The sequence below is a fragment of the Orenia marismortui DSM 5156 genome, assembly GCF_000379025.1.
GTDB classification, from domain to species: Bacteria; Bacillota; Halanaerobiia; order Halobacteroidales; family Halobacteroidaceae; genus Orenia; species Orenia marismortui.
Window position 1 is genome coordinate 974,029 of the sequence record NZ_KB900617.1, and the last position, 47,876, is coordinate 1,021,904.

38 protein-coding genes (1 of these 38 running past the window's edge) are annotated in these 47,876 nt (G+C 30.2%); all 38 read right to left on the reverse strand.

Annotated features, from left to right (window positions below; all coding sequences use genetic code 11):
• A protein-coding gene (locus OREMA_RS0104365) for a bifunctional aconitate hydratase 2/2-methylisocitrate dehydratase (protein WP_018248058.1) crosses the window boundary here: on the reverse strand, positions 1 to 1,660 show its 5' portion. 848 nt of this gene lie to the left of the window's left edge; only the first 1,660 of its 2,508 coding nucleotides appear in the window; the start codon lies at positions 1,658 to 1,660; the stop codon falls past the left edge of the window.
• 246 nt (positions 1,661 to 1,906) lie between these two features.
• Entirely contained in the window at positions 1,907 to 2,371 is a 465-nt protein-coding gene (locus tag OREMA_RS0104370) for a chemotaxis protein CheW (RefSeq protein ID WP_018248059.1), read from the reverse strand.
• A gap of 95 nt (positions 2,372 to 2,466) precedes the next feature.
• Positions 2,467 to 4,359, reverse strand: coding sequence for a type I pullulanase (gene pulA / locus OREMA_RS0104375; RefSeq protein ID WP_018248060.1), 1,893 nt, complete (start codon positions 4,357 to 4,359; stop codon positions 2,467 to 2,469).
• 335 nt (positions 4,360 to 4,694) lie between these two features.
• Positions 4,695 to 4,853 (reverse strand): zinc ribbon domain-containing protein, encoded by a 159-nt coding sequence (locus OREMA_RS18805; RefSeq protein ID WP_018248061.1) that lies wholly within the window; start codon positions 4,851 to 4,853, stop codon positions 4,695 to 4,697.
• Between the two features lie 213 nt (positions 4,854 to 5,066).
• Positions 5,067 to 6,737 (reverse strand): alpha-glucan family phosphorylase, encoded by a 1,671-nt coding sequence (gene glgP, locus OREMA_RS0104385; RefSeq protein ID WP_018248062.1) that lies wholly within the window; start codon positions 6,735 to 6,737, stop codon positions 5,067 to 5,069.
• A gap of 520 nt (positions 6,738 to 7,257) precedes the next feature.
• A complete protein-coding gene (locus OREMA_RS0104390) occupies positions 7,258 to 8,301 on the reverse strand; it encodes a DNA polymerase IV (protein WP_018248063.1) in 1,044 nt (347 codons plus the stop codon).
• Between the two features lie 70 nt (positions 8,302 to 8,371).
• Positions 8,372 to 9,082: a lysophospholipid acyltransferase family protein gene (locus OREMA_RS0104395; protein ID WP_018248064.1), complete on the reverse strand. Its 711-nt coding sequence runs from the start codon at positions 9,080 to 9,082 to the stop codon at positions 8,372 to 8,374.
• Positions 9,083 to 9,192: 110 nt separating this feature from the next.
• The gene (locus tag OREMA_RS0104400) at positions 9,193 to 9,426 is read right to left on the reverse strand and encodes a glutathione S-transferase family protein (protein WP_018248065.1); all 234 of its coding nucleotides are present in this window, start codon (positions 9,424 to 9,426) and stop codon (positions 9,193 to 9,195) included.
• 153 nt (positions 9,427 to 9,579) lie between these two features.
• Positions 9,580 to 9,789, reverse strand: a complete 210-nt coding sequence (locus OREMA_RS0104405; protein WP_018248066.1) for a zinc ribbon domain-containing protein — start codon at positions 9,787 to 9,789, stop codon at positions 9,580 to 9,582.
• Between the two features lie 240 nt (positions 9,790 to 10,029).
• Entirely contained in the window at positions 10,030 to 12,516 is a 2,487-nt protein-coding gene (locus OREMA_RS0104410) for a CoA-disulfide reductase (protein ID WP_018248067.1), read from the reverse strand.
• A gap of 114 nt (positions 12,517 to 12,630) precedes the next feature.
• Positions 12,631 to 12,915, reverse strand: a complete 285-nt coding sequence (locus tag OREMA_RS0104415) for an ArsR/SmtB family transcription factor (protein ID WP_018248068.1) — start codon at positions 12,913 to 12,915, stop codon at positions 12,631 to 12,633.
• 418 nt (positions 12,916 to 13,333) lie between these two features.
• Positions 13,334 to 14,398 (reverse strand): CsgG/HfaB family protein, encoded by a 1,065-nt coding sequence (locus tag OREMA_RS0104420; RefSeq protein ID WP_018248069.1) that lies wholly within the window; start codon positions 14,396 to 14,398, stop codon positions 13,334 to 13,336.
• 23 nt (positions 14,399 to 14,421) lie between these two features.
• Positions 14,422 to 15,540: a DUF5050 domain-containing protein gene (locus OREMA_RS0104425; protein ID WP_018248070.1), complete on the reverse strand. Its 1,119-nt coding sequence runs from the start codon at positions 15,538 to 15,540 to the stop codon at positions 14,422 to 14,424.
• A 301-nt stretch (positions 15,541 to 15,841) separates the two neighbouring features.
• Positions 15,842 to 16,711, reverse strand: coding sequence for a CsgG/HfaB family protein (locus tag OREMA_RS18220; RefSeq protein ID WP_018248071.1), 870 nt, complete (start codon positions 16,709 to 16,711; stop codon positions 15,842 to 15,844).
• A 37-nt stretch (positions 16,712 to 16,748) separates the two neighbouring features.
• Entirely contained in the window at positions 16,749 to 17,627 is an 879-nt protein-coding gene (locus tag OREMA_RS0104435; protein ID WP_018248072.1) for an LPP20 family lipoprotein, read from the reverse strand.
• Between the two features lie 14 nt (positions 17,628 to 17,641).
• Positions 17,642 to 18,802 carry an LPP20 family lipoprotein gene (locus OREMA_RS0104440; RefSeq protein WP_018248073.1) on the reverse strand — a complete coding sequence of 387 codons (1,161 nt, stop codon included), beginning with the start codon at positions 18,800 to 18,802 and terminating at the stop codon, positions 17,642 to 17,644.
• A 487-nt stretch (positions 18,803 to 19,289) separates the two neighbouring features.
• Positions 19,290 to 20,507, reverse strand: a complete 1,218-nt coding sequence (locus tag OREMA_RS0104445) for a DUF5723 family protein (protein ID WP_018248074.1) — start codon at positions 20,505 to 20,507, stop codon at positions 19,290 to 19,292.
• Positions 20,508 to 20,524: 17 nt separating this feature from the next.
• Complete coding sequence (locus tag OREMA_RS0104450) at positions 20,525 to 22,564, reverse strand: hypothetical protein (RefSeq protein ID WP_018248075.1); 2,040 nt, start codon at positions 22,562 to 22,564, stop codon at positions 20,525 to 20,527.
• Between the two features lie 376 nt (positions 22,565 to 22,940).
• A complete protein-coding gene (locus tag OREMA_RS0104455) occupies positions 22,941 to 23,471 on the reverse strand; it encodes a hypothetical protein (protein ID WP_018248076.1) in 531 nt (176 codons plus the stop codon).
• A gap of 180 nt (positions 23,472 to 23,651) precedes the next feature.
• Positions 23,652 to 25,715: a SpoIID/LytB domain-containing protein gene (locus OREMA_RS0104460; protein ID WP_018248077.1), complete on the reverse strand. Its 2,064-nt coding sequence runs from the start codon at positions 25,713 to 25,715 to the stop codon at positions 23,652 to 23,654.
• Positions 25,716 to 25,877: 162 nt separating this feature from the next.
• On the reverse strand, positions 25,878 to 26,753 hold the full coding sequence (gene galU, locus OREMA_RS0104465) for a UTP--glucose-1-phosphate uridylyltransferase GalU (protein ID WP_018248078.1): 876 nt from the start codon (positions 26,751 to 26,753) through the stop codon (positions 25,878 to 25,880).
• Between the two features lie 142 nt (positions 26,754 to 26,895).
• A complete protein-coding gene (locus tag OREMA_RS0104470) occupies positions 26,896 to 27,852 on the reverse strand; it encodes an NAD-dependent epimerase/dehydratase family protein (RefSeq protein ID WP_018248079.1) in 957 nt (318 codons plus the stop codon).
• Between the two features lie 116 nt (positions 27,853 to 27,968).
• Complete coding sequence (gene wecB, locus OREMA_RS0104475) at positions 27,969 to 29,123, reverse strand: non-hydrolyzing UDP-N-acetylglucosamine 2-epimerase (RefSeq protein WP_018248080.1); 1,155 nt, start codon at positions 29,121 to 29,123, stop codon at positions 27,969 to 27,971.
• A 216-nt stretch (positions 29,124 to 29,339) separates the two neighbouring features.
• Positions 29,340 to 30,659: a capsular polysaccharide export protein, LipB/KpsS family gene (locus OREMA_RS0104480; RefSeq protein WP_018248081.1), complete on the reverse strand. Its 1,320-nt coding sequence runs from the start codon at positions 30,657 to 30,659 to the stop codon at positions 29,340 to 29,342.
• Positions 30,660 to 30,697: 38 nt separating this feature from the next.
• Positions 30,698 to 31,783, reverse strand: coding sequence for a glycosyltransferase family 4 protein (locus tag OREMA_RS0104485; RefSeq protein ID WP_018248082.1), 1,086 nt, complete (start codon positions 31,781 to 31,783; stop codon positions 30,698 to 30,700).
• Positions 31,784 to 31,854: 71 nt separating this feature from the next.
• Positions 31,855 to 32,688 carry a glycosyltransferase family 2 protein gene (locus OREMA_RS0104490; protein ID WP_018248083.1) on the reverse strand — a complete coding sequence of 278 codons (834 nt, stop codon included), beginning with the start codon at positions 32,686 to 32,688 and terminating at the stop codon, positions 31,855 to 31,857.
• Positions 32,689 to 32,704: 16 nt separating this feature from the next.
• Positions 32,705 to 33,940, reverse strand: a complete 1,236-nt coding sequence (locus tag OREMA_RS0104495) for a glycosyltransferase family 4 protein (protein ID WP_018248084.1) — start codon at positions 33,938 to 33,940, stop codon at positions 32,705 to 32,707.
• A 6-nt stretch (positions 33,941 to 33,946) separates the two neighbouring features.
• A complete protein-coding gene (locus OREMA_RS0104500; RefSeq protein WP_018248085.1) occupies positions 33,947 to 34,873 on the reverse strand; it encodes a glycosyltransferase in 927 nt (308 codons plus the stop codon).
• Complete coding sequence (locus OREMA_RS0104505; RefSeq protein WP_018248086.1) at positions 34,867 to 36,306, reverse strand: lipopolysaccharide biosynthesis protein; 1,440 nt, start codon at positions 36,304 to 36,306, stop codon at positions 34,867 to 34,869. The genes OREMA_RS0104500 and OREMA_RS0104505 overlap by 7 nt, the downstream gene beginning before the upstream one ends.
• Positions 36,306 to 37,235, reverse strand: a complete 930-nt coding sequence (gene fcl, locus OREMA_RS0104510) for a GDP-L-fucose synthase (RefSeq protein ID WP_018248087.1) — start codon at positions 37,233 to 37,235, stop codon at positions 36,306 to 36,308. Before fcl ends, OREMA_RS0104505 begins: the two co-directional genes overlap by 1 nt.
• Positions 37,236 to 37,308: 73 nt before the next feature.
• Entirely contained in the window at positions 37,309 to 38,352 is a 1,044-nt protein-coding gene (gmd, locus tag OREMA_RS0104515) for a GDP-mannose 4,6-dehydratase (RefSeq protein WP_018248088.1), read from the reverse strand.
• Positions 38,353 to 38,454: 102 nt separating this feature from the next.
• Positions 38,455 to 39,531, reverse strand: a complete 1,077-nt coding sequence (locus tag OREMA_RS0104520; protein WP_018248089.1) for a mannose-1-phosphate guanylyltransferase — start codon at positions 39,529 to 39,531, stop codon at positions 38,455 to 38,457.
• 312 nt (positions 39,532 to 39,843) lie between these two features.
• The gene (locus OREMA_RS0104525; RefSeq protein WP_018248090.1) at positions 39,844 to 41,010 is read right to left on the reverse strand and encodes a nucleotide sugar dehydrogenase; all 1,167 of its coding nucleotides are present in this window, start codon (positions 41,008 to 41,010) and stop codon (positions 39,844 to 39,846) included.
• 954 nt (positions 41,011 to 41,964) lie between these two features.
• Entirely contained in the window at positions 41,965 to 43,122 is a 1,158-nt protein-coding gene (gene sat, locus OREMA_RS0104530) for a sulfate adenylyltransferase (RefSeq protein WP_018248091.1), read from the reverse strand.
• 505 nt (positions 43,123 to 43,627) lie between these two features.
• Positions 43,628 to 44,455, reverse strand: a complete 828-nt coding sequence (locus OREMA_RS0104535) for a PHP domain-containing protein (RefSeq protein ID WP_018248092.1) — start codon at positions 44,453 to 44,455, stop codon at positions 43,628 to 43,630.
• Positions 44,456 to 45,064: 609 nt separating this feature from the next.
• Entirely contained in the window at positions 45,065 to 45,436 is a 372-nt protein-coding gene (locus OREMA_RS0104540; RefSeq protein ID WP_018248093.1) for a GxxExxY protein, read from the reverse strand.
• Positions 45,437 to 46,574: 1,138 nt separating this feature from the next.
• Positions 46,575 to 47,195: an adenylyl-sulfate kinase gene (cysC, locus tag OREMA_RS0104545; protein ID WP_018248094.1), complete on the reverse strand. Its 621-nt coding sequence runs from the start codon at positions 47,193 to 47,195 to the stop codon at positions 46,575 to 46,577.
• Between the two features lie 279 nt (positions 47,196 to 47,474).
• On the reverse strand, positions 47,475 to 47,876 hold a 402-nt coding region (locus tag OREMA_RS19170), incomplete at its 5' end, for a UDP binding domain-containing protein (RefSeq protein ID WP_018248095.1).

The window sequence follows — 47,876 nt, forward strand, 5'->3', positions numbered from 1 at the left end:
TAGGATTGCCTTTAAAGATAACTCTAACAGATTCATCCATAGTTAAGTCTTGTTTACCATACTTCATAGCACCAGCAATAATATCAGAAGCCGCTGGGAAGGAAACCCCTTGTGGAGTTCTAGTATGAGAATCTCCACCTACAATTACATCAGTAGGTAATACAAAACGGTTACCGATAGTATGGATAATTCCTTCTCCTGTCTCTAAGCATACTCCACCACGTTTAGTCACAAATTCATCAATAAACTTATGTCTATCTCTATCTTCACTAGATGGGCATTCTCCAGTATGGCATAGGCTTTGAACTACAAATGATCCAAAATCTCCCCCAGCCATAGCTTGATACTCTTCTAAAGTCATTGGACCTGTAGTATCCTGAGAAAATGCACCTCTAATTTTAACCTCAGCCGTCTCTCCTGCTAAGATAGTATCCTTACCATCTAATCTATTCATTCCTACAATCTTTTGCGCTAGAGTCTGTGGTACTCTATCTTCTGCTTGTTCAACTTTAGCAGGTATTTTAGTCTGATCAAAATCAATGTTATTATCTAAACAGTATTCAACTGCCCATTTCTGTAGCTCATTTCCTGCATCAAAGGTAGTCATTCCTCCAGCAGCTATCTTATCTAATTGGAATGGAATAGGAAGTTTTACCTCTATCACTTGCTCTCCATTAACTATTAATTTTCTATTCTCTAAATCTAACTCTAAAGCATCTCCTTCTTTGATATTATCTGTATCACAAATAATAGGTAAAATACCAGATGCCACTAAAGAAACCTTAAATATAGGAGCCATACTTTTAGCAATAACTACTCCTCCAGCCTTCTTTTCTGGTTCTCCATCTACTGGCTTACCTAAGACTTGTAACATAGTATAAGTAGCTGACTTTCTAGAAGAACCTTCTCCTAATGCTGACCCTGCTACAAAAAAGATATCTTCATTTTTCTCTTTTAAATTCTGCAATCTATCTAAGAAATCTGCTTCATCTTCTCTACCATCCATAATAAATTGTGCATGTAAGGGATGGTCAGTTCTACTGTCAGCATTTTTAGATGGGCTTAAGTGCCCTGTAGTAATATTATCTCCAACTTTAATAGATAATCCCTGATATTTATCTTTTAAGTTCCACTCTTGTGCAAATTCCCTTTCAGCCCAACTTTTAATTAAATCTACAACCGTATTATTCTCCTTAGCTAAATCAATTAATCTATCAAATTCAGATCGATTGACCAAGACTGTATCCTTTAATAATTTTAATATCTCTTCAAAATAATGATCTTCTTCTAATAAATTAAGCAACTCAATAGTAGCTGCTCCACCTTGCATCTTATCTAACAATTTTAAGGCTTCATCTGAAGATAAATAATCACTTTTTAAATCTCCACTAATGATTTTAGCTAGTCCTTGAGCCTTAGCATAAGAAGATGGGAAAGTCCCTCTTCTTACCTCTTGTGATAATAACCTTAACACTAACTTATCTAAGCTCTCTTCTTCAAAGATAGTAAATTTCTTTTCTGATAACCCATCTAAGGTTAAAGCATTAACTAGCTCTTTAACCTGATCCTCATTCAAAGGCCTTGGATCTAAATTATAGTTCTTTCTTCTCTCTATTGCTTTCTGCTTATAATCTTTTAAAACCTTTAATAGCTTCTCCATACTCTCCTCCTATAAAATATTTTATTCTATTATCACTTATCCAAAAGTAATTTGGAAATGATATAATTTAAATGACTAGTTTTATTTTATAATTATATAATAAAACTTATAAATTTACAAATACATGACATTACTCCAAAGGAAACTTTAGCTAGATTAATTAAAATCATAAAACTATTTTCACATTAAAACTCCCTAAGTTAACTTAGGGAGTTTTTGGTCAGTTATATTTAATTATATTAAGACTTATTGATGACTTTCTGCTATTTCTTCTAAAGTAACCTTTTCTTCGGTAGATAATAACTTATCAAGATTTAATAATATAATTAACCTGTCTTCTAATTTACCAATTCCATCAATGTATTCATTTTTGATTCCTGCTATACCTCCACTAGACTTACTTATCTTTTCACTATCAATTCTAATCACTTCAGATGCATCATCAACAATAAATCCAACATCTACACCATTAATCTTCACCACTAAAATCCTATCCTCTGAATCAGTATTAAGTTCAAAGTCTAGCCTCTTTCTTAAATCAATAATAGTAATTATATCTCCTCTTAAATTAATGATTCCTTCAATAAAATTAGCTGTCTGAGGTAACTTAGTAACAGCTTGCGGCTTAATGATCTCTTGTACTTTAGTAATTTCAACCCCAAATTCTTCTGTAGCTAACTTAAAAATAATAAATTGGTTAATATCTGACATCATTAACTCCTCCTTTAGTTTGTTAGTTTATAGATAAATTAAATAATTAATTTATTTAATTATTAGAACCTTAATTAAAGAGAATCTAGCTTTACTTATTTATAAAGAACCATAGCACTAATACCAGGAACCAAAACTTCAGAACTATTAATAGTCTCCAAAACTTCTACTCCAGCCTTTTGGTCTTTAACTACTACCTTCCATTCTTCTTTATCTGGTAAATCTACAGTCTTAAATTCATGATTAGGATTTAAAATTACTAAAATTTCCTCCCAATCATCACCATTTGCATGATCTATTAACCGATACATAATTATCCCATCCCTAGTATCAATAAATTCTAAATGTTCTTTGATATCCTTAGAATTATTCATTCTAAAGGCAGGATGTTCTTTTCTAAGCTTTATTAAACCTTTATAATATAAAAAGCTATCTAAATTTTCAGCTTTCTTTTCCCATTCAATTTGGTTAATTCTATCAGGAGCATTATAACTATTTTCAACACCATATTTAGTACGTAATATCTCAACTCCCCCATGTAAGAAGGGAATCCCCTGAGATGTCAATACAATAGCATTACAAAAGTTATTCATTTTAATCTTACTTTCATTACTATCTACAGGATTGCTCTTCTCAATTTTATCCCATAGGGCCAAATCATCATGAGCAGAAACATAATTAATAACTTCTTCTGGGTTAGCAGCAAAAGAATTAATAGCAGCAACAATACCTTCTTTCACATAATTAATATTACTGATTTTACCAGTAGCATAACCTCTATCTTCTCCTCGAGTACTACCTTTAATAGCATCTCTTAAATTATCATTAAATACCCCAATTCTTAAGTTCTTCTGCTCTCCTTTTCGCATTTGTTCTTCTTCAGCTAATGGAGAATAATCTGCCATCCAGGGTTCACCATAAATTAAAATATTAGGATCAATTTTGTGAAGAGTTTGCTCAATTAACTTCATAGTATCTTTATCATGTAAGGCCATTAAGTCAAATCTAAAGCCATCAATGTGATATTCTTCAGCCCAATATTTAACAGAATCAACAATAAATTTACGAACCATCGGATTCTCTGAAGCCACTTCATTACCACATCCTGAGCCATTAGAAAATTCTCCACCTTCTTTCAGACGATAATAAGATTTAGGAGCTAACTTCCCAAAGCTTGAAGCCAAAGTTCTATAAGTATGGTTATAAACAACATCCATAACTACTCTAATACCATTCCTATGTAATGCTAAAACCATCTCTTTAAACTCTCTAACTCTTGATAAAGGGTCTGTAGAATCGGTAGAATAAGAACCTTCTGGAGCATTGTAGTTCATTGGATCATAGCCCCAATTATATTCTTCATCTTTACTTTCATCGACACTACCATAATCAAATACAGGTAATAAATGAAGATGAGTAATTCCTAACTCCTTCAAATGATCAATTCCCGTTCTAATCTTACTCCCTGCTAAAGTTGTTCCTTCCTCTGTAAAAGCTAAATATTTACCTTTATATTTCATTCCTGAATTCGGAGAAATAGAAAAATCTCTAACATGCATCTCATAAATGATAGAATTCTCAGGTGTTTTTAAACTTGGTCGCTTATCACTCTTCCAACCCTTGGGGTTTGTTTCTTCTAAATCAATTATTGCTCCTTTTAGACCATTTTGTGACACAGATCTAGCATAAGGATCTACTGCATAATATACTTCTTCTCCACGTTCTACTCGATAATGATAGAACTTATTCTTATGATCACCAGATAAGACTAAAGTCCAAATCCCATTATCCCCTTTATTCATCTCATATATATTATCAGCTTCTTGGAGATCAAAAGCTTCTTTATACAGAACTAGATCTACTCGCTTAGAATTAGGTGACCAAACCGAAAACTTCGTTTCTTTAGGACTATAACAAGCTCCTAATCTGTTTTGAGTACCTTGTAATCCTTTAACTTTAATATCTGAAAGATACTTAAACTGAGCCATATCATCCCCCCTCTTTTCTAGATAGGATAATTACCATTTATCAATAAGAAAAATATAAAGTCTGATTTACAATATCTAATTCAAAAATTACTCCTTATAGTTAAAATTAGACATTATAAAGATAAATCCTTTAATAAGCAATTTAAAACTTAGATAATACTTCAAAATTATTGGTCAACATAATATATCTATAATATAATTTTTTATAAAATATTCCTTTATCATAAATATAATACCCTTAGAAGAAACATTTTAGTTACATTCTAACTAATAATTTATTATCTTACTTAAAAAAAAAGGTTAACCATAAATGGCTAACCTTTTTGAAGATCAAATTAAAATATAAAAGAAAAACCTAAGATAGAATACATTCTATCCATTAGACTTCTACCTAAATCCTTCTTCTCTTTCAAATCACCACTACAATGCATACAATGATCTGTAACAGTATAATTCACACTACCACAATCTGGACACTTAACTTTACTTCTCATACTTTACTCCTCCTTATTAACTTATTTTCTTATAGAGTTATATTTTTATACCCGTATTATAACACAACATACTAATATTCACAAGTAGCTTTTTGAGTTCTTTTTTTTGCCAAAAAATATAAATATCTTACATGATATCTCTATTATATAAGGTTATTTAAAATAAAAAAAAGTTCAAGCAGCTTCCAAACTGCTTGAACTTTTTATCTTAAATTAGTTATTTTTTGGATCATAAACCAATTCATAGTAATCATTTAACATTCTGTGAGCAGAGAATTTCTCATAAGTATCTTTATGACTTTCTTTCATCATATTTACCCACTTCTCTCTATTGTCATAGTAAGTAGGTAATACTTGATTTAATAATACATCATAAAGGTTAGTTACATCATATTCATCTAATTGAGCAAGCTTTTCATCATAGCTTCCTTCAAAGTCTTCAGCAGTCTTAGCTTCTATACCATCTGGAGAAATTGCCCAACCATTTACACCATGATTACAAGCTTCTGGCCACCATCCATCAAGTGTACTTAGGTTTAATACTCCATTCATAGCAGCCTTCATACCAGAAGTACCACTAGCTTCTTTAGGACGACGTGGGTTATTTAACCATACATCTACACCTCTAGTTAATGCAGCACCAATAGTCATATCATAATCTTCTAAGAATACTACACTATTAGGATACTTATCAGTCATAGCGATAAGGTTAGTAACAATCTTTCTACCCATATCATCTAATGGATGTGCTTTACCAGCAAATACAATTTGTACTTTACCAGACTTTAAGTATTCTTCAATGATTTCTGGCTTACTGAAGATTAAATCACTTCTCTTGTAAGGAGCGGCACGACGAGCAAATCCAATTAATAGCTTGTCTGTATCTAACTTCACTCCATTTCTTTCTTCTACAAGATCAATTAACTCTTGCTTAGCTGCTTGGTGAGCATCCCAAATCTTATCATTGTCATCATCAGCAAATGCACTAACAACTCCTGCGTCAGTCCAAGTTCCTCTATGAACTCCATTAGTAATACCTACAATTGGAGCTGCACCATCTACATGGCTCCACATTTCATTAGCAGTTTGCTCATGTAAACTAGCAACAGAGTTAGCATTTCTAGATAATCTTAATCCTGCAGCTGTCATACTAAATGGTGCTCCACCGATAGCTACCATTTGTTCTACAGTTAAGTGTTGGTAAGCTCCCATATATTTTAATAAGTTATGTGGATGAACTTCATTTCCTGCTAATACAGGCGTATGTGTAGTAAATACTACATTCTTTCTAACTTCTCTTAATGCATCATCAAACCACATACTCTCATCTTCCATCTTTTCTCTTAATAACTCAACACCTGCAAATACAGGATGACTATCATTAAAGTGGTATACATCTGGCTCAATACCTAAAGCTCTAAGAGCTCTAACTCCACCAATACTTAATACCATTTCCTGAGCAATTCTGTGCTCATTGAATCCACCATAAAGTCTATCTGTAATCCACTCATCACCAGCATAATTTTCTGGTACATCAGTATCTAACAAGTATAAGTCAGCATTGTCAAAACAGTCTACTTTCCATACTTTAGCATGTACATCTCTTTCTCTAATATTTACTTTTACTTTAACACCAGTATCTTCTAAGAAATCATATCTTTCTGTTTCAAATGGGTAAGCTTTGTAAGGCTTTCCATCCTTAATAATTTGTTCATTATAACCTTGCTTCCAAAGCATCCCAATACCAATTAGATCACGATCTTGATCATAAGCAGCTTTCATGTGATCGCCAGCTAGGATACCTAAACCTCCAGAATAAATTTTAAAATCACTTGTGATTCCATATTCCATACAGAAATATGCAACTTTTGGTTCATTAGACATATTAATCCCCCTCTAGGTTATTTTTATTATATAGCTAGTTAGATTTATTTAAATGCTTCAACAAAAGAAGCTTAAACCAAATAACTTTTTGTTATTTAGTTATAAATAATCTTCTATTATTATAAAGCAATTCAGAAAAATCTATTATAATTAGACAAAAACAGATATCAAGTATAGAATTTTCTAACAATTTAAAGTTTAGAATTACTTTATAATTACAAATTACAAAAAACAAATCCCCGGATTAACTTCGAAGTTAATCCGGGGAGCTCACAAAATGTAACCTTGCCCTCAAATTTTAAATAAATCAAAGACTTTATATGTAATGTAGTACTTTTTCCTCTTACATAACATATTATACCACAATATTATAAAAAATCAAACACAAAAGTATAGTATTTTTATAAAAAGCAATAAATCCTTTTAATAATGAAAAAAAGATAATTATAACTATAAAATCAAAGATAATCAACTTAAATAATAATTCAAAGCTAATATTCAACAAATTATACTAAATAAATTATAATAATTTTAATTGTTCGACATTATTTTTTACTAAATTGCTTAATGTAATTCCAATTAATCTAAGCTTTTTACTTAAATCTAATTTATTAAGAAGTTGATATCCCAAGTCATAGATATCTTCTTCCTCATAAATATAATGATTAATACTTTTACTTCTTGATAACTCCTCAAAGTCTTCATATTTTAACTTTAATACTACAGTCTTTCCTTTTACATTATTCTTAATTGCTCGATCACTTACTTTTTTACTTAAATCTCTTAAATAACCTCTTAGAACTATTTTATCTTTTGTATCACGCTTAAAAGTTATCTCTTTACCAATAGATTTTGGCAAACTAGGTGGACTTACTTTTCTATTATCTACAGCATGAGCTAAATTATACACTTGATATCCTTTTTTACCTAATAATCTGATTAAGAAATTTCTATCTCCTTTAGCAATATCTTTAATCTTATAAAAACCCATCTCTTTTAACTTATCCTCAGTCTTAGGTCCTACCCCCCATAAATAACTGACATCTAAGGGGAAGATTATATCTTTTGCCTTAAAAGGAGATATAATTTTAAATCCATTAGGTTTATTAAAATCTGAAGCTAATTTAGCCAAGAATTTATTATAACTAACACCTACTGAAGCTGTTAACTTTAGTTTACTTTTGATCTTTCTTTTAATTTCTTTAGCAATTTTAATACTATTCTTATCATTAGCACTCACATCTAAATAAGCTTCATCTAAAGCAAGTGGCTCTACTAAATCTGTATACTGATAAAAAATTTCTCTTATCTGTTGTGAAACCTCTTTATATTTCTGATGATTCGGTCTAAGATAAACCCCATGTGGACATAATTGCCTCGCCTTAATAATAGGCATAGCAGAGTGTACGCCATATTTTCTTGCCTCATAAGAAGCTGTACTTACTACCCCTCTCTTACTCTTACCTCCAATAATTACAGCTCTACCTTTTAGCTTGAAATTATCCCGCTGTTCAATAGAAGCATAAAAAGCATCCATATCCACATGTATAATATTAAGTTCCATAATTAACACTCCAGATGTTCAATTTACAATGTACAGTTAAGTTCTTTAATTATAAATTGTTAATTATTAATTATAAATTACTTTTTATCTTTTCCCGTACAATCAAGGTTAAATCATTTCTCTGTTCTTTACTTAAGCTCTCAACATAAATTGGATCTGATAAAATCAGCTCTACTTTATCACCTTTAATCAAACCATTATTTGCTTCCCTTAACTTATAAGAACCTTTAATTGTCACTGGTACTATTGCTACTTCTTCTCTCAAAGCTATCTTTAAACTACCTCTTTTAAAATCTCCTAATTTATTAGAGCAGCTTCTTGTCCCTTCTGGAAAGATAACTAAAGATTGACCAGCATCAAATACTTTTCCTGCATCTTTAAATGCTCTCAAAGTCTGACGAAAGTCATTTCTTTTTATGAAAATACACTTCATATTTTTCATCCAACTACTAACAAAGGGCATATACCTTAATTCCCATTTTGCTATAAAAGCCTTTGGTTTATTAATATAACCTAATAATAAGGGAATATCAAAAGATCCTTGATGATTAGCTACAAATAATACTGGCTCTTCTGGTATCTTATCTTCTCCTTTAACTATAATCTCACTACCTGTAAAATCGACCAGACTTTTAGCCCAGTTTTTGGCTAATTGATTGGTATAATTTTTAACCCTATCATCTTCTCCTTTTAGCTCTAAAAATTTCATCTTAATTAGTGAGCCTAATAATGCAATTTGATATAACCAAAAATAAGTAAACCAACTAATTGTTTTAATCATATGTTTCCCCTTCTTCCCAAATATATAATCTTAATTCTATAGATAATTATAAATTATTTGAGCTTTTAAAGCAAAAATAAGTTGCCTACTTAAAGGCAACTTACAAATCTTTAACTATATTTTCCTTCTAAATATTCTATAATTTTTCTAGAATCATTAACTACAGTTCCATCACTATCTTCTATTACCGGAACTTTAATTTGGCCTGATAATTCTTTAATCTTAGTTCTCTTTGCTTTATCCTTAGGGACTTCAACAGTCTCATAGTCCAATTCCATCTCATCTAATTTATTACGTACCTTAATACAGAAAGGACAAGTTTGAAATTGATATAACTTAATCATTAACATTCCCTCCTTTAAGAATTTTATCTAGCTTATAACTATTACTATTGTTCTGGATAATAGGAATAATTCCTGCTTGGATTTAAAATTAATATCTACTTTATTATATATTATTCCAAATAAAAGTATTCTTAAAACTAAGAGGATAAAATATTATGTGAAGAAATCAAATATATTACCTAACATACTGACATCTGCTTTAAATAGTTCTGTATACTTACACTTAGTACAGGTAACAGTAGTAAATTTCTTATTCTGTATATCAAACATCTTAGATAATCCACTACCAGTAGCTGCAAACTTATCAGTCTCATAATTTCTATTACCACATTTAGGACATTGATAATTATCTATTTCAGACATTATAATACCTCCTTTGCTATTATTATACTAATTATTTCTATTATTTAATAGAGTAAATAGTAATATTTTATAAGTGTAAAGAGAGATTTTTGGGTGATAGGAGTTAGGTGATAGGAGTTAGTAAGGTCTTCCTACCTCCTATTTCCTAAAGACTAACTCCGAAAGTGTCGCTTTATCTTTCTATAATCTAATCAAAATTTATATTCTGATATAGAAAAGGTGCCAAAAGGCACCTTTTTATTAAATGAATAAACTCATATTTGATTCTTCAGCATCACTTAAGAAGCTTGCTACTCCTCCAACTTCTACACCCTCAATTAATTCTTCTTTCTTAATTCCCATTACATCCATAGACATTTGGCAAGCTACTAATCTAACTCCATTTAATTTAGCTTGACCGATTAATGCCTCTAAAGAGTCAACTCCTTTATCATTCATTACCTTTCTAATCATCTTAGGACCCATTCCAAACATATTCATATTAGATAATGGTAACTTTTCACTTCCTTGCGGCATCATCTTGCCAAACATCTTGTCCATCATAGTTTTTTCAACCTTAACATTTTCCTTCTTACGTAAAATATTTAATCCCCAGAAGGTAAAGAATAGTGTAACTTCACTTCCCATTGCTGCTGCTCCATTAGCAATGATAAAGGAAGCAATTGCCCTATCTAACTCTCCACTAAATACTACCATCGTCTTTTTATTCTTATCATTTGTATTAGCAACTGCTGTTCTTCCTTGACCTTTTTGGATACTAGCTGTAAAATTATGACCTTCTTGACCACTATCTAGCAACTTATTTCCTGTACTTTTGCACCATGCTCCAATATCTGCTACAAATCCTGGGTCTGTTGCTACAACCTCTAATACATCACCTTGATCTAACTCTTTCATCTTATTAGCTACCTGCATAATTGGTCCAGGGCATTGTAATCCACAAGCATCAAGGCTCACCCTTTTACCACTTTGATTACTTTCTAATTGCTTTCCCACTATCTGCCCCTCCTCAGGATTAGAAGCCGTTGTCATTTTCTGATAATCAGGAGTATTGCAATCATCTATTACAGCTTCTTTATCATTCTTAATCTCTTTATATAATTTATATCCTCCAGATAGATTCTTAACCTTATTAAATCCATGTTGCATTAAGATTCTAGCTCCAATATAACCTCTCAATCCAACTGCACAATAAATTACAATCTCTTTATTCTTATCTAACTCATCTAATCTATCTCTTAAGCTATTAACTGGAATATTGATAGAACCTTCAATCTTCCCTAACTGAACCTCTACCTCTTCTCTTACATCTAAAATAATAGCATCTTCACTTAAATCTTCAATTTCATGCCAATGAATTACATCAACTTTCCCCTTTAAAATATTACCGGCAGCAAAACCAGCCATATTTACTGGATCTTTAGCAGAACCAAAAGGTGGAGCATAAGCTAATTCTATCTCTTGCAAATCAAAAACTGTCTTCTCAAATCTAATTGTAGTAGCAAGAACATCTATTCGCTTATCTACTCCATCATATCCAACTGCTTGAGCACCTAATATTTTACCTTCATCAGGCGTGAAGATAATCTTAATAGTCATTGGAATTGCACCTGGATAATATCCTGCATGATTCTTGGAATTAGTATAAGATACTTCATAATCAATTCCTGCTTTTTTAAGTTGCTTTTCATTATTTCCAGTAGCAGCTACAGTTAAATCAAAGACCTTAGCAATTGCTGTACCTTGAGTTCCAATAAACTTCTCTTTATTCCCTACTAGATTATTAGCTACAATTCTTCCTTGCTTATTAGCAGGTCCAGCTAAAGGAATATGAGCAGGTTGTTTAGTTACAAAGTCAGTTACCTCAATAGCATCTCCAATAGCATAAATATTTTCATCAGAAGTCTGTAGATAATCATTAACTTTAATAGCTCCTGTCTTACCTAATTCTAATCCTGCTTCTTTAGCTAGCTTAGTACTTGGCTTAACCCCAATAGACATAACCACTAAATCAGTTTCAATCTCTTCTCCACTCTGTAACTCTACAATTGTCTTATTCCCTTCTTCTCTAAAAGCTTTAACTCCGTCAGATAAGTGTAGATTAATTCCCTTACTACGCATATGATTGTGAACCATTGCTGCCATATCAGCATCAATTGGACCTAATACTTGTGGTGCTAATTCTACTACTGATACATCTACACCACGATGGTGTAAATTCTCAGCCATCTCTACTCCAATATATCCAGCTCCAACAACAACAGCACGTTCAGGATTATTATTATCAACAAATCCTTTAATCTTATCAGTATCAGGAATATTTCTTAGTGTAAAGATATTCTTGCCATCAATTCCTGGTAAGGGAGGCTTAATTGGATCTGCACCTGGAGATAATACTAAAGCATCATAACTTTCAGTATATACTTCATTTTTGGTCCAATCCTTTACCTTAACTTCTTTCTTCTCTTTATCAATGTCTAATACTTCATTCATTACTCGTACATCAATATCAAATCTAGCTTCCATTGCTTCTGGAGTCTGTACTAATAATTTATCACGTTCTTTAATCACTTCACCAATATGATAGGGCAGACCACAGTTAGCAAAAGAAATATGCTCTCCTTTTTCAAAGATAATAATCTCTGCCTCTTCATCAACTCTTCTCAATCTAGCTGCTGTACTTGCTCCACCAGCTACACCACCAACAATTAATACTTTTTTACCCATTAATAAAACCCCCTTTAAATTTAAATATCTTTATATTAGAATTTTAGAATATTTATTATTAAATAAAAGCTTAAGTTATCCTTAACTAAAATTTACTTAAGCCTAATTTTCAGATTAAAATAAAGCCTTTATAAGCTTTTTAGCATCTTCATTAATTACATAATAATTAATCTCTACTCCATTTCGCTTTCCTTCTAAAATACCTAAATTTCTTAACTTAGCCAGGTGTTGAGAAAGAGTAGATTGTGGAATTTCCAAGCAATTTTGCATCTTAGAAACATTACAACCTTCATCTTCCATTAAACCCTTTACAATACATAATCTAATTGGATGTGATAAGGCTTTTAATACTTTAGCTTTATTCTTTAATACTTCCATTTCATTTGTGATATTTTCCACTTGAATGCCTCCTTAAACCCAAACTACTATATTTATATATTACGATATAACAAAGTAATTGTCAAGTTTAAAAAGATAAAAATTAATTTTTATCTTTTTGATTATTAATCTAAAATAAAATCTTATTTAATATTCTATCCCCAATAACAAATAATGATTCTTAGCTTCTCTACTAATATAGCTATCTAAATCTAAAATGAAATTTAATTTGGATAAAGAGACAGTAACAAGTGACTAGTGGCAGGAGACAAGTTAAGTTATTTACTGGTTACTAGTTACTGAAGTTTTGCTTTATCACTCTAAAGATAGATTTAAATTTCCTTCTAAAGCTAAATATCTATAACTAAGAAGCAAAACAAATTATAATTAACCCCCTCCCTATAAATAAAAAAAGTTGGAGGAGGTCCTCCAACTTTTTTTATAATTCATACTTTTCATATACAATTTGAGCAAACTCATCAACAGCTTTACTTAATACATCATCTATTAGTTCTTCATCAGAAGGAATAATTACAGAATTACCTTCATAATAAGAATCTTCATATCTAGATTTCTTAGTAACCTTCTTACTTAAAATTATTGAAGCATCAGAGACATCCAAAACTTTGAAGATGATTTGAGTATATGCTTGTTTTTCAACATTATACCTTTTCTTCTCTTGACCTTCCCAATCCTCTACATATTCATAGTCTTTATCACTAGTAACACTTCCACTTAATACCTTACCTAAAACTAAATAGTCTACTCCTAAGATATTACCTAATTCTTTTGCTGTAGATGAATCAATCAACCCACTTGCTCCTAGTTTTTGTTCATCTAGCACTGTATTTAGCTTATCTCTTTCAATTAATTCAATAAACTTAGGCTCTCTTTCTAATAAATAAGCAGAAAATAAACTTGTGGCTCTACTTCCTAAATTATATCTATAGGTTGTATCTTCAAAATCAATTACGGCTATTCGTTTAGTCTTTATTTTCTTTAACTCTTGATATGCTTGATTATATTTCTGCCTAACATCAAGGTAGTTTTTATCATATTCCATTACTTTTTCAAATTCCTTATAAGCCAATTCCCAATTACCTTCCTCTAAGTATCCTGCACCTAAATTATAATGAGCTTTTTTATAATTAGCTTCTGCTTCATATAATAATTTATTAACCTCTGCATTATCCTTAATCTCTTTTGCTTCCTTCAGATTATTAATTGCTAAACCATATTCTTCTTCTTTTAAATACATTTTAGCTTTATTTAGATATGAACTATACTTCTTTTCCCTATGTCCTTTTACTAATTTGTAAACTCCCCAAATACCCAAAACAACTAATGCTCCAATAACACCTTTTTCCGAACTACTAGATCCACCATCAGAATTTGCTGATAAAGCTTTCACACTTTGAGCTTGAGCATAGTCAATTCCTACAAAAGAAACAAATATAAACACAATTAACATAATAGAAATATTTCTTATATACTTCTTAGACATTAAATATCACCTCTAATTAATTATTACTTCCATTCTGGACTATCATAGTCCCTATCTTCTTCAAACAATACACTCTCTATTTTATTTTGAGAGCTAAGAATCTTAATACTTTTAGCCCCATCTTCTTCTACTACAAACAAAATTAATTCTCCCTTGTGATCATAACTTGCATAATCATAAATTTTAGATTTATTATCTAATACCTTCTTTAACCCACTACCATTAGGGTTGATTCTATAAATTGTAGAAATAGAATCGCCTTGATTAGTAAATAAAATTGTTCTTCCATCTGCTGACCAACTAGGATGAGTATCCTTTCCAAAACCTGTATGTAAAACCATCTTTCCTTGACCATCTTGATTCATAATATGAATCTTCTTCTGCCCAGTTGTTTCAGACACATAAAGTAATTTATTATTAGCTGAAGAATAAGAGACTTGACCATCATAATGATTATTATCGGTAATTTTTTTCAGATAAGAGCTTGATAAATTTGTTTGATAAAGCTCATAATCACCATCTCGATCTGATACAAAGATTATTTCATCTTTATTTAGCCAGATGGGATCTTCCTTATTTGATGTAGTATAAGTAATTTGCTGTAAATTTGAACCATCAGCTTTCATAGTATATATGTTACTATGGCCATTTCGGTCTGATAAAAATATTATTTCTTTTCTATCTTCTGACCAATTAGGAGCCCAATCATTACCTTTATCTTGAGTTAATTGAGTTATCTTATCACCATAAATATCACTAAGATAGATATTTTTATGACCATCTTTATCACTGACAAAGATGAATTCTTTTCTTTCTTTAGTATCTAATTTAATATCTACCCTCTTATCTCCTTCTTCTAAACTTAACTCTTGAACATAAGTTCTATAACCTGGTGCAGTAACCTTAATAAGTCTATCCTCCACCTTCAGGTCATCAATCACTGGAATATTCTCTAGGATAAAATATCCATTAGCATTACTTTCTACTAAAAAGTTACCTATTTCAACCTGTACACCAGATAAAGCCTCACCAGTAAACCTATCTTGAACACTTCCTCTAAGATTCATAAATTTATCTTCATTACATCCTACCATCCCCAAAGAAAGTGTTAATAACAACAACAATAGCATAAACCTCCGCAAATTAATCCCCCCCTTTTTATATAGAACATGAAAAAGAATTTAAATTTACTTAGAAACAAATTGACGCTGATTAAAATCTGATTAAGTTCTGACCTTATTTATTAGTTAATAGCTAAAACACCTGCGTAAATCACTCCAAGAGTACTTAATCGAGGAGAAAATAATTCCTCTCACAGTGCTGCTGTCTAATAAATTATTTTGATTTTTAATTCTTAAAATATTATAAAAGTTTAAATTTAAGATATATGATATGAAATCTCTATCGGCTTCTATATACCTCTTAAATAACATAATCATATGACTATTCAAACTTAATTATATCACCCTTTGTTACCTGACTATCAGCTTCTATAATTTCTGCAATTACTGCCCCTTTACTAAGACTAATCACTCTTACTTCCCCCATAGGCATAGTAACTGCTTCTTCTAATTCTTCTACTTCAATCAAACGAAGTAGCTGACCTCTTTGTCCTAAGGCAAAATCTTCACTACTCTCAACCTTAATAATCACCTTATTAGATAATACTTTTACTACTTTTCCCTCTATACTCTTAGATTTTAGTCCCTCAGTTATGTTATTAATAAAGTCATCAGTTGCCTGCTCAATACTCTTTCCTAAAGCAGATTTTTTGAAGGCTTCTGTTCCAAAACTTACTCCCTTCAAGTTAGAAATTTGAATAGATCTATCAGATCCTTCTCCTATACCTTGAAAAGATGATTTAATTTCACCACTACTAGCATCCACTAACCGGCCACTAAGCAGAACTTTTGCTGCTACTCCAGAGCTTTTAAAGGGACCAAAAGATATACTTGCTTTCTCTTTGATTTCCATTTGAGTTAAAGTACCTAAAATTAAAGCATCTACTCCTAATATCCTTCCTAACTCAGCAGCAGTCACTGAATCTATCAATCCACTCTGCCCTAATTTCTGCTCCTTTATTAATTTATTAAGACGAGTTCTTTCTACAACTTTAATACCATCTACTTCAACTAATTTATCTGTGATCATCTGAGTAATCCCTTTTAAAATATGTTCTTTATCTAATCCATTCCAACCAAGATCTCCATTATTAAAAGGCATTACAGCTACTAAATTCTGCTTAGCACTAATAGGGGAAGAATAGACTATGACTAATAAGATTAAAGCTAATAATATGTAACTTTTCTTCATTACCTTCCCTCCTAAAAAGTTCATGTAATAGTCTGTATTAATTTAAGACGATAACAACTTTAGATTGACTAAAAATCCCACTTCGACCCACTTTTTCTAGCAACAATGAATCTTCATTGGATAATATTAAATCAGTCTTATACTCTCCTCTAACACCTTGAGCATTAATAATTAATGGATTATCTCCTATTAAAGAATTGTTCTTTGCATCAATTAAGCTTCTACTATAAGAAACTATACCATTAGTTATGACTTCATCAGTTTTAACCTGATCAATACTATAAACTACCCTTCCATCTTCATTATAGATCTTAGGTGATAAAGCAGGACTTAGATCTGAAGAAGTAGTAATTATCACTCCTGTATAGTCCTCCTCTAACTCAATATCATTATAATTCTCATCAACATCATCTTGAGGCTCTGAAATAATTTGATCTGAGTTATTAGCTGATGATAAATTATTCTTTAAAGTTGGGAAGATAGCCTTTATAATGCCATCCCTTCCATAAAATTGTAATTCTACTACTATCATATAACTTCTATTATCCATCTTCTTTTCTTCGACTATCTGTGCTCCTTTTACTAACCCAGAAACCTTCTTTTTGATAAGATCAGATTTAATTTGAGCATTCTCTACTGTCTGCTCTGAATCAATTCTAACCCCTTTAATAATTTCTAAAAGTCTCCGTTGTGCCATTGTAATAGCTGCTTCTCTTGCCATGATTATTGCTTGTGATTTATTTTTAACATAAGATGGAGCAATTCCAAATCCTGTTGCTCTAACTACTGATTTCTCCCAATCTAAGTATCCATCCTCTTCTTTTTCAAAAATTCCACCACTACTAACATCAGCGTGTACAACAACACTAAATAGAAAAATCAGACATAATAAATAAATAGTAATATTTCGCAACATCATATCACCTCTTTTTAATTTTTAAGCTCTAAACTAAGCTGTCCTTCATTCAAAGTATTAACTTTCAAATTAAAATCTACAGCTTGTTGTAATTCTAAAGCAAAATCTAATACCTCTACTGTATTCAATAACTCTAGATCAAAAAGTACTATTCCTTGGTTATACTCTCTGAAATAGACATTCTCTACTCCTGATAAAAGTGGTAAGTTATTTTTAAGCTGATTTAAATCTTTTAGATCTTGAATCTCTGAAATTTTTAAAGTAATTCTTTTAGGTTCTTGAATTAATTTTTGACTTAACTGCTCTATTATTTTAGAACTTATATTTCTACTTGCTTCTCTTAAAGATTTATTAGCAGCATCTTCTTTATTACTACCTATCCCTTTACCATCACCATTTACTGCTGCCATTACCTCTGCTGTTGATACATTAATAACTTTAGCCTCTATTTGACTATGGTAGGACACTAAACCAGCTAAAGAATTATCCTGCAAATGTCTACTTAAATTAATATAACTGGCCAAAGCGTTAGCAACTACTACTAAATCAGCTTTTAATCGATTCCCAATCTTTGCAGCTAGGAATAAATCACCTGCTAAGATTGCATTCCTTTTATCATAATTAATAACCTCATTAATCTTTCTAGCATCTATTACTTGGTAGCCTGAATTTAAAAGTTGACTTATTAGTTCATTTTCTGCAATTGAATTTGGTAAATTAAGATACTCTTCTTTCTGTGATAATAAAACCATAATTCTAGGATTACCTACCCTCTTAATATTCAGCTTTAAAGCTCTTAAATCCTCAGATAGATTATCAGTCCCAACCTCAACTTCAGCTTCAACATAATAATTATTATCTTTGATGTATTCATCTAAAACTTGGTATTTCTTAATATAACCCTTACTACTTTTTAAAATATTATCATTTATCAATTGATAATTTTTAACTTTAGTTTGAGAATCTATATAAGTTCCTACAACCTTTTCAACTCCCCGCCGCAAAGCATCATCAATAGCAACTTTACGCGCCTTAGCTATATTATCATCCTGTATATAAGATACACCTTTAGCCTTTACTTTCTGCTTGCCTTGGGTCTCGGCTTTTACAAGACTAACATTTAATAGTGTAAACATTAGTAACAATAACACTATGGTTAACTTCTTATTTCTCATGACTTATGACCTCCTAATACCTAGGATTAAAATTATAGTTAGAATTATAGTATAGTTTTCAATAAAATATTCAAAAACCCTCTTTTTTTAATATTTATTACTTTTTTACATCTTATAGTAATTAAAGCATCTATTCATTCAATAAAGTATGATCTTGTCTAATAATATAAATATCAAAGCTTAGAATGAACTTTAAATATTTCGTTATAGAAAGATAAAGAGACAGTTTCGGAGTTAGGCGTTAGGAGTTAGGCGTTAGGAGCTAGGACATAGAAAGATCTTACTAACCCCTATAACCTATAACCTATCACCTATCACCTATCACCTAAAAGTGTCGCATTATACCCATTAAGTTTCATTTTATAATTGTCGGGCTGGATATAAGCTTAATATACTGTAAGTCATAGTTTGAGAACAATTGATCAATTTATCTAACAAAAAAGAGAAAAAGAAGATGAGAAATCCTCATCTCCTTCGAATATTTAATTTAAAATTCTAGTTTTGTAGTTAAAGCAAATTCAACCCCTTGAGACTTGTTAAATAGACCCATTAAATCTGATACCCCTACATCCGTTTTCCAACCCCACAGATATAGACCTAATCCTGCTGACCAGTTAAAGTCTTCTCGTAGTGTTGAGTAATTAATTCCTGTTCTTAGCGGTACTGATTTTAACCAAGTTAATTCAGTTGCTGCAGAGAATTTATGATCTTTATCACCATCATGATATTTAGTATAGGAATAATCGCTAAAGAATGTTATATCTTCACTATAATTCATCTTAGCCCCTAACCTAATTATAGAAGGTAATGTCCATTCTAGATCTTCATCTATTATAGTATCACTATCACCTATCTCTTCAAACTCTTCAGTTACTTCATTGTACTTATACTCAACTTTATGAATTTTTTCAGAGGTTAATGACCCAAGATTCATAACACTAAAACCAATACTATATTTATCATTTAACTCTGCATAAGCTCCAAAATCTAACGCAGAACCTGATGCTAGTTCATCTTCATCACTATACTTAAGCAAAAAATCTCCATCACTAGTAAGAGCAGGCTCTGTATCTTCAGAATCATAGTCTACATTCACCTTACCCTTTCCTTCTAAATCAAAGATCATTCCCTCTAATCTATGATAGGTAAATCCAAAATATAGATCTTTCAAATTCAAGGATTCTTTTAAATCTTCTATACTTTCAACAGAAAAGTTAAGTCCTAAATCCCCATATACTCCACCTGAACCAACTGTATTATCAAAGTTATAATCTCTTCCAATTTCATTTCCTTTAAGTATTAATTCTGCCAAATCAGAAGAGGATCTAATTAATGCATCTGCTCTAGCTTCAGAGATCATAGCCATTGGTCCAATAATTAATTTTAAACCAGCTTGTCCATCTCCTCCTACTAAAAATCCATCCTTTGTCTTATCTAATAGCTCATCTTTTTCACTCTCATCTATATAATCATTAATCAGCATGTTATTCCAAACATCTAATGACAAGCCCATTTCTAGAGTGAAGGATTTATTATTGGCGTTTACTGCCGCTGGGTTAGCGTATAGAGCATCAGCACCAGTTACTGTAACAAAATTATCACCTAAGCCTATCATTTTGGCAGAAGAAACAGCAAAAATAGCGGTATTAAAAGTACAAACTACTATAAAACTCAACAGCAAAACTAAAAAACTCTTCTTTATCATTATCTCCACCTCCTGGTCTAATCATTAGATTGATTTACTTTAGTAACTAACTTAACATAAGCTTCTTTAATACTTACCATATCTGAAGAATTTAATACTATATCTCCAGCTGGAATAGTATATTTAACACCTACATAAAGATCCTCAGGAATAAATAAATCAGTTTTACTAACATCTAATACAATCTCTCTTTTCTCCTGTTCATGACTATCAATACTTAAGCTCTTTAATAGATTATCTGATTGATATAGGCGCTGTAATTGATTATCTCTTTCTTCTTCAGTTAAACTATCTAAATAGTCGCTTAATTCTTGATCAGTACTATAGCTACTCCAAGCAGGAACACTACCTACATATATCTCTAAATCTATAGCTACTGGAGTTTGATTATTAAGTTCTTCAATAATTAATCTAACTTCCTTAGCATTCTCTTGAAAGTCATCTACTACATCTTGCTCTACATTATCAATTGAAGCTGGATTAACTTCTTCTATATAATCCTCCTCAACTCTAAAATCAAAGGGAATATCCACATCTACTTTGGCAGTAATTGAAGTTTGAGGATCAATAGTAACTATACTATTAGAATCTACTTTTATAAGTCCTTGAACATCAATAGATTCTAAGTTAGAACTTTCTAAATCCTTTAACCAATCTACTAAATCAGAATCTGTATGCAGTAAGTTTAAAGAACTATTCTGACTATCAATTTGGCTGATATTATTTTGAGTTATTTCAGCTAATCCCTTTCTAACTTGACTGCCATCACTATATTTAGCTACTAAATCAACTCCACTAAAATCAATTTCTAAGCCTGTTAAGCTACCATAATCTATAATTAATTCAGCAATCGCATCATCACTTAAAGAAAGTTTATTAAGGTCCTCAGGCAATTCATTAATTAGTTCTGTACTTGTTAAATTATACTCGGTCTTAGCAATATCTACTCGAGATAAATCTACTCTTACTTGAGCAATTTGTGAACTATTAAAACCTCCATCAATTAGTATTGATTCAGAGGTATCATATGTTATATTGCTACCAGAAACCTCAATTTTAGCAGATAATTCTAATTGATCATTATTAAAAGATACTCCTTGATCAGCCAATGGAACAACTAAGCCATTATCAAGTGAACTATCCTTTAAACCTCCAGCATTTAACTCTGTAATTGCAAAATTGAGATTGCTACTAGCTGGTGGAAGGATATTTAAAGCTAAACTACCACTGTCAAACGTAAGTGATTCTATCCCACTTTCTGCTGCTGAAATAGTTGTAGAAATCTCAGCAGTAGCACTACTTAAATCATAACCAGCAACTTTACTTATCTCCCCTTCAGGTATAGAGAAAGTAAAGTCTAAATTACCACTTCCACTACCAGATACATCAGCAGTTAAGTTGATTGTAATATTCTGGGGTAAGTTAACACCACTCAAATCCCAACTCCCCTGCTTACTAGCATTTGCAGGAATAGCAAAGGTGGTACTTACCCTTTTGCCATTGTTATCTATAAAACTTAAATTTAGAGAATCAATAGTAGCAGCTGTATTATTAGCTACTTCAATGTTCATCTTATTAACCGAATTATTACTAAAGACAATACTACTAAATTCATCAAAATTCAAAGAAAAGCCAGGAATGCTCAAGCCAGTAGTTGAGACTAAAGTAGCATTAGTAGATTGATTAATATCCTGAATAACATTATTACTACTATCAGTAGTATCTCCTATGGTGATTAAAGGCAAATTTATATTTTTATTAATCTGAGGTAAATCGACTGTTGTTAACTCTTCTCCAATATTAACTGTATCAACTTCTTTAGATTTAACAAATTTAACTCTTGAATCTAATGAACCTTCAGGTGCTAACTGTATTTCTTCACCAATACTAGTTTCATCTAATAACTCTTCTAAAGTCTTACTCTCATCTTTAGCTAAAGGAACCTTATAAGCTACATCCCAAGCAGGCCCAAAAGAGTCATAAGAGTTTTTACTACATCCTAACAATAAGAAACTTGTTAATATAAGCATTGAAAATAGAACTATAATTTTTTTCATCTTTAATTTCACCCCTTTAATGATAAATTTTATTAATGATATATATACCGATAAAGATTTCATATTATAAATTATTAAGTTGATTTAAAAGGTTCTTCCACAAGTTTTGTGAAAGTGATTTTTAAAAGCTTATTTTTACCACGCCCCGAAGATGTTTTTCTGAGGAAGTACTCTTGGGGTGCGAATGAACACTAATTAGCACTAATAAAAGATTTAAATCATTAAAAAATTTTCAATATTAGCTATTATCTTTAATGCTCTTATTCGTGTATATTCGTGACCATTCGTGGTTAAAGGAATTTAAATTCCTTTTCATGTTCTATATATAGAATAATAAAACATCTTATAAATCAATCACAAAATACAATTTTATAATTTAGTGTAAAGTTCCTTCTCTATGTACTACATCATAAGCAAAAAGAGCATATCCTATCTCTGATACCTTCATTCCTTCTTCTTGAGCTAAGCTTCTTACAATTTTAATAATTGATATGTAATCCTCAGCTTTAAAACTTTCCTTCTCCTTTTTAAAATAGCCCATATGATGTAATGTAGCCCAAACTCTAGTATCAATCACACAATGTCTTACATCATCTAAGCTAGTTATAATAGCCGATGCAGTAGGTGTCCCTACTCCCTTCAAACTACTTAATAAAGCAATTTTAGAAAAGTCATCATCAATGTTATAAGCTATCTCTGTTACCTTTTCAACTCTATTTTTAGGATTTTTCTTAACATGATAAGAGCTTCGAGTAGAATTAAGATGAGCCAATTCATATAATTCGTCCTTAGTTAAATAACCTTTTTGATGATATTTATCACCAATAACTTTTAACTTCTCTGGATATAAACCAGAAGTATCGGGATAGATTTCTAAATATTTTGAAAAATCTATTTTTAGCGACACTATCTTATCTCCTTTCATTATTGTCTATTAGTTAATTACTGTTTTAGTCTAATAAATATAATCTTTGTTTTATAACTATACAGTTCTACAAATCAAACAATAAACCTTCTAATAATAAAAAAATAACAGAGAAATCGACAAAATACGACTTCTCTGTTTGAATAATATCTCTTTTCTATTTTAATATCTATCCTCAATTTTAATATCTGTATAGAAATGATTCAATATATCTTTATATTTAGAACCCATATCAGCCATAGCTGCTACAGCTACTTGATCCATACCAACACTATGTCCCCAACCACTACCATAGAATAAGAAGCTGCTTAATCTACCATTCTCATATTGTGGTTGTATCCAAAATCGATTACTTCTTAAACCTCCAAATTTAGAACGCAAATTATAAGTGAATTCTTTTTCCTCATTTTCACCTATAACTAATAATGATCTAACACTACCTGACTCTCCTCTTTGTGTAGGCAGAACTTCTTTAATATTTTTTATTCCTAAGCTACTTTCTAAATATTCTATTGATAAGCTACGCTGCCAACGATAATGACTCGCTTTAGTAAATTCTAAATTATTAGAATAAGAAGTTGGAGTATCTCTTAGCCATTCTTTTAAATCAGCTGGACTTAAAGGAAACTTAGAATCTTTAATTTCTGTAGACACTCCCCTTAAATAACCAACTTTAAACTTCCATACATCCTCACTATTCTCTGTATGTCCTCCTGAATTGGCGCTATAAACAGCATTGATCGGCTTCCCATTATAACTCATTACTTCTCCAGCAGTATCTAATACAGCTTGATTAGAACGAGGATATTCACGACCAATACCTCTATAGGCTGCACAATGAACATCAGAACATAGATCATAACCATCATCACTGTGCTTATTTAAGTTAGCTAAAGTATAACTTCTAGCTGCTACCGCTTGAACTTTTAAGGATTCTATTGGCCAAGATGGAGACATCTCTGAAGGAATAACTCCCATAAGATACTCTTCCATATGAACTAAATTGACCACAGTAATACCCTGCTTTCTTGGAATTAATTCAAGACTCCCTCGATATTGTCTATCTTCAATTCCCCCCCAATAATACCCACGACCATAAATTATATTATGGACTAATACTGGAGCATAGTTATTTGGAATTACCTGAACTGCATTACTAAATTCTATCTTCTTTTCGCCAATTTCTAGATAGTACCTTCCCTCTTCAAAAACCGCTTTGAGCAAATCAGATTTCTTAGCTTCTAAAATCACCTTATCTTCTTCTTTAACCTTAAAATCACTTCCAACTCTAAAATAAACCTCTGCTTCATTATCTAAAATTCCTATTCTTAATTCTCTACCTGGATCCTTAATAGCTTCAACCTCTTCAAAAGTAACACTATCTGGAATCTCCCTTTTCCTCTCTTCTGGCAAGGTCAACTCTTTATCTTCAAAGTAATCTGGATGAGATAGCTTTAACTCCGCTAACTTATTAGCTATTACTCTATCCTCTTTGTTCTCTTTATTTGCTCTCTTTAAATAGACTATTGCAGACTTGCTTTGGTCTAATTCTAAATAAGCTAGGGCAATCTTTCTATTTACCCCCTTCAAGCTACCATCAATCTTTAAAGCCTTTAAATAATAATCAATTGCCTCTTTATAAACTCCTTGATTATATTTAACTTCCCCTAATTGATAATAGCCTAGAGCAAAGTTATTATCTGCTAGAGCTAATCTAATATATTCTTCAGCTTGTTCATAGTTAGACCTTTTGTTAGCTATTAAGCTCAAATAATAATTTACATCCCTTAGAATATAGTCCTCTTCTAATTCTGAATCTTTTAATATCTTTAATTCTCTTTCTGAATTATCAAGCTGATCTAAATTATAATAGGCCATAGCTAAATCAAGTCTTAATTGTGATGAATTCTCATCTTTTAATAATTGCTCATATTCTTTAGCTGCATCTTTATATTTTCCTAAACTTTCATAAACTGCTGCCAAATTCTTTCTCGCCACTTTACTATTCTCATAAGACAATAATTTTCGATACTTATTTATACTAGCTTCATACTTTCCTTCATAATACAATACATTCGCTTCTGATAAGAGCTGATCTCTATTATAATCTACACTTTGATTATTATGATTATAATATGCAAAAATCCCTGAACTAATAAATGATAATAATATGATTACAACTGCCAATATAGCTACTTTTTGCTCTTTAATTATTCTTTTTAACATCTCTTCACACCTTCCATTTTAATTCTATTCTATAGGTGTTAATTCTATTATAACGTGCCTAAAATGGCTTAACAACAATTAATTATTGGTAGCTTAGCAAGTTTTTTTAATAGTTGAAAATCAAAAAGCTTCCAGTTTTAACTGGAAGCTTTTAATATATAGTTATAAACTTTGATTTTTTATAAGTTTTTGTAGATAAGTTTTAAAATCACCTTTAATATCTTCTCTATCTAAAGCAAATTCTATAGTAGCCTCTAAAAATCCTAATTTATTACCGATATCATATCTCTTACCAGTAAATATTTGTGCATAAACCTCTTCTGTGCCCATAAGTCTCTGTAAAGCATCAGTCAGTTGAATTTCGTTACCCTTGCCGCGTGGAGTATTTTCTAATATTTCAAAGATTTCAGGAGTAATAATATAACGACCTAAAATTGCTATATTAGAAGGAGCATCTGCTAAGTTAGGCTTTTCAATTAACTCTTTAACCCTATATAAATCACCATATTGAATAGAATAATCTACAATCCCATACTTATGTACCAGATTGTCTGGAACCTCTTGAACACCAATTACCGTAGCTTCTTTCTCCTCAAAAACTTCTATTAATTGTTTAGTTACAGGCTTTTTAGCCTTAACTATATCATCACCTAATAAAACTGCAAAAGGCTCATCACCAATAAAGGTTTTAGCACATAAAATCGCATGTCCCAACCCCTTAGCCTCTTTCTGCCTTACATAATGAACATTAATCAAATCAGAAATATCCCTCACAGTCTCTAATAACTCTTTTTTCCCTTTTTTCTCTAAGGCTATTTCTAATTCTAAATGCTTGTCAAAATGATCTTCAATGGCTCTTTTATGACGACCTGTGACAATAATTAAATCCTCAATGCCTGATTCTACAGCTTCTTCAACAATGTATTGTATTGTCGGCTTATCAACTATTGGTAACATCTCTTTTGGTTGTGCTTTAGTTGCTGGTAAAAATCTAGTTCCTAATCCTGCTGCAGGTATTACTGCCTTTTTCACCTTCATAAAATCACTCCTTATTTATATACTTATAGACTATCTATAATTTTCTATAGTATCAAGCAAAATACCTTCTATTTTCTAAAAATGAGTAATACTAATGAAAGTTTGTATAGTTTAATTAATAGCTAGCATTCATAAAATAATTTCACTTTCTACTAACAGCTATCTCTACTTTAGCCTGATATAGACTTTGGTAATAGGCAAAGATTTCTTCTAGCCCTTCTGATAAGCCATAATTAGGAGTCCAACCTAATACCTCTTTAGCCTTTTTATTTGATAAATAATTATATTTGATATCCCCTAATTTAGCACTCTTATAAATAGGGTTTAAATCAACAGCTAGGATAGATTTCATCATCATTATCAATTGATTAAGTGATGTTTGATGGTTACAACTAATATTAATAGCCTCATTATCTCCTTTTTCTAAAGCTATTATATTAGCTCTTACAATATCATCAACATAAATAAAATCTCTAGTCTGTTTTCCATCACCATAAATAATTGGCCTTTCTCCTGATAAAAACTTATCTATAAAAATAGAAATAACTCCACCTTCACTTGCAAAACCTTGGCGAATTCCATAAACATTAGAGTACCTCAAAATAGTATAATTTAAGCCATATAGTTGACTGAATACTTTAATATAATGTTCAGGGGTATGTTTAGAAATCCCATAATAAGAAATTGGGTTAATTGGATGTTCTTCATCTACCCCTAAGTATTGGGGTTGTCCATAAACAGCTGCTGTAGATGCATAAATAATTTTCTTTACATTATATTTACAACAATATTCTAATAAATTGGTTGTACCTATAATATTGACATTTCCATCAAAACTTGGATCTTTAATAGATTGCTGTACATCTATCTGAGCTGCTTGATGTATGACATAATCAATATTATATTTTTTAAATATCTCACTTAAATCCTCTCTAATATCTAACTTATAGAACTTTGCTAATGGATTTAAGTATTCTAATCTTCCTGTTGATAAATTATCTACTACAATAACTTTATCCCCTCTTGCAATTAACTTATCAACAATATGGGAACCGATAAATCCAGCTCCTCCCGTTACTAATACTGTTCTTTTAGCCATAGACTACCTCTCCTTTTATCATAACATAAAAGTAAGATTAATTTAAAACTTAATATTATATATATAAACTAATATAAACTAATTATATTATTTAAATACTTTTATAGAAAACCCTTTTAATTATATGAAAATTCTTCTTTTTTTACATTTTTTAGTCTGTAGCAGTGCAGTATATAGTCACATATTCTAAGGCTTGCTTTTCCATCACCATAAGGATTGTTCTTATTAATCATCCTATTATATTCAGCGCTATCAATAATTAATTTACTCACCGCACTAATGATCTTCTCTTTATCTGTCCCCACTAACTTAATAGTTCCAGCTACTAATGCTTCTAAACGCTCAGTAACCTCTCTTAACACTAAAACAGGTTTTCCTAACGTAGGTGCTTCTTCTTGTATTCCTCCTGAATCTGTCATAATCAGATATACCCTAGCCATTAAATTAACAAAATCTCCGTAGTTAAGAGGATCTATCAAATAAACTCCCTTTAAATCACCTAATATCTTTTGGGCAAGCTTTCTGACCTTTGGATTTAGATGAACTGGAAATACTACTTCTATACTTGAATTTTCAAATACTAATTCCTTAATCGCACTAAATATTTCTGCCATCTTTTCTCCTAAGTTTTCTCTCCTATGAGCTGTCAAAAGAATAATCTTTTTATTCTTAAAATCAATTCTATTTAAAATGTCCTCCTCAAAAGAATAATCTTCTTCTATAACTTCTAATAAAGCATCAATTACTGTATTACCTGTTACAAAAATATCCCCTTCCGAAATGTTTTCTGTTAGTAGATTTTCTTTATTATTAATAGTAGGTGTAAAATGTATATCAGCTAAAACACCTGTTAAACTTCGATTAATCTCTTCAGGATAAGGTGAATATTTATTATAGCTTCTTAGGCCTGCTTCAATATGAGCGATTTTAATTTTATGATAAAAGGCTGCTAATGCTGCTATAAAACTTGTAGTAGTATCTCCATGGACTAAAATCAAATCTGGTTTTTCTGTAATTAAAACTTGCTCTAAATCAATCAGTATTTTTGCACTAATATCTGATAAACTTTGGCCTGGAGTCATAATATCTAAGTCATAATCGACCTTAATAGCAAATAAATCTACTATTTGATCTAACATCTCCCGATGCTGAGCAGTTACTACTACAATCGATTCCACCTTCTTCTCTTCTCCTAATTTATTGATTAAAGGTGCCATTTTAATTGCTTCAGGGCGGGTTCCAAAGATAGACATTACCTTAATCTTTTTCATAATCTCCTCCATACTACTCTTTGTTTTAAAAATAGTATATGGAGAAGAATATTAAAGTATTAGAGAATTATTTTGGATATGAATTAATATTTGAAATTTACTAATTCAGCCTTTAGATTATAATATATTATCATCAATTTATTATTTACTCTATAAAGATAAAAATTATAAGTAACTACTTATAATTTATCTAACTACGCAATATTCTACTTTTATTTAACTAGGTAATCTTTCTAAGATTAACTGTGAAATTTTTTTAATCTGTTGCTGATTATAATAATACTCATTTCCTTCAAACTGATACTCATATTTGATATAATCTAGAAAATTATTTATCAAGCTTCTATTTAACTTCTTATTTAACATATAACTTATATCATTAGCTAGATCTATTCTGTTTGATTGCAAAGCTATTTCTTCAATAGCATAAAAGCATCGCCCTAAACAAATTACTTTCTTCCCCATCTCCAAAGCTTCAATTCCAACTGTAGAATTTATAGTAATTATTAGTTTGCTATCTTTAATTAGTTCTTTGGTCTGAGCCTCTTTTACAAAGATTATATCTTTATTATTAGAGTATTTTTGATGAAATTTATCATAGTTTACTTTTCCTACATCCATGGGATGCTCTTTAAAAACTATTGACATTCTATTGTCTGGATTATTCTTGTTATATTTCTCCACAGCTTCAATAACGACTGTAGCAAACTCCATCATATTATTAAACTCTGAATGGACTAAAGTTTGAGAATCATTAGCTACTTGAAAAGGAACAAATATATAATTTTCAGGAAGCTCTTTAACTCTAGGTTTTTGAGATGTCTTACTAATATAAGTTTTAAGAAATCTTTTAAAATAATCTAGTAACTTAATTTTTTTATTTTCAATACTATTTTGAGCAAATAAATCTCCTAGTCTATAATATAGCATATATTTAGCTACTATTAAATTTCTTTTGAACTCACTAATATCTGTATCTAGTTCTTTATAATTAAATCTATTATCTATATCTACATTTTGATAAAACTCTTTCTTTCTAGGTACAGAATTATTATAATTTACCCCTTTAGAATCAATAGTTATTGTATTTGGCCTAAATAACCCTAATTCAAATACCAAATAATCTATATCCAGCTTATTCGCAAGATAAATTGCTAAAGAATGTTGCCATCTAGTATCATTTTGCATTACTAGAAGCTTTATATTCTTCTCTTTTATAATCTCTTCTAGTACCTTAGTATAAAGATAAAAATAGTTTTTTTCTTTATCAGTTAATTTCTCATTTAGTATCTTTTCTTTCTTTTTAGTATAATAATTTTCTATAGCTAAAATCTCCTCTAGCTCTAGTTTATCAATATTAACAACTCTTTTAGTTCTAATTAATTTATTTATATCTATTTGATCTATACCCTTATATAAATACTTATCCCCTAAATTAAAGGTCAAAGCATAACAATCTATATTATTCTTTTCTAATTCAACTGCTAAATCTCTAAATAAAAATGAATAGGGACTTTGAAGAAATAAAATAGACATATTAAAACACCTGTCTTTCAAATTATAATAATAATAAATTATTGCTTTTTATTTATAGTTCTATATAGTTCTAAAATATTAGCTGTATTATCAAAATCTATGTTATCTAACTTTCCTATATCTTCATTTTTTATTACTTTTATTAATTTTTCTGATAAATCTTTATAACTTTTATTTTTAAAAGTTATAACTTTATTAGGTCTCCAGGTACAATCACTTGCTATAACTTGATTTCCAAAATAAGCTGCCTCTCTTAAAGCTGATGAATCTCCATCCCAAAATGTTGGTCTTATAAAAATATCAGCTTTATTCAATAAATAATAAAAGTTATTTTGTTCTAGTTTATTAAGTAGTTTAGTATTACCTCTTAATTCATTTAATAACTTATCAATCTTTTGATTAAATTTATTATCTTGCTGCCTACCATATAAAACTATAATTAATCCCAGATTATATTCCTTTACGATTAGATGTTTAATTGTATTTAATAGTACTTCCAAACCATAATACTTTAACATCATACCAGTAAAAATAATAACCTTGTCAAATTTATTATTAAATTCTAATATATCTTCTTTTAAGTCTAAATCTACTATCTCTTCATTATATTGTGGTGTATCAAATACAGGAATAACTTTAGAATTTATGTCCAGTTTTTGCTTTAAAAATTTTCTTTGTTCTACATTAACTGTAATAACTTTGTCAAATTTTTTTATTAACTTATAAATTAAATATTTCTTCAGATTATTTGAGTTCTTATAATTTAAGCAAAAATCACCACCATGAATAGTTATAATAGTAACTTTATCTTTGCATACATAGTGTAAAAAATGCCCTACTAAAAAAAACATTCCAAATCCAGCAACATGGAAATGGACTATATTATTTTTTTTCTTAAAAATTGTCCATAAAGTCTTTAAAAACAAGCATATTTTATTACCAGTGATAGTATATATTGAATTACCTTTATTTATATATTTATTATCATAGCTAATGTCAACAACATTTACATCTAAAAATTCTTCACTTTTTTTTATTCGTTTATAAATTTTTTTAACTGGTATACTTATCCCACCATTAGGAGGTGGAAACTGTCCAACTAATGTAATACTTTGTTTTTTCAAATTTTGCTCCTTTCAATTTAAATAATTTATTGTATTAGTAATTATTATACAAACCATAGTATATAAATATTTTAATGTCTAAGTTTATAATATTTCAATAATAATTCTTTATTAATTATCTTTTTAATTCCATACTTTAACATATGTTTGAGTAAAAATTTCACAGAATAATATGAATTTATAATATTATTTAATTTTCCTTTTCTTAACTTATAATTTTCTAAAACATGAAGCCATAAATTATCAAATTGACCTGACACTCCACCTAATCTCATATATGAAACTAAATCATCTATAAAAATAAACTTAGTAGTGTCACTATAATAAGCTCTATATATGAAATCATAATCTCCACAAATCTTGAAATTTTCATCAAATACTCCAACCGAATCATATACTCTTTGTGTCACAAAAGTAGCTGGATGATTAATAGGCATTGTGATATCAATTAATTCATCTAAGTTATTTTTATCTTTAGGCAATTTGAATAACTTTCTTCCTTCTTGATCTACACGGCACATACTACCAGTTATAATCAAATTATCTTCTTTGTACTGATTGTATATATCAACAACTTTTTGGACAATATCTCCCTCATACCAATCATCACTATTTATTATCCCAATAATCTCTCCACTAGCCATTTTAATCCCTTTATTCATTGCATCATAAATTCCATTATCTTCTTCTGATATCCATTTCATCTTGCCATCAAATTTAGGCTCATATTCTTTAACTATATCTAAAGTACCATCTATAGATTTACCATCAACTATAATATATTCAATATTATAATAATCTTGAGCTAATACAGATTCTATTGTATCTTTTATATATTTTTCACTATTATAGCAAACAGTAATTATTGAAACTAAAGGTTCTTCCCTCATTTCATCTTCCTCCAATTTAATTACCTCCATTCTAACTTCTGTACATAGATAATATCTCTTTTATTATACTTTTCTTTTTAAATTTATCGCTTTTTAGATTAACATTCTTCAAATTGTCTAAGCACCACTTTATGCCTCTTGCTAAATCTTCAATATTCTTATATTCAGCTAAATATCCATTCCTTTTATCCTCTATCATATCTACCATACCACCTATGTCAAATGCAATAACAGAGGTTCCACAGCTTAAACTTTCATTAACTGTATTAGGTAAGTTATCTTCTAAAGATGGAGCAACAAATAGATCAGAAGCATTGTATATTAGAGCAAGAGTATATTCATCATAAATCCTTCCCATAAAACTAGTCTTAAAAGGAAGTTCTTCTATCTCATCAGAATGACTAGCACCAAAGACTAATAACTCAACATCATCTTTCATAACTGGATTTTCTTCATTTAATAATTCAATTGTTCTTTTTAAATAAACCCACCCTTTTCTAGGATCACTAGTTGAATTCATAGCCCCAAAGCAGATATATTTTTTATTTTGCTTTAAATTTAAAATCTCCTTTGCCATATCTTGATCTATTGATTTAAATATATTATCATCTAATACATTAGAAATCACTACGATTTCTCTATCTTCAAATAAAGAACTATTTCTTGCACACTCTCCAATCCAATTACTACAAGCTATAATTTTCATATCTAATCCTTTAAATACCTTAGATTTTTTTCTCCAGACCTTTCTTGTTATATCATTTTCCTTATTAGTCTCTAATATAGGACAATCCCCACACTCTTTTTGATATTTTTTGCAGTGGCTACTATAATGACACCCTCCAGTAAAAGACCACATATCATGCATAGTCCATACTATCTTTTTATTCAATCGCCCTAATTTTTCTAATGATTTTAATGATAGATATCCCCCATTTATCCAATGTAAATGAATTACATCAGCTTCTTTGATATATGGGTGTTCTGATATATCTATTCCATACCTTCCTGTAGAAAATAAACTGGGATTTTCTCTATCCTTATATTTATTTAAAGTTATTTTTTCTTTTAATCTTCTTAGCTTAGACAAAATTAATTTCTCTAATTTTCCTTTTTTAGCTGTATCAACATTTACTTCATCACTCAACTTTTTCATTACTAGCATTTTAGAATCAATGCCCTCTTCTCTTAATGCCAAATTAAGCCTATGGGCTGCTATAGCTGCCCCACCATTAATATCTGAGGTACTTAAATGAACTACATTCATTGTTTTTCATCTCCCTAAGACCTGTTTTACCGATTCATATAAGCCAATCTTCTTTAATAATTTTCCTATTTTGCCCTTGAAGGTTCTCGGATCATAATGCTTCTTAAATCTCCTTAGAATAATTTTATTTTCTTCTAAATCATCTGAAAAATTTGTCCTGCTAGAACCATCATCTAACTCTACATAACTTATATCGGTATTTCCACAATGAACTCCACTACCATCATTTCCAATATTCTGCACCTTAGATTTCACAGGATATATTGTATAGGAATTATCCCTAAACTGACTGTAGCACCATCTGATAGCCCAAGAATCGATTTTTCCATCTATTTGGCTTTTAAGCATCTCAGTCATATCATCTCCACCACGATTAAAGAGTTTCTGTTCTTCTTTATTCTTTAAGAAGTGAATATAATCAGAAACTGACCAATCATTCTTCTTCCATCTGTCTTTCCAAGTTGCCCATCCCCAAGAAGAAGCTCGATAAGATAAATAAACATCCTTATTATAGCCCTTTGGAATTTCTATGGGTAAGTTATACGCACTTATTGACCAGATTTTTTGATTCTCTTCATAAAAATCAAGCGCTCGATTCATATATTCTAGAAAATTAGGAGATGTAATCAAATCATCTTCTAAAACAATAACTTTACCATATTTCCTGATTACTTCTGTTATTCCAGATATAATTGAATTAGCTAAACCTTTATTTTCTTTAGCTTCTTTGATCGTTATATTCTTAAAAGCAGTTATTGTTCTAATATACTCTCTCACTTCTTGAACATCTTCATTTACATCTTCACTCTTTGGGGCATCAGAAAATATAAAAAGTTCACTTTGACTTGCTAATTTATTTCTTTTTAACGCTTCTATAGTTTGTCTTGTGTGTTTAGGTCTGTTATATACAAATAACACTATAGGTGCTAACATTTTTTTCTCCTTAATATATTAAATATTTTATTAAAAATAGAGAATTCGTAATTCAATACTATTAATATCAAAATAAAATAAATGCATTTATATAATAAGTGTAATAATGAAATTTCTAATTTAAATAGCAATATAATTAGTGGATTTAAAGTAAAAAAATAAAGCATTGCTAATTTTAAGTAACTAAATTTAATTTTATATTTAAATCTAATAATTAAAAAATAAATTAATACATTTACAAAAAAGGATAAGATAGTGCTCCAAACAACAACCATAGAACCATACTTAGGAACAAACGTAATATTTATCCCCAAATTTAACACTCCTATTAAAATTGTTGAGAAAGTGGTATATTTACTATCTTTATAATAATGAAGAAATAATACTAGGAAATGATAAAAACCTTGCAAAAGCATAGCAGAAATAATATATGGTAAATATTTAACAGTATCCAGATAAGAATTTGGTAAAATAAAATAAATTAATTCTTTTCCAAATAATTGCCCAATAAGTGATATAACTACTAATAATCCAATGAATAATTCTAAATTAGAAGATAATTTTTTGTTGTTCTTATCCTTCTGTATTATCTCATAAAAATTTGGGGTCCAACTATTTATATAAGAATTTATAAAAACAACAAGTACCATACCACCTGTGTAGGCTAGAGAATAAACTCCAACTATTTCTAAACTCAGATACTTTCCTAATACAATCCTGTCACTATAATTTATGATATTACCCATAATTCCAGTTAATATCATCGGAAAACCAATTAGTAAAGACTCTTTTAAATATTTATAATTAAACTTTAATTTGAATTTTCTTGAATAATTAAAATATTGAAAACAAAAAACAAATAATACCCCAGACATAAATCCTATTATCCTACCCTGCACACCAAGATTATAATATTTTATCAAATATAAAGATATTAATATATTTATAATAAAACTAATTATACTTGAAATTGAAACTTTTCTGTATGCTTTTTCTATTTGAAAGAATTTATTAGCCATTAAATTCAAACTACTAACTATAGCAATTATAATTGCTAATTTGAAGTTGATTTTTCCTACTTTATTGATATCTAATAGAAACTCCCATGCTCTAAAACCTAAATTTGATGTGGAAATAATATAAAAAAGTACACCAATTATAATTAAAAATATATTTACTGAAAATAGATAAGAACCTAACTTATCTTTATTATTTTTCAAAAAACTATATTCTCTACTCTGAGGTATATATAAGCCAAAAACAAATATTATTGTTATCATTCGAATTATTGGATTTAAAAGACCTACTATTCCATATTCAGTAGGACTCAGTAATCTGGTTAATATCGGCAAAAATAAAATTGCTCCAGCTTTCAATAATATATTTGAAAAAGTATATATAGCAGTTCCTTTCCATAGTTCTTTATCACTCATTATTTTTCATTCTCCACATACCATTCATATACTCTTCTAATCCCTTCTTCTAACTCAACTTTATGCTTCCAGCTAAGATCATGTAATCTAGAAACATCTAATAACTTTCTAGATGTCCCATCTGGCTTACTTAAATCATTGACTATTTCACCTTCATAGCCTACTACTTCTTTAATTATTTGAGCAAGTTCTCTAATTTCAATATCTTCTCCTGTTCCTATATTTACATGAATTTCATCACTATAATTATTCATTAGATGAATACAAGCATCTGCTAAATCATCTACATAAAGAAATTCTCTTTTCACTTTTCCTGTTCCCCACATCACTACCTCATCTTCACCATTAACTTTAGCTTCATGAAATTTTCTAATTAAAGCAGGCATTACATGAGAAGTTTCTAAATCAAAATTATCATTTATACCATATAGATTAGTTGGCATAGCACTAATAAAATCACAACCATATTGTTTTCTATAGAATTTACATAATTCTATGCCAGTTATTTTTGCTATAGCATATGCTTCATTAGTGGGCTCTAAATCACCTGTTAATAAATACTCTTCTTTCATTGGCTGTTTCGCATATTTAGGATAAATACATGAACTTCCTAAAAATAGTAACTTCTTAACTTTATTTTTATAAGCAGAATGTATTATATTTGCTTCTATCATCAAATTATCATAAATAAATTCTGCTGGATAACTACTATTAGCATGAATTCCTCCCACTTTAGCAGCTGCTAAAACGACATACTCAGGCTTTTCTAGCTCAAAAAACTTCTCTACCTCTGCTTGCCTCCTTAGATCTAATTCAGAAGAAGGTCTAACCCTTAAATTATTATACCCTACTACATTAAGCTTTCTTACTAATGCAGAACCAACCATTCCCCGATGACCAGCTATATAAATTTTTGCATCCTTTTCCATTATTAAAACCTCCAGTTAATGTTAACTTGGATATTAATGTCATCTAAATTAGTAACCTAAGCTAACTTCCATACTAAATATCTCCTGTTCTTTCAATAGCTTTCAAATCAGCCTCCACCATAATCCTTACTAATTCACCAAACTTAACTTTAGGCTCCCATCCTAACTCTTCTTTAGCCTTAGTAGGATCTCCGATTAATAAGTCTACTTCAGCAGGTCTAAAGTATTTAGGATCTATCTCTACTAGAACTTTGCCAGTTTTCTTATCAATACCCCTTTCATTAACTCCTTCACCTTCCCATTCAATATCTATTCCTGTATGTTTGAAAGACAATTCAGTAAATTCTCTTACTGTATGATTTTCTCCAGTTGCTATTACAAAATCTTTAGGAGTATCTTGTTGTAACATCATCCACATCATTCTCACATAGTCTTTAGCATAACCCCAATCACGTTTAGCATTTAAGTTACCCAGATAAAGCTTATCCTGTTTACCCTTAGCAATTCTAGCAGCAGCCCTAGTAATCTTACGAGTTACAAACCTCTTTCCTCTTCTTGGTGATTCATGATTGAATAGAATCCCATTTACTGCATAAATATTGTAAGCTTTACGGTAGTTTATAACTATCCAATAAGCATAAAGCTTAGCTATTGCGTAAGGGCTCTGCGGATGAAAAGTGGTTTCTTCATTTTGAGGAATTTCTTTTACCTTACCATAGAGTTCACTTGTAGAAGCTTGATAAAATCTAGTATCTATTTTCGACTCTTTTATAGCATCTAATAATCTTAATGTTCCAAGAGCATCAACATCTGCTGTATACTCTGGCATTTCAAAAGATACAGCAACATGGCTCTGTGCTGCCAAATTGTATATTTCATCTGGGTTAATCTTCTCAATTAACCTACTTAAATTACTAGCATCAGTCATATCACCATAATGTAAGTATAATCTAATATCATCTTCATGGGGATCTTGATAGATATGATCAATTCGTTGTGTATTAAAAGTAGAAGCTCTCCTAATAATACCATGAACTTCATATCCTTTTTCTAATAGAAACTCTGCTAAATATGATCCATCTTGTCCTGTAATACCTGTTATTAAAGCCTTTTTCATTAATTTCTACCTCCAAAATTCAACTAACTCTTAATATCTAAAAAATAGATATTTAGTATAACTTAACTTTAACTAACTATTATACCTTATGAACATCAACTACTACAAACATTCATCTAATCCTCTATCAGCTAATAAATTTCTAATTTCCTTAACTTCCTGTGCTTTTTTCTTGTCACAAATTAAAATAGCATCATCAGTATCAACAATAACTATATCCTCTAATCCCATAGTAGTAATTATCTTTCCATTACCATGAACAATAGTATTCTTCGTATCAATCCCAATATGATGGCCAGAAATTACATTACCCTGCTTGTCTCTTTTTTGTACTCGCTCTAAAGCTGGCCAACTTCCAATATCATCCCAACCAAAACTTCCTGGAATTACATAAATATCTTTCGCTTTTTCCATAATACCATAATCAATTGAGATATCATCTAATTTTTCAAACTCAGCTCTAATTATCTCTGCTTCTTCTGCAGTACCAATAGCTTCCTTCATTTTTTCTAAACTCTTATCTAACTTAGGCATATAAAGTTTAAACATCTTACGAATAGTAGATACTTTCCAAACAAAAATTCCACTATTCCAAAGATAAGTTCCAGCTTCTAGGAAACGTTCTGCTTTTTCTCGATTAGGCTTCTCTGTAAAGGCTTTAACCTCAAAAACCTCATGACCATTAACCTGTATATATTTCTTGTCATAATTAATATATCCATAGCCTGTTTCCGGATGAGTAGCTTCAATCCCAATAGTAACTAGATTATCGCCATTATCAGCCACTTCAACAGCAGCCTCTACTGTATCTAAAAAACTAGCCTCATCTATAATTAAATGATCTGAAGGTAATACAACCATTATTCCCTCTGGAGACTTTTGTTCTATATAAATAGAAGCTAATCCTATACTAGCTGCAGTATTCTTACGCATAGGTTCTACTGTCAAATTATCCACTGGAATCTCTGGCAAATGCTCTTGCATCTTCTCTACATAATCTTGGCTAGTAGCAATAAAGATATTATCATGGGCAGTTAATTTACTGATTCTATCTACAGTAGCCTGGATCATACTCCGATTTTTATCTACTAAATTAAGAAATTGCTTAGGTCTATCCTTTCTACTTAATGGCCAAAACCTACTTCCTACTCCTCCAGCCATAATTATCGGTGTGATCATTTTGCTTTCCTCCATTCCTTATTGTAAGAAGCTACAATCACCTAAATCTTATGCTATTTATTAATTTTATCCTAATGTATAATTATTTTACAGTATAGTAATTCCTCTTTAACTATCTGAATTCCTTCATCAGTCACTGTGTTTAGTAAATTTTATAATTAATTCTATTAAGCTTATGATTGATATTATTTTGTTAAAATTCAAATGATACACTGAAAATATAAAAAGAGCTACAAGTAAAAACCTGTAACTCTCATCCTAAATTGCTATCCTTTTTTCTTTAACTGTCAACTATAAACTGTATACTGATTTCTAGTCTCTCATGTATAAATCTCTAGTATATACTTTATCCTCTACATCTTCTAACTCTTTATTCATCCTATTTGCTACTATAATACTTGATAAACTTTTAAATTCTGCTAAATCTCTTATCACCCTTGAACGGAAGAATTCATCTTCTTCTAAAGTAGGCTCATAAATAACTACCTCTATGCCTTTAGCTTTAATTCTTTCCATTACCCCTTGTATAGATGATGCCCTAAAATTATCAGAGCCCTTTTTCATTGTAAGCCTATATACTCCCACTACTTCAGGGTTTTTCTTGATGATTACGTTAGCAATATGATCTTTTCTAGTACTATTAGCATCTACTATAGCAGCAATTATATTATTTGGTACATCAGCATAATTGGCTCTAAGTTGTTTAGTATCTTTCGGTAAGCAATAGCCCCCATAACCAAAGGATGGATTATTATAATGATCACCTATTCTAGGATCAAGACAGACACCTTCTATTATCTGTTTTGGATCAAGATCTTTCACTTCTGCATAGGTATCTAATTCATTAAAAAAGGATACTCTCAATGCTAAATATGTATTAGCAAATAATTTGATAGCCTCTGCTTCTGTGGAATCAGTAAATAAGATATCAATATCCTCTTTAATAGCACCTTCAGCTAATAGATCTGCGAATTTTTCGGCTCGCTCAGACTGTTCTCCCATTACTATTCGCGACGGATATAAGTTATCATATAAAGCCTTTCCTTCTCTTAAAAACTCTGGTGAAAAGATGATATTATCTGCCTTATATTTTTCTTTAATAGCTTTGGTATATCCTACTGGTATTGTTGATTTGATTACCATAACTGCTTGAGTATTTATCTCTAATATATCTTCTATTACAGCTTCTACTGTGCTTGTATTGAAATAATTTTTCTCTGTATCATAATCTGTTGGGGTAGCAATTACTATAAATTCTGCATCTGCATATGCCTCTTCTTTATCTAAGGTAGCTGTTAAATCTAAATCTCTTGTAGCTAGATATTCCTCTATCTCTTGATCAACAATAGGTGACCTTCTATTATTAATCATATCTACCTTCTCTTCTACTACATCTAAAGCCATTACTTCATTATTTTGAGCTAATAAAACTGCATTTGATAAGCCTACATAGCCTGTTCCTGCAACTGCAATTTTCATATTTTGTTTCCTCCCTTTTCACATCTTTCACAGCAAAACATTAGAATTTTTTCACCACGGATACACACTAATAAAAAACTAAATTCTTAAACCATTAATTATTATTTTTAAAATACTTTAATCTATATAAAGTAAATTTAGTTCTAGTTTTAATAAAAATACAGAGTTTTAAATACTTTTAATTATTTTTATTTAATGTTCTTATTCGTATACATCTGTGGTTACAAATATCTTTTGCCTTTGATTAGTAATTTTAAGAGCTTAAAAGCTTATTTACCACGGATACACACGAATTAACACTAATAAAACCTTTAGAACCCTATTAGATATAATTTTATCTTTTTAATGATCTTATTTGTGTACATCCGTGTTCATCCAGCCCAAGACTACTTCCTCAAGAAGCAAACACAGCTTCTTTCAGGGCGTGTGGTTACAAATATCTTTTGATCTTGATTAGTTATTAAAGACTTAAAAGCTTATTTACCACGGATACACACGAATTAACACTAATTAAACCTTTAGAACCCTATTAGCTATAGATATTTCTAGACTTTATTCTTTTTAATGACCTTATTTGTGTACATTCGTGTTCATCTGTGGTTACAATATCTTTTGACCTTTCTTTTCAAAAAGTATCTTTAACGTATATAATAGCTAGACTATCCAACTTATATTCTAACTAAAAATTCACTTTTATTCAATTAAATATCTCTTTAAGCTATATAGAATATAAGAAAGAATTTAAATCTTTTTATGCTTTTATCTTTAAGTTCTTAAAAACCTTTTTTGACGCTGATTTTCACTGATTAAGTTCTGATGAGTCTACTAATTCTTTTGATTTTTAGTTCTTAAAGGATTATAAAAATTTAAATTCTAGACATAAAATATAAAATCTTTATCGCTTTCTATATATATGAAAAAGTACAGGATTCATCCTGTACTTTTTAGATGTACTTAGTTATTAGTTGACATACCTTTTATCAATACATCAGCTACTTCTGGTCTAGTCATCTCTTTTGGTGGTCTATTTCCTTCTCTTAATAATCCACGAACTTTAGTACCACTTAAGAAGATATGGTCTTCTCTACTGTGTGGACAAGTCTTAGCAGTAGCCATTGTTTCACACTCTTTACAATAGAAGGCATGCTCAAAACGTAATGGTTCGATTCCGATCTCTTCATCTGTGAAGTTATCAAACATCTCTTGAGCTTCATAAGTACCATAATAATCTCCAACTCCAGCATGATCTCGACCAACAATAAAGTGAGTACAACCATAATTCTTACGGCATAAAGCATGGAATACTGCTTCTCTTGGTCCGGCATATCTCATGGCAGCTGGGAAAACAGCTAACGCAATTCTATCTCTAGGATAGATCTTGTCCATAACAACCTCATAGCTTTCAATTCTATATTCTACTGGTACATCACTACTTTTGGTCTTTCCAACTAATGGAGTCAATAATAATCCATCACAGATCTCTAGACCACATTTTTGAATATATTCATGGGCTCTATGTATAGGATTTCTAGTTTGGAATCCAACTACTCTATTCCATCCTTTCTCTTCAATCATAGCTCTTACATCTTTAGGATCTAATCTATATTGGTTAAACATATCATGTTCAATTCTTTTTACTAATGATATCTTACCACCTAATAATACTTCTCCCCTTTGGTAAACTTGAGCTACACCTGGATGCTCATCTTCTGTAGTCTTATATACTAATTTAGCTTCTTTTTCTTGATCATAAGTATACTTATCTTCTAAATGTAACACTGCATATACAGTTCCTGCTGTATCAGTTAAAGCCACATCTGAACCAATCTCTAGTTCATCAGCTTGGTTTTGGCTGACACCTAATACTACTGGAATAGTCCATGGTAATCCATTTGTTAAGTACATATCTTCTACAACACCAGTATAATCATCTTCAGTCATAAATCCTTCTAGAGGGCTATAAAGTCCAATTGCTATGTTTTCTGCCTCAGTTAAATCACGTAAGCTCAATTTTAACTGTGGCATTTGATCTGCTTTATTTAGTAGTTCTTCTTTTTCTGCACCTTCTAATACTCTATTAACTAGTTCTCCTCCATGAGGTTTAATTAACATTTTAACAACTCCTTATTTTCTATTAAAATTTAAAATGAATACCTCTATTAACCATTAAAATCCTAAAACCTTTATTTAACCACAGATTAACACTAATTAAAACTTTAAAGACTTAACAGCTTCTTTTACCACGAATGAACACGAATTTACACTAATAAAAGATTAAGTTCTTAAACCATTAATTATTATCTTTTAATACTTTAATGTATATAGCGTAAATTTAGTTCTAATTTTAATAAAAATACAGAGTTTTAAATACTTCTAATTATTTTTATTTAATGATCTTATTCGTGTACATCCGTGTTCATCTGTGGTTCCAAATATCTTTTGATCTTGATTAGTATCTTAAAGACTTAAAAACTTCTTTTACCACGGATACACACAAATTAACACTAATTAACACTTTAAAATCTTATTAGCTATAAATATTTCTAAACTTTATTCTTTTTTTATGATCTTATCCGTGTACATTCGTGTTCATCTCTGGTTCCAAAATATTTTGACTTTATTTTTTCAACTCTTCTAACAAGCTATAAGGTACATCTACAGTTCCTAATAAATACTTATCTTCATTAGCAGGCCCATGGCAATCAGAGCCTCCAGTAATAATTAAGTCATTTTCTTGGGCTAGGGAGAGATAATATTCAGTTTCTTCCTTGCTATGTTTAGAATAATAGACTTCAATACCAGTCAAACCTTCATAGTTAATTAGCTCTTTAACAATCTCATTATTATCAATTATTCCTGGATGAGCTAATACAACTATTCCCCCAGCACCTTGAATCAATTCAATTGCATCTTCTGGTTTTAATTGATATTTAGGAACATAAGCAGGGCCACCATCTTCTAAATAATTATCAAAGGCTTCCTGCATTTCTGAAACATGCCCCTCCTCAACCATCAATCGAGCAATATGAGGGCGACCTACTCCAGTTTCACCTGCAATCTCTTTTAATCTAGCAAAATCTAATTCTATACCTAAGTTAGATAACTTAGCTAAGATTTGTTTGGCTCTGACTTCACGGGAATTCTGTAAATTATCTATAATTGCTAACAGTTCTTGGTTATGATAGTCGATCTGATAACCTAAGATATCAACTCTCTGCCCTTGGTAATAAGTAGTCAATTCAATCCCAGGAATAACTTCTATTCCTAATTCTTTTCCTTTTTCTATAGCTTCTTCTATACCTGCTACTGTATCATGATCAGTAATCGCAATTGTGCTTAACCTTCTTCTTTTAGCCTCTTCAAGCAATTCACTTGGAGTAAAAGATCCATCAGAGGCTGTCGTATGAATGTGTAAATCTATCTTCTTCATTATATTATCACTCATTTCTTTACTTCTGATAATTTTCCATTATGATATACTTCTTTCTGAATATAATAGAAAACACTTATAAAACTTGAAAGCTATTTTGCCACGGATACACAGGAATTAACACTAATTAAACCTTTAGAACCCTATTAGATATAATTTTATCTTTTTAATGATCTTATTTGTGTACATCAGCCCAAGACTACTTGATCAAGAAGTAAAACACAACTTCTTTCACAGCGCTGTGTTCATCTGTGGTTACAATATCTTTTGACCTTAATTAGTTATTAAAGACTTAAAAGCTTCTTTTACCACGGATACACACGAATTAACACTAATTAAAACTTTAAAAGCCTATTAGCTATAATTTTATATTTTTAATGATCTTATTTGTGTACATCAGCCCAAGACTACTTGATCAAGAAGTAAAACACAACTTCTTTCACAGCGCCGTGTTCATCTGTGGTTACAATATCCTTTGAACTTAATTAGTTATTAAAGACTTAAAAGCTTATTTACCACGGATTAACACGAATTAACACTAATTAAAACTTTAAAAGCCTATTAGCTATAATTTTATCTTTTTAATGATCTTATTGGTTACAATATCTTTTGACCTTGCTTTTTCTACAATACTAACCTCTCAAATTCTAATTTCTTGTTCTTAAAATTTAAAATAAAGCCTAATTTAGTATTAGTCGCCTTCAAATAGTTTAATACCTGAGCTTTGTGAATACCTATAATCTTATCTACTACTTTTAATTCTAAAATAATTTTATCTTCTACTAATATATCAGCAATATAATCTCCTACTACCTCATCACAAAAATTTATCTTAATTGGATGCTGTTGTTTGGCTTCTAATCTTTCTCTTTCTAACAATACCATTAATGCATTTTCATAGACTTTTTCTAAAAATCCAAAACCTAATTCATTGTGTACTTCCATAGCTAATCCAATTATTTGATAAGATAATTCTTTATAGATCACTTGCCTCATATAGCTTCATCCCCTCTAAATATACTAGAAGATAGCATACCCAAAGAGATACCAAAAATTACTTATAAGATCCAAATTATTCTTCCCTCGGATACACACAAATTAACACTAATTAACACTTTAACATCTTATTAGCTATAAATATTTCTAGACTTTATTCTTTTTAATGACCTTATTTGTGTACATCCGTGTTCATCTGTGGTTACAAATATCCTTTGACCTTGATTAGTTATTAAAGACTTAAAAGCTTCTTTTACCACGGATACACACGAATTAACACTAATTAAAACTTTAAAAGCCTATTAGCTATAATTTTATCTTTTTAATTATCTTATTTGTGTACATCCGTGTTCATCTGTGGTTCCAAATATCTTTTGACCTTGATTAGTTATTAAAGACTTAAAAACTTCTTTTACCACGGATTAACACGAATTAACACTAATAAAACCTTTAAAAGCCTATTAGCTATAATTTTATATTTTTAATGATCTTATTTGTGTACATCCGTGTTCATCTGTGGTTACAATATCCTTTGACCTTGATTAGTTATTAAAGACTTAAAAGCTTATTTACCACGGATACACACGAATTAACACTAATTAAAACTTTAGAACCCTATTAGCTATAATTTTATCTTTTTAATGATCTTATTTGTGTACATCAGCCCAAGACTACTTGATCAAGAAGTAAAACACAACTTCTTTCACAGCGCCGTGTTCATCTGTGGTTACAATATCCTTTGACCTTGATTAGTAATTTTAAGAGCTTAAAAGCTTCTTTTACCACGGATTAACACGAATTAACACTAATAAAAGATTAAGTTCTTAAACCATTAATTATTATTTTTAAATACTTTAATCTATATTGCATAAATTTAGTTCTAGTTTTAATAAAAATACAAAGTTTTAAATAATTCTAATTATTTTTATTTAATGATCTTATTCGTGTACATCCGTGTTCATCTGTGGTTCCAAATATCTTTTGATCTATTAATATTTCTAGACCTTATTCTTTTTACTGACCTTATTTGTGTTCATCCAGCCCAAGACTACTTCCTCAAGAAGCAAATACAGCTTCTTTCACAGCGCCGTGTTCATCTGTGGTTCCAAGTATCTTTTGACCTTAGCAATCTAATATACTACCCTGTAGCCTCTAAGTTCTCTTTAATCCATGCTTGTCTCTTATCAATAGCTTCTAGAACCTTCGCTACTGCTGCTTCTACTGATAATTCTTTGGTATCTACTACTAAATCAGCATTCTCTGGTACTTCATAAGGTGCTGAGATTCCAGTAAAGTTCTTAATCTCTCCTTTTTTAGCCATCTCATATAATCCCTTCGGATCACGCTTGGCACAAGTCTCTACATCTGCCTTCACATAAACTTCGATAAAGTTGTCTGCTCCTGCTCTTTCTCTAGCAAAATCTCTAGTCTCTTGATAAGGAGAGATAAAGGAAGCCAAAGTAATCATCCCTGAGTCCTTAAATAAGGCAGCTACCTCTGCAATCCGGCGAATATTCTCATTTCTATCTTCAGCTGTGAAACCTAAGTCAGAGTTTAATCCATGGCGTACATTATCACCATCCAAACGATAAACAGCCTGTCCTCTTAGGACTAATTCCTTCTCAACCTCTACAGCTATAGTAGATTTTCCTGATCCAGATAATCCAGTAAACCAGATTACCATACCCTCTTGCCCTAAATTATCACACCTCTGATCATAACTAACCTTTCCATCATGCCAAGTAATATTTTTAGTCATTGTTTATCCCCTTTCATAGATAAAATAAACATAATATAAGTCCTTATAATAATCAAATAACCAATTATACCATAAAAACAAAGAACTCAACAAATTAAATCGAATCCTTTTAACCTTTTATTAATATTTTAGATCTAAACTATTAAAACCTAATTATATATTTTATATTATAGATATATTTAAAAAATATTTTTATAACTATATCAAAAATAAGAATCACTAGCAAAAACTGCAACTCTTATTCCCATTCGCCTTTCAGTTTTAATTATTAAAAATTTTCTAGTCTCTCATATATAAATCCCTAGTATATACTTTATCCTCTACATCTTCTAGCTCTTTACTCATCCTATTTGCTACTATAATACTTGGTAAGCTTTTAAATTCTGCTAAATCTCTTATCACCCTTGAGCAGAAGAATTTATCTTCTTCTAACGTAGGTTCATAAATAACTACCTCTATGCCTTTAGCTTTAATTCTTTCAATTACCCCCTGTATAGCTGAAGCTCTAAAGTTATCTGAACCAGTCTTCATTGTAAGTCTATATATTCCTACTATTTCAGGATTTTTCTTGATTATGACATTGGCAATATGATCTTTTCTAGTACTATTAGCATCTACTATAGCAGCAATTATATTATTTGGTACATCAGCATAATTGGCTCTAAGTTGTTTAGTATCTTT

Excerpts from the sequence above, each read along its gene's own strand:
- OREMA_RS0104370 (WP_018248059.1), bottom strand. The coding sequence starts at position 2,371 with ATGTCAGATATTAACCAATTTATTATTTTTAAGTTAGCTACAGAAGAA.
- pulA (WP_018248060.1), bottom strand. The coding sequence starts at position 4,359 with ATGGCTCAGTTTAAGTATCTTTCAGATATTAAAGTTAAAGGATTACAA.
- OREMA_RS18805 (WP_018248061.1), bottom strand. The coding sequence starts at position 4,853 with ATGAGAAGTAAAGTTAAGTGTCCAGATTGTGGTAGTGTGAATTATACT.
- glgP (WP_018248062.1), bottom strand. The coding sequence starts at position 6,737 with ATGTCTAATGAACCAAAAGTTGCATATTTCTGTATGGAATATGGAATC.
- OREMA_RS0104390 (WP_018248063.1), bottom strand. The coding sequence starts at position 8,301 with ATGGAACTTAATATTATACATGTGGATATGGATGCTTTTTATGCTTCT.
- OREMA_RS0104395 (WP_018248064.1), bottom strand. The coding sequence starts at position 9,082 with ATGATTAAAACAATTAGTTGGTTTACTTATTTTTGGTTATATCAAATT.
- OREMA_RS0104400 (WP_018248065.1), bottom strand. The coding sequence starts at position 9,426 with ATGATTAAGTTATATCAATTTCAAACTTGTCCTTTCTGTATTAAGGTA.
- OREMA_RS0104405 (WP_018248066.1), bottom strand. The coding sequence starts at position 9,789 with ATGTCTGAAATAGATAATTATCAATGTCCTAAATGTGGTAATAGAAAT.
- OREMA_RS0104410 (WP_018248067.1), bottom strand. The coding sequence starts at position 12,516 with ATGGGTAAAAAAGTATTAATTGTTGGTGGTGTAGCTGGTGGAGCAAGT.
- OREMA_RS0104420 (WP_018248069.1), bottom strand. The coding sequence starts at position 14,398 with ATGTCTAAGAAGTATATAAGAAATATTTCTATTATGTTAATTGTGTTT.
- OREMA_RS18220 (WP_018248071.1), bottom strand. The coding sequence starts at position 16,711 with ATGAAGAAAAGTTACATATTATTAGCTTTAATCTTATTAGTCATAGTC.
- OREMA_RS0104435 (WP_018248072.1), bottom strand. The coding sequence starts at position 17,627 with ATGTTGCGAAATATTACTATTTATTTATTATGTCTGATTTTTCTATTT.
- OREMA_RS0104440 (WP_018248073.1), bottom strand. The coding sequence starts at position 18,802 with ATGAGAAATAAGAAGTTAACCATAGTGTTATTGTTACTAATGTTTACA.
- OREMA_RS0104445 (WP_018248074.1), bottom strand. The coding sequence starts at position 20,507 with ATGATAAAGAAGAGTTTTTTAGTTTTGCTGTTGAGTTTTATAGTAGTT.
- OREMA_RS0104450 (WP_018248075.1), bottom strand. The coding sequence starts at position 22,564 with ATGAAAAAAATTATAGTTCTATTTTCAATGCTTATATTAACAAGTTTC.
- OREMA_RS0104460 (WP_018248077.1), bottom strand. The coding sequence starts at position 25,715 with ATGTTAAAAAGAATAATTAAAGAGCAAAAAGTAGCTATATTGGCAGTT.
- galU (WP_018248078.1), bottom strand. The coding sequence starts at position 26,753 with ATGAAGGTGAAAAAGGCAGTAATACCTGCAGCAGGATTAGGAACTAGA.
- OREMA_RS0104470 (WP_018248079.1), bottom strand. The coding sequence starts at position 27,852 with ATGGCTAAAAGAACAGTATTAGTAACGGGAGGAGCTGGATTTATCGGT.
- wecB (WP_018248080.1), bottom strand. The coding sequence starts at position 29,123 with ATGAAAAAGATTAAGGTAATGTCTATCTTTGGAACCCGCCCTGAAGCA.
- OREMA_RS0104480 (WP_018248081.1), bottom strand. The coding sequence starts at position 30,659 with ATGTCTATTTTATTTCTTCAAAGTCCCTATTCATTTTTATTTAGAGAT.
- OREMA_RS0104495 (WP_018248084.1), bottom strand. The coding sequence starts at position 33,940 with ATGAATGTAGTTCATTTAAGTACCTCAGATATTAATGGTGGGGCAGCT.
- OREMA_RS0104500 (WP_018248085.1), bottom strand. The coding sequence starts at position 34,873 with ATGTTAGCACCTATAGTGTTATTTGTATATAACAGACCTAAACACACA.
- OREMA_RS0104505 (WP_018248086.1), bottom strand. The coding sequence starts at position 36,306 with ATGAGTGATAAAGAACTATGGAAAGGAACTGCTATATATACTTTTTCA.
- fcl (WP_018248087.1), bottom strand. The coding sequence starts at position 37,235 with ATGGAAAAGGATGCAAAAATTTATATAGCTGGTCATCGGGGAATGGTT.
- gmd (WP_018248088.1), bottom strand. The coding sequence starts at position 38,352 with ATGAAAAAGGCTTTAATAACAGGTATTACAGGACAAGATGGATCATAT.
- OREMA_RS0104520 (WP_018248089.1), bottom strand. The coding sequence starts at position 39,531 with ATGATCACACCGATAATTATGGCTGGAGGAGTAGGAAGTAGGTTTTGG.
- OREMA_RS0104525 (WP_018248090.1), bottom strand. The coding sequence starts at position 41,010 with ATGAAAATTGCAGTTGCAGGAACAGGCTATGTAGGCTTATCAAATGCA.
- sat (WP_018248091.1), bottom strand. The coding sequence starts at position 43,122 with ATGTTAATTAAACCTCATGGAGGAGAACTAGTTAATAGAGTATTAGAA.
- OREMA_RS0104535 (WP_018248092.1), bottom strand. The coding sequence starts at position 44,455 with ATGAGTGATAATATAATGAAGAAGATAGATTTACACATTCATACGACA.
- OREMA_RS0104540 (WP_018248093.1), bottom strand. The coding sequence starts at position 45,436 with ATGAGGCAAGTGATCTATAAAGAATTATCTTATCAAATAATTGGATTA.
- cysC (WP_018248094.1), bottom strand. The coding sequence starts at position 47,195 with ATGACTAAAAATATTACTTGGCATGATGGAAAGGTTAGTTATGATCAG.